We start from the raw sequence: 55,063 nt of genomic DNA, 5'->3' as shown, positions 1-55,063 counted from the left end.
CCCTTGCCTGGGGCCTGAAGAAGCAAGCCCCGACCTTGCCCACGGGGAAAGATGCAATCGAACTCGGGGCCGCGATCTTTGGCCCCCTCATGGGTGAAGTGTTGCGGGACATCGCGTTTCCGCTGGCCCGCCGTGTGGCGACTGCCTGACGCCTCGACCCGCTGCAATTGATTGCACGGCGCGGGCTACTTCAGCCCCTGCACAGCGCCCTTTGCTTCGACACGGAAGGCGGTTTCGCACTGGCGCACGCAGTCGCCGCCCTTGTCGCCCACTTGCTTTTCGCATCCCTGCTTCATCGTGTCGGATGCCATCAAGCCCGCATCCGCAGCTTGTGAGAAGTTCGCCAAAAACACCTTTGCCAAGGCCGTGCCCGCCGCGAAGCACTGTTCAATGTCCGGCTTGTTCGCTGGCTTTGTGACCTGAGCCGGGGCCGCTTGCACTGGTGGCTTCGCCGCCGCCGTGGCCTTGTCCTTCTTGGGCAGCACCATTGCCACCAGACCGATTGCAAAGACGATCAGCAACCACTTGCCAATGCCGCCCTTTGCCTTCTTCTTGGCGGGTTCCGAAGTTCCGCAGTGGGGGCAAGCCTTCGCGTCCGTGCTGACCTGCTTCCCGCACTCCCTGCATGTTGTAAGCGCCATCTTTTGAGATTCCTTTCAATGCCGCATTTTGCAGCATATATACGGAATTCAGAGGGGTGCAGCCCGTGACCCTTGCTCAATTTATTGGGCAAGGCTTTGATAGAACCAGACCAAGCATTCGGGCAGGCACTGCGCAACCTGCGCACAAAACGGAAGTGGACGCAAACGGACTTGGCGTTGCGGGCAGACGTTGACCGCAACTATGTGTCCTTGATCGAGCTTGGCCGCAACAGTCCAAGCGTGCGGATGGTCTTCAGGCTTTGCGATGCCCTGGACATCACACCCTCGGACATGCTCAAGGACGTAGAACGCCGAATGCGAGTGCAGGCGAAGGGCCGCGCCACCACTGCGACGGATTGACCGCCGCCTGTGTCGTGCAACTGATTGCAGGCTTTCCCCTCACGCCTGCCTGCTGCACCGGGTGACGATCACCAAACGCCCTCAATCGACGGGGCACGCAACACAAGTTTCTTGGGCTTGCCGTGACTGTCACCTAGCGCCAGTTCCTTCAAGGCCGATGGGGGACGCCGGAACCAAGCAAGGCAGACATTCGCTAGGTCTATCGAGCCCGCCGATTGGGAGTCAATCAGCGATTCAGCAAGCGCGGAATCATGCTCAAGGTAGAAGTCCCCGACCCGCTGTAGTTCGTTGATATCGGACTTCCGTTCCGCCAATGGCTTCTGAAGCATCCAGCGCGGCAAGTCCAACGGGTGCCCGTCTTCCTTGAAGGCCATGCCCATGATGGGGGCCATGAAGTCAATCAGCCACCCTTGGCACTCGACCCACGCATGAAACGCCTGCCCGTCACTTTCTGGCCCGTCACCCATGCGGCCATACATGGCGACGGTTGAGCTTTTCTCGTCAACCATCATCCCCATGAATCCGGCGCTGATCGTGGCGGGCAGCTTGTAATGCTCCCGAAGGATCAACGTCCCCGCGATGGTGAACAGGATACAGGCCCGATGCGTGCGGGCAACTTCGCTTGCCTCAAGAACGCTGTAGATGACCTGATAGATGCGCTGATAGTCGGGCAGCGCCAGAAGTGGGCGTGTTTTCATGCCAACACCTTACACCGTGCGAAGGCACGCGGGCATGTGCCCAACATCGCGGGGCCTTGTGCCCAACACCTCTAGCGGATGGGACACCCCCAGCGACTGACCGAGCCCCACCGACAGGGACACGGGACGCCCGAGACAAGGACAGGCACCCGACCCGACCCCTACCGTCCCGACCTGTTGGGCACTTTGTTGGGCACATAGGCCAGAAAAGGACAAGGACTTAGCCCCTTGCGAAGCTAAGTCCTTGATTTTGTTGGCGCGGCTGGCAGGATTCGAACCCACGACCCCTTGGTTCGTAGCCAAGTACTCTATCCAACTGAGCTACAGCCGCATTGATCTTGCGATCATCTCGGCGAATTTGTCTTTACTTTATGGTGCGGCTGGCAGGATTCGAACCCACGACCCCTTGGTTCGTAGCCAAGTACTCTATCCAACTGAGCTACAGCCGCCATGCGAATTTCGCTGAGATATGAATTATGGCATGCGCCTGAAAATTTCCGCAAGCACTTCCGACAATTATTTTTTGCCCCCGGATCAGAGGCTGCGTGCCGCCTCGCGATAGCAGCGCTGAGCCAAGGCCTCGTCACCTTCGCTCTCGGCAATCTCGGCCAGCGCGCGCCAGGCCTTCAGCCGCAGCGCCGGTGCCGCATCGGCCGAGGATGCAGCCACCTCCAGCAGGCGATGCGCCCGCCCCCAGAGCTGGCGCTCGGCCATCGCCCGGCCGGCGACATAGGCCAGATGTGCATCGCGCGGCGAGGCGTCGACCGCGGTCTCGAGCAAGGGCAGCCAGTCGGCCGGCAGCCCCGGCAGCACCTCGACAAAGGCATCGAGCACATCGCCACGGTCGCGCTCGTCAAGTTCGGCCAGCCGCTCCCAATGGGGCTTGAGCCAGCCCCGGGCGTCGGAGGGCGCCTCGACCGCAGCAGCACGGCGCGCGGCGCGGGCGGCCACATACGGGTCACGCCGGTCGGCGCCATCGAGCTGCAGCCAGATGCGGCGCAGCTGGTCGGCATCGCGGGCGGTGTCGAGCGCCTCGACCGCCAGCGAGCGCAGCAGCCCCTGGGCGGCCGCCGGCGTGAAGCCCTGATGCTTGGCCAGCAGGCGTGCGGTCTTCAGCGCCTCGAGCGGCTGGCGGGCAAGACGGGTGGCCTGCAGCTTCAGCCGCAGCGCATGGGTGCGGCGGGCCACGCCGGCCGGCAGCTGACCGAGCTGGTCGAGCGCCCGATCGGCATCGCGGTCGTCGACCGCCCACTCGGCGGCCAGCATGCGGGCGCCCTCGCCGATCGCGGAGCCCGAGGGCAGATCCGCCAGCAGCGCCTGCGCACGCGCGAGCTGCTCGTCGCGCCGGCCCTGATCCTGCAGCCGGTGCAGCGCACTGGCCGACAGCAGATGCGCCAGCACCGGCAGATCCGGATCGAGCTTCAGGTCGGGCGCCTGGATGCGGATGTCCAGCGCCTGCTGCGCCGCCTTGTGCGCACGGCCGTAGCGGCCGGCGAAGAGCTGCGCCACCGCCTCGCGCATCGCGCGCTGCACCGCCGCCTCGCGCTGCTGGGTGCGCCACTGGCGCGCCCGCTGCGGCAGATCGATCAGGCCGGAGACCGCCCCCGTCAGCACATGGCCGACAAAACCTGCCGCCAGCAGCAGCAGCACGAAGACATTGATCGACAGATCGACCCGCCACGGCGCCCAGTAGATCGATACCAGCCCGTCATTGGCGCCCAGCGTGCTCGCCGCCAGCACCGCGATGGCGAACATCATCAGCAGCCACACCACCTGACGCATCGTGCGACTCCTTCAGCGTCCGGCCAGCGCGGCCGTGGTGGCGGCCAGCGTGTCGTCCGGCCGCGGGATGCCGACCAGCCGGCTCTGCGAGGAGACCTGGCGCAGCATGTCGGCAGCGATCTGGGTGCGCCGCGCGCTCATGTCGAAATAGGTCACCAGCATGCGCTGACAGGCCTGCAGGTCGGCGACGGCCGCCTCGGGCTGGCGCGACAGCAGCGACAGCCGGGCATTGAGCAGACGCAGCTTCAGGTTCTCGCGCAGGAAGAAGCCCTGGTCAGGCGACAGCAGCATCGCCTCGGGATGATCGATGCGGGTCACCCGCAGCAGGCCGGTGATCTCGGACCAGACCAGCTCGACCGGCCGGCTCCAGTCCTGCAGCCACTGCGGCCAGGCCGCGCTGGCGGCTCCACCCTGCGCGGCCGAGGCCCGGGCGGCGGCCTGCACCGCACGTGCCTGCTGGGCCGCCGCCCGGCCGGTGGTGGCAGCCTGCGAGACCAGCGGCAGCTCGTCGGCCAGCCGCACCGTCTCGTCGAGCTTGATCAGCAGCGAGCCGATGTCGGGCACCGCCACCGAGCGCACCCGGTCCATGTCGCGGGCGATCGCCCGGCGCAGCGGCTCCAGGCGCGGCTGGCTGATGCGCGCCAGCCGCTCGTCGGCGCTGCGCAGCGCCACCATCAGCGGCTCGGCCGAGCCGGTCAGCGTGGACTGCTGGATCGCCAGCCGGATGGCCGAGTCGATGTCGGACACCGCGTTCTCGTCACGCGAGCGCGACAGCGACTGCAGCAGATCGTCGATCTGGCCGCGCTGCAGCGCGACCTCGGAGACACGCGCCTCCATCAGCGCGACCTTGGCGGCCGCGTCGCGCGCGATCTCGTCGGACTGGCGCGCCAGCACCCGGGCCTCGGCGGACTGCTCGCCGCTGTCCTGCTGGCGCTTGACCAGCTCCATCTCGAGCGAATGCACCCGCTGCTGCGTCTGCCAGCTGGTCCAGGCGCCGCCGCCGGCCAGCAGCGCCAGCACCAGGCCGGTCGGCAGGACCCAGCCGGGCAAGGCGGGCGCGGGCGCAGGCAGGCTCGCAGGCAGGCTCGCAGGCGTGGCCACGGGCGGGGGCGCAGACAGCGGCGGCGCGGACGCGGCCGGCGCCACGGACGCCGCTGCGGGCGCGGCAGCAGGAACGGCCGGTGCGGATGCCTCGACCGGCGCCTCGGCGGCGCCAGCCGGCGGAACCGGACTGCTGGAAGAGGAGGATTGATCGTTCACGGGCAATGCGGATCCGGGAGGAGGGACCTCCCTCCGGAAAGATTGTATAGAGCGGACCGCGCCTGCGTGCGACGCATCACGCCTGCGGCTCCTGCGAGGGGTCGAGCGCCTGACGCACCTCAAGCGGATCCGGACGCACCGGCACGACCGCGGCAAAGCCGGCCGCGCGGGCGGTCTCGGCGATGCGCGGATGGGTGGCCAGCGCCGGCACGCGGCGCAGGGCGGCCCTCTCACCGGCCTCCAGCGGCGCCGCCAGCAGGTGCGCGATGCACTGCGAGCTGCTGAACAGCCAGACATGCGCGGCCGGATCGCGCCCGACCGCAGCCAGCGCGGCGCACTCCGCCGCGGTCCAGGCCGGCTCGGCACGCGCGTAGGCGGCCAGGCCGTCGACGCGCGCGCCCGCCTGACGCAGCGTCGCGGCCAGCCAGTCGCGGCCGTCCTCGCCGCGCACGATCAGCACGAGCTGGCCGGACCAGTCCAGCCCGGCCAGCGCATGGCGCCACAGCGATTCGGCATCGAAGCTCGCCGCATCCTCGGGGGGTGCGGCGATCGAGCGCGCCTCGACGCCCTGCGCGCGCAGCGCCGCGATCGTGCCGGGGCCGGTCGCGCCGGCCAGCGTCTGCGCCGGCCAGGCGGCGCCCTCGGGTCGTCCGGCGAAGAAGGCCAGCACCGCGTTCGGGCTGACGAACATCACCAGCCGGTGCCGCGCCAGATCGCTCCAGGCCGCACGCACCGCCGCGTCGAAGCCCTCGCGGCGCACGATGCGCATCAGCGGCAGGGCCTGCGCCGGCGCGCCCAGCGCCTGCAGCCGCGCGACCCAGTCGTCGGCCTGCGGCTGCGGCCGGGTGACGAGCACCGTCGGCAGCGCGGCGGCTGGCGTCATGCGCCGGCCGACAGCGCGGCGGCCGCGTCCAGGCAGACCTGGCCGCCGGCGGCGCGCAACTGGCGCGCCGCTTCCAGGCCCAGCGCCTCGGCGGCTGCGGTGTCGGTCACCTCGGCCGACACGTTCACCACATGAAGCGGATATGCCGCCTCGACCGGATGGCCCAGGCGGGCCTGCAGCACCAGCGTGCCCCCCTGCCAGTGCGCCCAGGCAGCCAGCGGCATGCTGCAGCTGCCGCCCAGCGCCCGCGACACCGCGCGCTCGGCATGCACCGCCAGCCAGGTCGGCGCGTGGGTCAGCGACGCCAGCGCCTCGCGCAGCACGGTCGAATCGGTGCGCACCTCCAGGCCCAGCGCGCCCTGCCCGGCCGCCGGCAGCATCACGTCCGGATCGATCACCGCGCGGATGCGCGCGTCCAGGCCCAGGCGCTTCAGGCCCGCGGCGGCCAGCACGATGCCGTCGTACTGGCCCTCGTCGAGCTTGCGCAGCCGGGTATCGAGGTTGCCGCGCAGCGGCTGCACATCCAGGTCCGGCCGGATCGCCTTGAGCTGCACCACCCGGCGCAGGCTCGAGGTGCCGACCCGCGCGCCCTGCGGCAGCGCCTGCACCGACTCGAAACGGGGCGAGACCCAGGCATCGCGCGGGTCCTCGCGCTCCAGCACGGTGCACAGCGAGAAGCCCTCGGGCATCTCCATCGGCACGTCCTTGAGCGAATGCACCGCCAGGTGGGCGCGGCCCTCCTCCAGCGCGACTTCCAGCTCCTTGACGAACAGGCCCTTGCCGCCGACCTTCGACAGCGCGCGGTCCAGGATCTGGTCACCCTTGGTCGTCATGCCCAGCAGCTCGACGCTCCAGCCGAAGCGCTGGCGCAGCAGGGACTGGACATGCTCGGCCTGCCACAGGGCCAGGCGGCTTTCGCGGGTGGCGATGATGCACGGGGACGACAGTGTGTTCATGCCGCGATTGTCCTTCATCGGCCGACGAAGTCGTGACAGGCCTCACACGGCGCCAACGGACCGGTTCTGGTCCGAAAGCTGCTCTGGATCACCACTTCGGGTGCTAACATGCGCCGCGTAACCCGGTTACCACTCCATCGCCATCGAGGTTTCAATGCCCCGCGCTGCCCGTCCCGAGAAGAACGCCGCTTCCGCCCCCGCTCCTGAAACCCCGGTCGTCGAGACCGGGTCGGCCGCCGATGCGGCCGAGAAGAACCGACCGCTGGTCGAGGACATCCGCCTGCTCGGGCGCATCCTCGGCGACGTCATCCGCGAACAGGAAGGCAAGGCCGCCTACGAGCTGGTCGAGAAGATCCGCCAGCTCTCGGTGGCCTACCGCCTGAAGCAGGATGCCAGCGCCGGCAAGTCGCTCGACCGCCTGCTGAAGAACCTGTCGGTCGAGCAGACCGTCAGCGTGATCCGCGCCTTCAGCTACTTCTCGCACCTGGCCAACATCGCCGAGGATCGCCACCATGTGCGCCGCCGCGAGGTGCACGAGCGTCAGGGCCATCTGCAGGAGGGGTCGCTCGCGATGGCCTTCGAGCGCCTGGCCGAGGCCGACATCCGCGCCGACGACATCGCCGGCACGCTCGCGCGGGCCTACATCTCGCCGGTGCTGACCGCGCACCCGACCGAGGTTCAGCGCAAGTCCATCCTCGACGCCGAGCGCGCCGTGGCCGAGCTGATCAACCAGCGCGACCATCTGCACACCGCGCGAGAGCGCGCCGAGAACGAGGAGCAGCTCGCCGCCCGCGTGACCCAGCTCTGGCAGACACGCATGCTGCGCTACACCAAGCTGACCGTCTCGGACGAGATCGAGAACGCGCTGTCCTACTACCGCTCGACCTTCCTGCGCCAGATCCCGAAGATGTACCGCGAGGTCGAGCACGCGCTGCCGGGCCGCGACATCGCCAACTTCTTCCGCATGGGCAACTGGATCGGCGGCGACCGCGACGGCAACCCCTTCGTGACCGCCGAGACGCTGAAGCTGGCGCTGTCGCGCCAGAGCGAGACGGCGCTGCGCCACTACCTGACCGAGGTGCACCAGCTCGGCGCCGAGCTGTCGATGTCGCTGCTGCTGTGCCCGGTCACGCCCGAGATGCGGCAGCTGGCCGAGCGCTCGCCCGACCAGAACGCGCACCGCCAGGACGAGCCCTACCGCCGTGCGCTGATCGGCATCTACGCGCGCCTGGCCGCGACGCTGCACGAGCTGACCGGCACCGAGGCGCTGCGCCACGCGGTGGCGCCGCAGAACCCCTACGCCTCGGCCGAGGCCTTCCTTGCCGACCTGCGCGTGATCGAGGCCTCGCTGAAGTTCCACCACGCGCAGGCGCTGATCGCGCCGCGCCTGGCGCCGCTGATGCGCGCGGTCGAGGTCTTCGGCTTCCACCTGGCCACGGTCGACCTGCGCCAGAGCTCGGACAAGCACGAGGAGGTGGTGGCCGAGCTGCTGCGCGTGGCGCGCATCGAGGCCGACTATTCAAGCCTGGACGAGGCCGGCCGGCGCACGCTGCTGCTGAAGGTCCTGGACGACGCGCGCCCGCTGCGCGTGATCGGCGCCGACTACTCCGACCACGCCCGCAGCGAGCTGTCCATCTTCGAGACCGCGCGCGAGATGCTGGGCCGCTTCGGCCGCCACGCGCTGCGCCACTACATCATCAGCCACACCGAGGATGTCAGCGACCTGCTCGAGGTGCTGGTGCTGCAGAAGGAAGTCGGCCTGATGCGCGGCACGCTCGACAGCGGCGCGGCGGTCAACGACCTGATCGTGGTGCCGCTGTTCGAGACCATCGGCGACCTGCGCAACGCCGCGCCGATCATGGCGCAGTTCTACGCGCTGCCCGGCATCGCCGGCATGGTCGCGCGCTCGGGCCGCGAGCAGGACATCATGCTGGGCTACTCGGACAGCAACAAGGACGGCGGCTTCTTCACCAGCAACTGGGAGCTGTACGCGGCCGAACTGGCGCTGGTGGATCTGTTCGAGCAGCTCGGCCGCGACCACGGCATCACGCTGCGGCTGTTCCACGGCCGGGGCGGCACGGTCGGCCGCGGCGGCGGCCCGAGCTATCAGGCCATCCTGGCGCAGCCCCCGGGCACGGTGAACGGCCAGATCCGCCTGACCGAGCAGGGCGAAGTGATCGCCTCGAAGTACGCGCACCCCGAGATCGGCCTGCGCAACCTGGAGACCCTGGTGGCCGCGACGCTGGAGGCCACGCTGCTGCACCCGACCAAGAGCGCGCCGAAGGCCTTCCTGGACGCCGCGGCCGAGATCTCGACCGCCAGCATGGCCGCCTACCGCGCGCTGGTCTACGAGACCCCGGGCTTCACCGACTACTTCTTCAGCGCCACGCCGATCCGCGAGATCGCCGAGCTCAACATCGGCTCGCGCCCGGCCTCCCGCAAGGCCACCCGCGCGATCGAGGATCTGCGCGCGATTCCCTGGGGCTTCAGCTGGGGCCAGTGCCGCGTGGCGCTGCCGGGCTGGTGCGGCTTCGGCTCGGCCGTCGCCACCTATCTGGCCGGCGCCAAGGGCGACAAGGCCCAGGCCGAGCGCCTGGCGCTGCTGCAGCGCATGTACCGGGAATGGCCCTTCTTCCGCACCCTGCTGTCCAACCTGGACATGGTGCTGGCCAAGACCGACCTGCGCATCGCCGCGCGCTACCTCGATCTGGTCGAGGACAAGAAGCTCGGCAAGAAGATCTTCGCCGCGATCGAGGCCGAATGGCAGCGCACCCAGGACGCGCTGAACCAGATCACCGGCGACGCCCAGCGCCTGGCCGCCAACCCGACGCTGGCGCGCTCGATCGAGCACCGCTTCCCGTATCTCGACCCGCTCAACCACCTGCAGGTCGAGCTGATGCGCCGCTACCGCCAGCGCCCGGCCGACGCCAAGACCGCCGGCGACCCGACGCTCGAGCGTCTGCAGCGCGGGATTCACATCTCGATCAATGGGGTGGCGGCCGGCCTGCGCAACACCGGCTGATCCGCGTCGTCCTCCCGGTCTCGCGAGTCCCGGTATGCTGACCGGGCCCTCGACATCCGGGAGAGACGCCACCATGAAGCCCCGCATCGACGAGCTGCTGCAGCGCATCCAGTCGCTGCAGGAGGAACTGGAAGAGGAATACCGCCAGCGCCGCGACGAGTTCGAGCGCAGGCGCATCGAGCTGGCCGGCGAGTTCCTGCGCCACCAGCGCCGCTACCGCATCGGCTGGCTGCGCTTCCTGCTGCGCTCACGGCTGCTGACGGTGCTGACCGCACCGGTGATCTACGCCGGCTGGATTCCCTTCCTGCTGATGGACCTGTTCGTCACCGTCTACCAGTCGGTGTGCTTTCCGGTCTACCGCATCCCGAAGGTGCGCCGCGCCGACTACATCGTCTTCGACCGCGAGGATCTGCCCTACCTGAACGCGATCGAGAAGTTCAACTGCTTCTACTGCTCGTACGGCAACGGCGTGGCGGCCTACACCCGCGAAGTCGCCGCACGCACCGAGCAGTACTGGTGCCCGATCAAGCATGCGCGGCGCATCCGTGGCGCGCATGACCGCTATCCGCGCTTCTTCGATCACGGCGATGCCGAGGCCTTCCGGCAGGGTCTGAACCGGCTGCGGCGGCAGTACGGCGATGCCGACCGTCCCGCCGAAGGCGAGCAGGACGGCCGCTGAACGCGTCAGCCGGCAGCCGCCATGAAGCCTTCGAGCACATTGACCACATTGACGCCGACCTCGGCGACCGCGTAGCCGCCCTCCATCGTCAGCACCACCGGCAGGCCGGCGCGCGCCAGGCGTTCGCCCAGGCGCAGGTAGTCGTCGGCGCGCAGGTGGAAGCCCGAGATCGGGTCGCCCTCGAAGGTGTCGACGCCCAGCGCCACCACCAGCGCCTCGGCGCGGTGGGCGGCCACCGCGGCCAGGCCGGCCTCGAGCGCCTCGAACCAGGTCGTGGCCGAGGTGCCGCGCGGCAACGGCAGGTTCAGGTTCGCGCCCAGGCCGGCGCCCTCGCCGCGCTCGTCGGCATGGCCGAGGAAGAAGGGATATTCGGTGCGCGGGTCGCCGTGCAGCGACACCGTCAGCACGTCATCGCGGCCATAGAAGATGGTCTGCGTGCCGTTGCAGTGGTGGTAGTCGACATCGAGCACCGCCACCCGCGCTGCGCCGTGGTCGCGCAGCGTCTGCGCCGCCAGCGCGGCGTTGTTGAGAAAGCAGTAGCCGCCGAAGAAGTCCGGCCCGGCGTGGTGGCCGGGCGGGCGGGTCAGCGCGAAGGCGGCGCGCTCGGCCGCGGCCACCGCCAGCGCGGCCGAGCGGGCGCAGGCCGCGCCCTCGCGGGCCGCCGCCCAGGTGCCGGCCATGACGGGGCTGCCGGCATCGAAGGAGAACAGGCCGATGCGCGCGGCGAAGCTCTCGGGCAGCACGTCGGCGCGAAAGCCCCGCACCGGCCAGACCGCCGGCAGGATGTCGGTGCCGGCGTTGGCCGGATCGAGCGCCACCCACTCGTCCCAGGCACCGGCCAGGAAGTCGAGGTAGCGCGGCGCATGGATCGCCGCCAGCGCCGCGTCCAGCCCGGCGTCATCCGGCACCGGATCGTGCAGCGCGCCGACCGGCCGGCGCGCCAGCTCGGCCAGCACATGGTCCAGCCGCGCGGGCGTCTCGTGACAGGGCACGAGGCGGCCACGGTACATCTCCAGGCGCGCGTCGTGGCGGCGGTAGAGGGCGTTGCGGAAGATCTTCATCGGCACCGGCCCTCCCCGCCGGACAGGACACGCAGGACGTTCACTCGCCCAGGTAGGCGGCGCGGACCTTCGGGTCCTCGAGCAGCTGGCGGCCGGCGCCGGTCATGGTGATCAGGCCGGACTCCATCACATAGCCGCGGTCGGCCACCGCCAGCGCGCGGCTGGCGTTCTGCTCGACCAGCAGCATGGTCACGCCCTGCTTGTGGATGTCGTTCACCACCTCGAAGATCTTGTCGACCATGATCGGCGACAGACCCATCGACGGCTCGTCGAGCAGCAGCACCTTCGGGCGCGCCATCAGCGCGCGGCCCATCGCCAGCATCTGCTGCTCGCCGCCCGACATCGTGCCGGCGAGCTGGTCGCGGCGCTCCTTCAGGCGCGGGAAGATGGAGAAGACCTTGTCGATGTCCTCCAGGATGGCCGCCTTGTCGTCGCGGGTGTAGGCGCCCATCTGCAGGTTCTCGGTGATGGTCATCCGGGTGAAGGTGCCGCGACCTTCCGGAATCATCACCAGACCCTGCTTGGCCAGATCCCAGGCGCCCTGCCCCTTCAGGCTGCGGCCGAGGTACTTCACGTCGCCGTCGCCGATCGGCTGCAGGCCGGTGACCGCCTTCAGCGTGGTGGTCTTGCCCGCGCCGTTGGCGCCGATCAGCGAGACCAGCTCGCCCTCGCGCACTTCCAGGCTGACGCCCTTGACGGCCTGGATGCCGCCGTAGGCGACCTTGACGTTCTCGATGCTGAGCAGGACCTGCCCGCTCTTCTTGTCATTGCTCGACATGATGGTCTGCTTTCCTGTGCGCTCAAGCCGGGCTCAGTGGGCCTTGTGGCCGGTGCCGAGGTAGGCCTCGATCACCTTCTCGTTCTTCTGCACTTCGGCCGCGGTGCCTTCGGCGATCTGCTTGCCGTAGTCGAGCACCGTCAGCCGGTCGCACAGGCCCATCATCAGCTTGACGTCGTGCTCGATGATCAGGATGGTGCGGCCGTCCTTGCGGATGCGGTCGATCAGCTCGCGCAGCACCACCTTCTCGGTGGCGTTCATGCCGGCGGCCGGCTCGTCGAGCGCGATCAGCTTCGGATCGGTGGCCAGCGCACGGGCGATCTCCAGGCGGCGCTGGTCGCCATAGCTCAGCGTGCGCGACTTGAACTCGGCGTACTTGCCGATGCCGACATAGTCGAGCAGCTCCTGCGCGCGCTTCGCGATCGCGGCCTCCTCGGCCTTGAAGCTGGAGGTGCGCAGAACCGCGCCGATCAGACCCGACTTCGTGCGCACATGGCGGCCGACCATCACGTTCTCCAGCGCGGTCATCTCGGGGAAGAGCCGGATGTTCTGGAAGGTGCGCGCGATGCCGGCCGCAGCCACCTCGTGCACGGCGGTGGGCGTGTAGGGCGCGCCGCCGAGCTGGAAGGTACCGCCGTCCGGCGTGTACAGACCGGTGATGACGTTGAAGAAGGTCGTCTTGCCGGCGCCGTTGGGGCCGATCAGACCATAGACCTGACCCTTGCGGATGGTGATGCCGACGTCGGAGAGGGCCTGCAGGCCGCCGAAGCGCTTGGAGACGCCCTTGACCTCGAGGACGATCTCGGATTGCGTGCTGTTGCTCATGAGATGCTTCTCCTGGGGATCACTTGGCGACCGGGGCGGCCTTGCCATGCTCGGGCGCCGGCCACAGGCCGCGCGGACGCAGCAGCATGATCGCGATCATCGCCAGCGCGATCAGCAGCTGGCGCAGGATGGCGGCGTCGAGACGGCCGCCGGTCATCGCCTGGATGTCGCCGGCGACATAGCGCAGCACTTCCGGCAGCGCCGCCAGCATCACCGCACCCAGGATCACGCCGGGAATGTGGCCGATGCCGCCCAGCACCACCATCGCGACGATGATGATCGACTCGGCCAGCGTGAACGACTCCGGCGAGATGAAGCCCTGGAAGGCCGCGAACATCGAGCCCGACACGCCGCCGAAGGTGGCGCCCATGCCGAAGGCCAGCAGCTTCAGGTTGCGGGTGTTCAGGCCCATCGCCTTGGCGGCGATCTCGTCCTCGCGCACCGCCATCCAGGCCCGGCCGATGCGGGAGGTCTCGATGCGGTGGCAGATGATGACGGTGAAGATCACCAGCGTCAGGAACAGGTAGTAGTACAGCGTCACCGACGGGAAGCTGTGGCCGAACAGTTCCAGCGGCTTGCCGAAGCTCACGCCGCCGATGCTGATCGGGTCGATCTGGCTGATGCCGCGCGGACCGTTGGTGATGTTGACCGGATGCTCCAGGTTGTTCATGAACACCCGGATGATCTCGCCGAAGCCCAGCGTGACGATGGCCAGGTAGTCGCCGCGCAGCTTCAGCGTCGGTGCACCCAGCAGCATGCCGCAGACCGCCGCGACCGCTGCGGCGATCGGCACCACCGCCCAGATCGGGAAATGCATCCCGTCCGGATAGGCCGCCCGGATGGACTCGAAGTTCTCCATCAGGTGCGGCGAGGCCACCAGCGCGTACAGATAGGCCCCGACGGCATAGAAGGCGACATAGCCCAGGTCGAGCAGGCCGGCGTAGCCGACGACGATGTTCAGGCCCAGGGCCAGCATCACGTACAGCAGCGCCAGCGCCATGATGCGCACCCAGCCCTGGCCGAACTGCGCCACCACCAGCGGCAGGGCCAGCAGCGCGACCGCCGCCAGCAGGAAGACGACGATCTGCTTGGTCTTGTCCATGTGTTGCATGTGAGTCTCTCCTCGGACGGCGTCAGGCGCGATCGGCGACACGCTCGCCCATCAGGCCGCTCGGGCGCAGCGTCAGGACCAGGATCAGCACCAGGAAGGCGAAGATCTCGACATAGTGGCTGCCGAACAGGCCGCCGGTCAGGTCACCCAGGTAGCCGGCGCCCAGCGCCTCGATCAGGCCGAGCAGCACACCGCCGACCATCGCGCCGGTCAGGTTGCCGATGCCGCCGAACACCGCGGCGGTGAAGGCCTTCAGGCCGGGCATGAAGCCCATGCTGTGCTGCAGCGTGCCGTAGTTGGCCGCCCACATGATGCCGGCGATGGCCGCCAGCGCTGCACCGATGATGAAGGTCGCGCTGATGATGTGGTCGGGGCGCACGCCCATCAGGCCGGCGACACGCGGGTTCTCGGCGGTGGCGCGCATCGCGCGACCAAGCTTGGTCTTGTTGACCAGCCACAGCAGGCCAGTCAGCACCACCGCGGTGATCACCAGGATCAGCACCTGGGTCAGCGTGATGACCGGGCCGTCCTCCCACAGGAAGAACACCTCGACCGGCAGCAGCTGCGGGTACGGCTTCGGATTCGGCTTCCAGATGATCATCGCCAGCGTCTGCAGCAGCAGGCTCATGCCCATCGCGGTGATCAGCGGCGCCAGGCGCGGCGCGTTGCGCAGCGGCCGGTAGGCGATCTTCTCGATGGAGTAGTTCAGCGCCGCGCAGACGATGATCGCGGCGATCGCCGAGATCAGCATGATCAGCCAGCCCGGCATGGGCGAGGCGGTATCCAGCAGAAAGGTCGCGACGGTCCAGCTGACCATGGCGCCGACCATGAGCACCTCGCCGTGCGCGAAGTTGATCAGGCTGATGATGCCGTAGACCATCGTGTAGCCCAGTGCGACGAGGGCATACATGCTCCCGAGCACCAGACCGTTGATGATCTGCTGTACAAAGATGTCCATTCCAAGATCTCCTGTGGCTTGCTCAGGAAATCGCAAGGGCCGTGCCAGCCCATGGAAACCCTGACCCGCTCAGGGGATCGGCGGATCGTGACATCCTTCCTGCCAGCGACGTCGCAGTGCATTGCACCGGCCCGGACCGGCCGCATTTCAGCGGCACAAGCGCACGAACCGCAGAAAATCCAGACACTCACCCTTCTGGCCGGATCAGATCCGGGAAAGCACCGCCACTCAGCGCGACTTGTTCGCCTGGGCGTCCAGCTCCCGCAATCTCTCGAGCTTCTCGCCGATGCGGATCTCGAGCCCGCGGTCGACCGGCTGGTAGAAACGTGGCGCCGGCGCCAGCCCGTCCGGGAAATAGTTCTCGCCGGACGGATATCCGTCCGGCTCGTCGTGCGCGTACCGGTAATTCCGTCCGTGCCCCAGGTCCTTCATCAGCCGGGTCGGTGCATTGCGCAGGTGCGCAGGCACCGGACGCGAGCCGTCCTGCTTCACGAAGGCCTGCGCGGCCTTCCAGGCGACATACGCGGCGTTGGACTTCGGAGCGACGGCCAGATAGAGCACCGCCTGCGCCAGCGTCAGCTCGCCCTCGGGCGAGCCGAGCCGCTCGTAGGTCTCCGAGGCGTCCAGCGCGATGCGCAGCGCGCGCGGATCGGCCAGGCCGATGTCCTCGCTGGCCATGCGCACCAGGCGCCGGGCGATGTAGCGCGGGTCGGCGCCGCCGTCGATCATGCGCGCGAACCAGTACAGCGCACCGTCCGGGCTGCTGCCGCGCACCGCCTTGTGCAGCGCCGAGATCGCGTCGAAGAACTGGTCGCCGCCCTTGTCGTAGCGGCGCAGTTGCGCACCCAGGCAGCGCTCGAGCGCCGCCTCGTCCAGCGGCCGGTCGGTGCCGGCCATGCGCACCACGTTCTCGAAGGTGTTGAGCAGCCGGCGCGCATCGCCGTCGGCATAGGCGACCAGGCGCTGCGCCGCGGCGGGCTCCGGGGCGGGCGCGGGCAGCGCCTCGCCGGCTCGCGCCAGCAGCGCCAGCAGCTCGGTCTCGCCCAGCGGCTCGAGCACATGCACCGTCGCGCGCGACAGCAGCGCCGAGTTGACCTCGAAGGACGGGTTCTCGGTCGTCGCACCGATGAAGGTGAACAGACCCGACTCGACATGCGGCAGGAAGGCGTCCTGCTGCGCCTTGTTGAAGCGGTGCACCTCGTCGACGAAGACGATGCAGCGCCGCCCCCGCGCCTGAGAGCGCTGCGCGCGCTCGACCGCCTCGCGGATGTCCTTCACGCCGCCCAGCACCGCGGAGATCGGCACGAAGTCGGCGTCGAAGGCCTCGGCGGTGAGCCGCGCCAGCGTCGTCTTGCCCACGCCCGGCGGGCCCCACAGGATCATCGAATGCGGCCGGCGCGACACGAAGGCCGCGCGCAGCGGCTTGCCCTCGCCCAGCAGGTGGGTCTGGCCGATCACCTCGTCGATGTGGCGCGGGCGCAGCCGCTCGGCCAGCGGCGCCTCCGGCGCGGCCGATGCGCCCGGCGTCCCTGGCGGATGGGTGTCCGGCGGGTCGGTCGGCACATCGTCGAACAGGTCGTTCACTGCCCGCGGCTCACTGCTGCAGCACGTCGGCGCCGGCCGGCGCGCTGAAGCGGAAGCGTTCGGCCGGCAGCTTCAGATTGGCCTCGAAGCGCGAGAAGTCCAGCCGCGAGCGCTGGCCCAGCGCATCGGTCAGCTCGATCGCCGCCAGGTCCTTGCCGCGAAAGCCCACCCGCAGCTGGCGGATATGGCTCTCCTTCGCCTTGGGCTGGGCGGCCGCCCACTGCAGGCCGCCCTGGTCGGGCTCGGCCGACAGCGTGAAGTCGCGCTCCAGGCTGCCGCCGGCCAGCAACGCCGCGGGCGTGGCGCCCAGCGCCTGGTCGAAGGGCCGCACCGTCACCTGGTTCAGGTCGACATCGAAGAGCCAGACCTTCTGGCCGTCGGCGACGATCTGCTGCTCGTAGGGCCGGGCGTAGTCGAAGCGGAAGCGGTTCGGGCGCTGGAACTCGAACTCGCCGCTGGAGGTCTTCTTCTTCGCGCCGTCGGGCGAGGTGGCGACCTGCGTGAAGGCGGCCCGGCCGGACTGCACCGTCTGCACGAAGCTGCGCAGCGTGTCGACCGCGTCGGCGCGCGCCGGCAGCGCGGTGGTGGCAACGGCAGCCGCCAGCGCCAGCATCAGCACCCGGCCACGGCCGGGCCGCTTCGAGAGGGATTCGAGGGAGAGCAGCTTCATTCTTCCTTGCGCGCCGGGACGAGGATGTCGCGGTTGCCGTTGGTGGACATGCTCGATACGAGTCCGGTTTTTTCCATTTGTTCCAGCAGCCGCGCCGCACGGTTGTAGCCGATGCGCAGATGGCGCTGCACCAGCGAGATCGAGGCCTTGCGGTTCTGCAGCACGATGGCCACCGCCTGGTCGTACATCGGATCGGCCTCGGCGTCGCCGCCACCGCCCTCGGCGTTGGTGTCGTTGGCGCCGCCCTCGCCCTCGAGCGTGCCGCCCTCCAGGATGCCCTCGATGTAGTTCGGCTCGCCCTGGCTCTTCAGGAACTCGACGACGCGGTGCACCTCGTCGTCGGAGACGAAGGCGCCGTGCACCCGCACCGGCTGTCCGGTGCCGGAGGCCATGTAGAGCATGTCGCCCATGCCCAGCAGCGCCTCGGCGCCCATCTGGTCGAGAATGGTGCGGCTGTCGATCTTGCTCGAGACCTGGAAGCTCAGCCGGGTCGGGATGTTGGCCTTGATCAGGCCGGTGATCACGTCGACCGACGGGCGCTGCGTGGCCAGGATCAGGTGGATGCCGGCAGCACGCGCCTTCTGCGCCAGGCGGGCGATGAGTTCCTCGATCTTCTTGCCGACCACCATCATCAGATCGGCCAGCTCGTCGATGACGACGACGATGTGCGGCAGGCGGTCGAGCGGCTCAGGGGCCTCCGGCGTCAGGCTGAAGGGGTTGGGGATCAGCTGCTCGCGCTCCTGGGCCTCGCGGATCTTCGCGTTGTAGCCGGCCAGATTGCGCACGCCCAGCTTGCTCATCAGCCGGTAGCGCCGCTCCATCTCGGCCACGCACCAGTTCAGCGCGTTCGAGGCCTGCTTCATGTCGGTGACCACCGGCGCGAGCAGGTGCGGAATGCCTTCGTAGACGCTCATCTCGAGCATCTTCGGATCGATCAGGATCAGGCGCACATCCTCCGGCTCGGCCTTGTACAGCAGCGACAGGATCATGCCGTTGATGCCCACCGACTTGCCCGAGCCGGTGGTGCCGGCCACCAGGCAGTGCGGCATCTTGCCCAGGTCGGCCACGATCGGCTCGCCGACGATGTTCTTGCCCAGGCCCATGGTCAGCAGCGAGGGCGCCTCGCGGTAGACCGGCGCGCCCAGCACCTCGGACAGGCGGATCACCTGGCGCTTGCGGTTGGGCAGCTCCAGCGCCATGCAGTTGCGGCCCGGAATCGTCTCGACCACGCGGATCGACACCAGGCTGAGCGAACGGGCCAGATCCTTGGCCAGATTGACGATCTGCGAGCCCTTGACACCCACCGCCGGCTCGATCTCGAAGCGGGTCACCACCGGCCCCGGCATCGCGGCGATCACCGTCACCTCGACGCCGAAGTTCTTCAGGTGGCGCTCGATCATGCGGCTGGTCTTCTCCAGCTCCTCCGGCGTGGCGGATTCGGCCTGCGGCGGCGCGGCGTCCAGCAGATCGACCGACGGGCGCCCGCCCTCGCCGGCCGGCGCGAAGACCACCGGCATGGCCGGACGGGGCGCCGGCGGCGGCATGACGAAGACCGGCGGCGCGGCCGGCGCCGGCGGCAGGTCGTCCTCGTCGTCGGCAGGATCGACCCACGGCGCCACCGAGGCCCGTGCCAGAGCCGGCACGGGTGCAGGCGGCATCGGCGCGGGCAAGGGCGCCGGTTCGCGCAGCCGGGGTGGCGCCGCCACCGCCGCAGGAACCGCCACTACCGCCACTGGCGCGGGCTGCGGTGGCATCTGCGGCAGGGTGTCGACGAAATCCGGCTCATGGCCGGGCGAGCGGCCCGGAGCCAGCGCAGCGATGTCGCCGAATTCCGGCTCGACCGGCGCCACGGCAGGCGCTGCAGCAGCCTCGCGCTCCTTGCGGGCGCGGCGCGGGGCCGCAGCCGCCGGCCCAGGCGTCGCGACAGATGTGAGTGCCGCGCCTGCCGCCATCAGATCATCGGCAGGCGCCTGCCCGGACAGGCCGCGCTCACGCTGCGCCTGCTCGCCGATGCGCTTGTCCTCGGCCTCGGCCAGACGCTCGTCGCGGCGCTCGCGCCAGATGTCGAACAGCGCGCCGATGCGCTCGGCCAGACCCAGCCAGGAGAACCGGAAGGCCCAGGCCACCGACAGCAGCAGCAGCACGATCCACAGCACGCCGCTGCCGACGAAACCCAGCAGCTTCATGCTCAGCGGGCCGAGCATCGCGCCCAGCACGCCACCGGCATGGGTGCCGGCCACCAGGCCTTCATGCTGGTAGAGCCGCGTCCACTCGAGCGAGGTGCTCGACAGCAGCAGCAGCAGCAGCCCGACCCAGGCCTGCCACCAGGGCCGCCAGTGCACCGGGCCGTCGATCGTCTCCACCGGCGCCAGATCGACCCGCAGCAGCCGGGCCACCGCCGACAGCCAGCCACGCAGGCCGAAGAGCAGCAGCCACCAGGCCGACAGGCCGCACAGCACGAAGGACAGATCGGACAGCCAGGCCCCGATCACGCCGGCCTGGTTGCGCAGCGGGCGGCCATCGCCGGAGGTCGAGAAGGCCGCGTCGCCCGGGTGATGGCTGAACATCGCCAGCATCCACAGCACCAGCAGCGTGCCGCCAAGCGTGATGGCCAGCTGCAGGCGCCAGCGTGACACCGGACGAGGCAGGGAGGAACGGGTTTGCGCGGCTGCAGACGACCCTGAGGCCGTGCCGCGCAGCGAACCGAGCGGATAAGTCATGCCCGAATTGTCCGCCATCCGTCAGGATGGTCTTGAAACGACAACCGGGCGAGGTCTGCGCTTATTGCGAGGCCAGACGCTCGGTCAGGACGACCCAGCCGTTCTCCTGGGTCTCGATCAGATGGCGTTCCTCGAGATCCTTCATGACCCGGCTGACCATCTCGCGCGAGGCACCGACGACCTTGGCCAGATCCTGGCGAGACACCTTGGAGCGGATGACGCGGCGACCCTCGTCGTCCTCGGCCATGTCGAGCAGCGCACGCGCCACCCGGCCGTAGACGTCGAGCAGCGCCAGCGACTCGATCTGGCGGTCGGCATTGCGCAGGCGTGCCACCAGGCCGCGCAGGATCGCGTAGGACAGGCTGGAGTTGTCGGGCAGGCAGACCGCGAACTCGTTGCGGCCCAGCACCAGCACGTCGGTCTGGACCTCGGCGCGCACGGTGGCCGAGTGCGGCTCGTTGTCGATCAGGCTCATCTCGCCGAGATAGTCGCCGGCCTCGAGCACCGCCAGGATGACCTCGCGGCCGCGGGCATCCGAGGTGATCACGCGGGCACGGCCGCTCAGCAGGATGAACAGCGCGTCCGACTTGCGACCCTGCTCGACGATGATCTCGCCGCGACGGTACCGGCGCTTGACCACGCCGTCGGCGATCGTCTGGGCCTGCTCGACGGTCAGCATCGAGAACAGCGGCACACGCCGGATCAGATCGAGATTCGAGAGCATCGCCATGTTGGGGGTCACTCCTGTGCTTGTTTGGTTTCTGTCGTTGAGTTGGGGCCAGGCCTGGCGCGAGTCGGCATCCCCTGGCGACCGGGGACGATCGGGAACCGCTAAGCTCTCGAATCGCACCGCGTCACGCACGCCCGATGCGACGCGACTCTAACCGATGCGTCGCGTCGTTGAACAGCGAACCGACCCGGAAATGAAACCGCGCGCCGCCCGCCGGCGCCTGCCCCAGAACCCGCCACAGAACGCCATGACCAGCACTGTCCAGCACGCCCAAGTCCTCATCCTCGGCTCCGGCCCGGCCGGCTACACCGCCGCCATCTACGCCGCCCGCGCCAACCTCAAGCCGATGCTGGTCACCGGCATGGCCCAGGGCGGCCAGCTGATGACGACCACCGAGGTGGACAACTGGCCGGCCGACGTGATGGGCGTGCAGGGCCCCGAGCTGATGGAGCGCTTCCAGAAGCACGCCGAGCGCTTCAACACCCAGTTCGTCTACGACCACATCAACCAGGTCGACTTCAGCCAGCGCCCCTTCACGCTCAAGGGCGACAGCGGCACCTACACCTGCGACACGCTGATCATCGCCACCGGTGCCAGCGCCAAGTACCTGGGCCTGCCCTCCGAGCAGACCTTCATGGGCCGCGGCGTCAGCGGCTGCGCGACCTGCGACGGCTTCTTCTACCGCGGCGACGAGGTCTGCGTCGTCGGCGGCGGCAACACCGCGGTCGAGGAGGCGCTCTACCTGTCGAACATCGCCAGCAAGGTCCACCTGATCCACCGCCGTGACAAGTTCCGCGCCGAGGCGATCATGGTCGACAAGCTGCATGAGAAGGTTGCCGCAGGAAAAATGGAGTTACATCTGTTTCAGACGCTGGATGAAGTCCTCGGTGACCAGAGCGGCGTGACCGGCGTGCGCCTGAAGAGCACCGAGGACGGCAGCACCCGCGACCTGGCGGTCAAGGGCTGCTTCATCGCGATCGGCCACCACCCGAACACCGACATCTTCCAGGGCCAGCTCGAGATGAAGGACGGCTACATCGTCACCCGCTCCGGTCTGGACGGCTTCGCGACGATGACCAGCGTTCCCGGCATCTTCGCCGCCGGCGATGTCCAGGACCATGTCTACCGTCAGGCCATCACCAGCGCCGGCACCGGCTGCATGGCCGCGCTGGATGCCCAGCGTTTCCTGGAACAGAACCACGGTTGAGGCGTCGGTCCTGGGCCCAGGACCGTTTTCAGGCTACAATCGACGTTTTGCCGCCAAAAGAGACCCGAGGTGCCGGATGGCGCTGTCGGAGGGGTAACCATCAGACCAAGCACCACAAGTGCTGCAAGTTCCGGGCGGGCGGGTCTGCGCTGGTTGCTGTAACCATAGATCGGAGAAGCGTCATGGCACGCGTCTGTCAAGTCACGGGCAAGGGCCCGATGACCGGGAACAATGTTTCCCACGCCAACAACAAAACCAAGCGCCGCTGGCTGCCCAACCTGCAGTACCGCCGTTTCTGGGTCGAGAGCGAGAACCGCTGGGTTCGCCTGCGCATCTCGAACGCGGCTCTGCGCCTGATCGACAAGAAGGGCATCGACGTGGTCCTGGCGGACCTGCGTGCTCGCGGCGAACTGTAATCGGAGACCGACACCATGGCAGCCAAAGGCGGACGCGAAAAGATCAAGCTGGAATCCACTGCGGGTACCGGCCACTTCTACACCACGGACAAGAACAAGAAGACCACGCCGCAAAAGCTGGAATTCATGAAGTTCGATCCGAAGGCACGCAAGCACGTCCTGTACAAGGAAGTGAAGCTGCGCTGATCTCGATGATCGAGACGTTCCTCGGCAGCCGCTGCGGAACGTGCCCGTGCAGACCCGCCCGGACAGGCTTGTCCCGGCGGGTTTTCTTCATGTCCGCGTCCAGCCTGCCAACATCGATGGCCGGCGCAGACTCCCTCTTGCGGGGGCCCCCTCCAGGGGGATGAGACCGACAGCCCACCCCCGCCTACAGTGAGTCCGGTGAAATCTCGAGGAGGGACACCATGCTCCTGTGCGGATCCCGCCCCCGGCGATGCCGGCAGACCGGACGGATCGGGCTGCTGTGGTTGGGCCTGGTTCTGCTGTCGCAGCCGGCCGGTGCGCAGTCCATCGACACCCGTCGCAGCCAGGCCACCATCGGCGAGCCTGTCGAGATGAGCCTGCAGGTGCGCGCCTTCGACATCCCGCCCGCACTGCTGGGGCCGGACTGCATCGCGGTGCGCCTGCAGCATGCCGACAGTGGCGAAGCGATCGAACCGATCAGGATACGCACCGTGCCCAGCGGACAGGATGAACAGGTGACGGTCCAGATCCAAAGCCCCGCGATCGTCGAGGAACCAGTGCTGATCGGACGGGTGGACCTGCTGTGCGGCGCGGCCTTCAGCCGGGAGTTCACCGTGCTCGCCGATCCTCCACGCCGTCCTCTGTCCCGCAGACCGGCGGCACAGGTGCGCCCGACCGGTCAGGCCCACGCTGCGCCGGCAACACCCGCGGCCGCATCCCGCCTACAGTCCCCGAGCAGCCCGGCCCGCGCCGACGAGGCCGCACTGACCGGCGCAGCCGAGCTGATCGCCCGTCTGGTGGCGGAGCGGCTGCCGCCCTCCGCACCCGGCGTCCAGGCCCAGGCCGAGCCCTCCGAGGCCTGGCGACATCTGCATGAGCAGCAGCGCGAGACCCGCGCCGCCCTGGACGAGCTGAAGCTGCAGCTGGCCCGGCAGGACAGCCCTGCCCCGCCCTGGCGCGACGCGGCCCTGGTGGCAGGCACGCTGATCGGCCTGGGCAGCTGCATGATGATCGGACGGCTGCTGCACGATCGACCGACAGGATCCGGTCTGGCCGGTCGACGCCGCACGCCCTCCAGCACGAAGCGACAGCGAGGACAGAGCGCACAAGAGGATGAAGCCACCTCCGTCGGCAGCCCAGCACCGCACGCCGGGCAGATCCGCACCCATCACGCAGGCACCGACGCGCACACATCGTCCGCCTCGCCCCAAGGCGCACGGATCATCACGATCGAATGGCCCCAGCCGCAGGACGACGAGGCCTCGACAGCCGCCGCTCCAACATCCTCGTCAGCATCGGCCCTGCCCTCTGCCGAGGATCGCTCCTGCTGGCAGGACAGCAACTTCGGCCATCCCCGCCTGGACGACGAGGGCAGCCAGGAGCTGCTGGCGGAACTGGATGCCGCGCCACCCGGCAACGCCGAGCAGCAGCTCGGCTGGGTCATGGTGCTCGAGCGCCGCCTGCTCGAAGGCCAGGGCCGCTGCCCCTGGCTGCTGATGCGGCTGCTGGCCCTCTACGAGCAGCTGCGCCAGCCCTGGAACCACGAGCGGGTGGCGGCTCAGCTCGAGGCGCTCTACAACGTGCGAGTGCCGCCAATGTCGCCGCCGACGACATCCGCCTCAGCGGCATCGTCGCAGGATGGCCCGCGCCAGCTCGAGCAGCACGAACTCACCTGGAAGCAGGTCTGCGAGCACTGGAACGAGGCTCAGGCCGAGGCGCACCTGGCCGCGCTGCTGCTGCGACCGACCGCACTGGAGGAACTCGATCTGCCTGCCTTCGAGCAACTTCTGACGCTGCACGGCCTGCTGCGCCGTCGAGAGCAGATGCCCCGGACTTCGTTGCTCGATGTCGTGGAGTTCGATGTGCTGGCAGCCTGAACACCTCCAGCGATACACCGCACGTGTCAGGCCCGCGCCGAACGCAGCGTGCGCGCGAAATCCTGCAGCGCGACGATGCCGCTGGCCTCGGCCCGCTGGCACCAGGCCTGCAGGTCGGCGACCAGCTGCTCGCCCGACACGTTGGTGCGGGTCCAGAGCTGGCGCAGCTCCTCGCGCATCGTCACCAGCTTCGCCAGCGCCGGGCTCTGGTCGCAGGCCTGCGCGACGCTGGCCTTGAACTCGGCCGGAATCTTCTGTTCGTCGCGGTGCAGCCAGCGCTGCGCCAGGCGCATCTGCGCCCAGCGCTCGGTGTTCTGCGCACCCTGCTGCTTCAGGCGCTCGAGCTCCTCGTTGCAGGCGCGACGCAGGCCGTTGGCGTACTGCGCCATCATCTCGTAGCGGTTGGCGATCAGCGCCTCCAGCGTCTGGCTGTCGGCCACCGCCTTCATCTCGCCCAGCTTGAGCTGCGGCGCGGTCTTGCGCACCTTGGCCTGGCCGAGCATCTCCAGCAGGCGGATGTAGCCCCAGCCGATGTCGAACTCGAAGGGCTTGACCGACAGCTTGGCCGAGGTCGGGAAAGTGTGGTGGTTGTTGTGCAGCTCCTCGCCGCCGATCCAGAGGCCCCAGGGCGAGATGTTGGTCGAGGCGTCGGCCGCCTCGAAGTTGCGGTATCCCCAGTGGTGGCCCAGGCCGTTGATGATGCCGGCGGCATGGATCGGGCTCCACAGCATCTGCACCGCCCAGACCGTCAGGCCGAGCGCACCGAACAGCGCCACGTCGATGATCAGCATCAGCGACACGCCCAGCGCCGAGCGGCCGGTGTAGAGATGGCGCTCGACCCAGTCGTCGGGCGTGTTGTGGCCGTACTTCTTCAGCGTCTCGGGCACCTTGGCCTCGGCGCGATAGAGCTCGCTGCCGCGCAGCAGCACCGTCTTCAGGCCATGCGCGACCGGGCTGTGCGGGTCATCGACCGTCTCGCACTTGGCGTGGTGCTTGCGATGGACCGCGACCCATTCCTTCGTCACCATGCCGGAGGTCATCCACAGCCAGAAACGGAAGAAATGCGAAGGAATCGGCCCGAGGTCCAGCGAGCGATGCGCCTGGCTGCGGTGCAGGAAAACGGTGATCGAGACGATCGTGATGTGGGTCACCACGAGCGTGAACAGCAGCACCTGCCACCAGGAGGCGTGCAGCAGGCCATGAGCCAGCCAGTCCAGCAGGACTGCCCAGATCGTCGAGAGGTCGGACATCGAAAAGACTTTCAGAAACGCAGGAAGCAGGCAGGCTGCACGGCGGGCGAGGGTCGCCGGCGTTTCGGAAAGCGCACGGGGCGGAGGGTCCGAGTCACAGGCGGGCGGGCGATTTTAGCCCCGCCCAGGGGAGCGGCGACATGAGCAGCCACCCCAGTGGCGGTGATTTGCCCGGCACCGCCGCCAGGCGGCAGGCGCCGGACGGCAGTCCGGTTCAGCGTCGGCGCCAGACCGCGGCGAAGAAGCCGTCGGTGCCGTGGCGGTGCGGCCACAGCCGCAGCATGCCGTCATGGCACAGCGAGGCGGCCTGCTCGACCTTCTGGCGCTCGAGCACCTCGGCGGCATCGAGCATCTCGAAGTCCGGATGGGCCTCGGTGAAGGCGCGCACGATGGCCTCGTTCTCGGCCTCGAGCACGCTGCAGGTCGCGTAGACCAGCTGGCCGCCGGACTTCACCAGACGCGCGGCGCTGTCGAGGATGGAGGCCTGCTTGGCGGTCAGCTCGGCCACCGACTTTTCGCTCTGGCGCCACTTCAGGTCGGGATTGCGGCGCAGCGTGCCCAGGCCCGAGCACGGCGCGTCGACCAGCACCCGGTCGATCTTGCCGGCCAGGCGCTTGACCCGATCGTCGCGCTCGTGGGTGATGCCGGCCGGATAGACGTTCGACAGCCCGCTGCGTGCCAGGCGCGGCTTGAGCGCCGCCAGGCGGTGCGCCGACACGTCGAAGGCGTAGAGCCGGCCGGTGTTGCGCATCATCGCGCCCAGCGCCAGCGTCTTGCCGCCGGCGCCGGCGCAGAAGTCGACCACCATCTCGCCGCGCCTGGCCTCGGTCAGCAGCGCCAGCAGCTGGCTGCCCTCGTCCTGCACCTCCACCTCGCCGCGGTTGAAGACCTCGGTGCGGTTGAGCGCCGGCTTGCCGTCGACGCGCAGGCCCAGCGGCGAGAACGGCGTCGGCTGCGCGCGGATGCCCTCGGCGGCCAGCGCCTCCTGCGCGGCCTCGCGCTTGACCTTGATCGCGTTGACGCGCAGGTCCAGCCCGGCGGGCTGCAGCAGCGCCTCGGCCAGCGCGTCGAACTCCTCGCCGACCTGCGCCTTCAGCGGCTCGACCAGCCACTCGGGCAGGTTGTGCACCAGCGCGGCGTTGTGGCCCTTCGAGGCCTTCATCGGGTCGAACTGGCGGCAGTTGTCCAGCCAGGTGCGCTCGCCCTCGGTGATCGCGGCGTTCAGGTAGGCCTCCGAGCCCTGCCAGGCCAGCAGGATCAGCCGGCGCTCGATCGAGCCGTGGCCGGAGCGCGCCAGGTACTGGTACTTCGCGCGACGGCGCAGCACCTCGTAGACCGTCTCGGCCAGCGTCTGGCGCTCGCGTGCGCCCAGCGCACGGTTCTGGCGGAAAAAGGACGACACCACCGCATCGGCGGGCGTGGTGAAGCGCAGCACCTCGTGCAGCAGCTCGTCGCACAGGGCGAACAGGGCCTTGGGGGTCATCGAGGGCTCCTCGGGAACGGAATCGGAAGATCGGACAGGAAAGGACGGCTCAGCGCGGATCGAACAGCCACTGCTCGGCGCCGTCAAGATGGCGCACGACGCCCGCTTCGTCGACCGCAAGCCGGTCCTCGACGAACCAGCGCACCGCGCGCGGGTAGATCACATGCTCGCAGCGCAGGATGCGCTCGGCCAGCGTGTCGGGCGTGTCGCCCTGGCGCACCGGCACCGCCGCCTGCACGACGATCGGGCCGTGGTCCAGCTCGGGCGTCACGAAATGCACCGTGGCGCCGGCGAACTTGCAGCCCGCCTGCAGCGCACGCTCGTGCGTGTGCAGCCCGCCGAAGGACGGCAGCAGCGACGGGTGGATGTTCAGCAGCCGGCCGGCGTAGCGCGCGACGAACTCTGGCGTCAGGATGCGCATGAAGCCGGCCAGCACCACCAGGTCGGGCTGGTGCCGGTCGATCTCCTCGGCCAGCGCGGCGTCGAAGGCGGCGCGATCGGCATGCGCGCGGTGGTCCAGACCGATCGCGGCAATGCCCTGCGCCTGCGCCCAGGCCAGTCCGCCCGCCTGCGGACGGTTGCTGATGACGGCGACGACGGCGGCGGGCCAGCCCTCGGTCTGGCAGGCCTTCTGGATGGCTTCCATGTTGGAGCCCCGGCCGGAAATCAGGATCACGATGCGTTTCATGGGTGCGGGAGTGTAATCGGCGCCCGGCAGAGGACCCGGCCATTGGTCGCATGACAAGGACATGGAAACCGGTCACAGTAGCCCCCGCGCCTTCCGGCGCAGCGTGAACCTTGTCGCGATTCACGATCTTCTTTCTTCGTTTCGATTCCAACAGGAGAACACAGATGGGACTGCTCGACTCTCTGGTCGGCTCGGTGGTGAGCCAGGCACTCGGTGGCTCGCAGCAGGGTGGCCAGGCCGCCCTGATCCAGGCCCTGATCGGCATGCTGATGAACGGCGGCCTCGGCGGCGGCGGCGCGGCCCAGGCCGGCGCGCCGGCCGACGGCCTGGGCGGACTGCTGGAGCAGTTCCAGCGCAGCGGCCTGGGCGACGTGGCCTCTTCCTGGGTCTCGACCGGCCAGAACCTGCCGGTCTCGGCCGAGCAGATCGGCCAGGTGCTCGGCCCGGACGTGCTGGGCCAGCTCGCGCGCAGCGCCGGCATGGACAGCGGCGCAGCCGGTGGCGCGCTGGCGCAGATCCTGCCGCAGGTGGTCGACGCGATGACGCCGGACGGCCGCCTGCCGCAGCAGGGCACCGACCTGGGCGCGATGCTGCCGCAGATCCTCGGCGGCCTGCTCGGCGGCGCGCGCTGAGCCGCCGCTGAGCCCGGCCCGCCCCTGACGATGCCGGGGACGGGCGTCGGCCGCTATGCTCGCGTGGCCATGGCCGACATCCACATCACCGACATCGAGAGCGCCATCAACTGGTGGCGCCAGCGCAGCCCCTCGCCCGACGGCATCGAGCTGGCCGCACCGCTGCGCGCGCTGGCCGAGGTCTACGCGCGGATGAACTACTTCCGCGAGACCTCGCACGACGAGGACACGCTGCCGCCGCCGGCCCGCGCGGCCTGGCTGGCCTGGTACGACAGCACGCCCGACGCGCCCTGCATCGCGATCTGCTCGACCGCCCAGGGCGACGCGGTCTGCAAGGGCTGCGGGCGCAGCTTCGAGGAGGTCCGGCACTGGCCGGCGATGAGCCCGGGCGAGAAGCGCGTCATCTGGCGCCGCATCGTCGCCGAGGGCAGCGCCTGGCGCTTCAACCGCTATGCCGACCGGGCGCCGGAGCGTCGTCGCCCAGCATCGGACCCGGCAGCGTGATGACGAAGCAGGTGCCGCCGCCCTCGCGGCCCTCGCAGCGCACCCTGCCACCGTGGCGCTCGGCGATCTGGCGCACCAGCGACAGCCCGAGGCCGACGCCGCCCGCACGCTCGGCATGGCCGGGCAGGCGGTAGAAGGGCTCGAAGATGCGCTCGCGGAACTCCGCCGGCACGCCGGGGCCGCGATCGCGGATGCTGATCTCGATGCGGCCGTCCGGCAACGTGCCGACGTCGGCCGAGACCTCGTCGCCACCGTAGCGACGCGCGTTCTCCAGCAGGTTGCGCAGCGCGCGGCGCAGCAGCCGCTCCTCGCCGAGCACCTGCACATCCTCGCCGCCGGCTTCGGCCCCGACCCGCGCGGCCTCCTCGACCAGCAGGCCGAGCAGATCGACCAGCTCGGGCTGCATGTCCGAGCGCGCATCGAGCCGGCTGGCCAGCAGCACCTCCTCGACCAGCTCGTCGAGCTCGCGGATGTCGCGGTCGATCTCGCGGCGCAGCTCCTCGTGCTGGGCAGGATCCGCATGGTCGAACATCGACACCGCCATCTTCAGCCGCGCCAGCGGCGAGCGCAGCTCATGGCTGGCATTGGCCAGCAGCGAGCGGTTCGAACGCACCAGATCCTCGATGCGCTGCGCCGCCTGGTTGAAGCTGCGCGCCACCGCCGCGACCTCATCTTCGCCGCGTGCATCGACCCGGTGCGACAGCCGGCCACTGCCGAAGACCTCGACACCGCGCTGCAGGATCTCGAGCCGGCGGGTCAGCCGGCGCACCACCGGATAGGCGCCCAGCGTGATCGCGGTGAACAGCGCCGCCAGCAGCAGCAGCACGCCGGTGGCCTCGTCGAGCAGGCCCGGCCCGCCCAGGCCGATGCGATCCAGCGGCCCGGGACCGTTGATCGGTGGCAGGCGCGGTGGCCCGCCCTCGCCGCGAGGCCCATGCTCATGTCCGGGGCCAGACCCTGGCGGCCCACCACCCTTGAAACCCTTGAAGCGGATCTTCAGTGTCCACAGCACCCGGCCATCGGGCAGGCGCGAGGCCAGCGCGATCTCCGACTCCGGCCGCGCCCGGTCCTCGAGAATGCGGCGGTAAGGCTCGGACTCGGCGATGCGCCGACCCGAGGCGTCATCAAGCGCCAGCGGCAGCTTGAGCTGACGCGACCAGTCCAGCAGCACCTCGCGCTGGGTGTCCTCCGGTGCGCTGGCCGGCGGCAGGCTGCGCTCGATCAGCGCCGCCATCGTCCGGGTGCGCTCGAGCACCGCGCTCTCGAAGCGCGTTTCCTCGGCCGCCGCATGGCGGCGGAACAGCACCGCCGCGATCAACGCAAACACCAGCAGCACGACCACCACGGTCAGGTAGATGCGCAGATAGAGGCTGCGCACTCCGGTGCTTCGACGCCAGCGCATGCCGGAAGGCGTGCTCAGGCCGCGTCGGCGTCCTGCTTGCGCGCGAAGACATAGCCGGAGCCGCGCACCGTCAGGATGCGGCGCGGGTTCTTCGGATCGTCCTCGATCGCGGCGCGGATGCGCGAGACATGCACGTCGATGCTGCGGTCGAAGGCCTCGATCGGATGCCCCTTGAGCGCATCCATGATCTGGTCGCGCGAGAGCACCCGGCCCGGGCTGTGCGCCATCACCTGCAGGATGTCGAACTGGTAGCTGGTCAGCTCGCAGACACGCCCGTCGACCCGCACCTGACGCGCGTTCACGTCGACCTCGAGCCGGCCGAAGCGCAGCACCGCATCATCGCCCAGCGGCGTGGCGCGGCGCAGCAGCGCCTTGATGCGCGCGAGCAGCTCGCGCGGCTCGAAGGGCTTGGGCAGGTAGTCGTCGGCCCCCAGCTCGAGGCCGATGATGCGGTCCATCGGCTCCCCGCGCGCGGTCAGCATCAGCAGCGGCAGGCTGCGCAGGCGCGGGTCGGCGCGCAGCTCGCGCGTCAGGTCCAGACCGTCGCCGTCAGGCAGCATCAGGTCGAGCACCAGCACATCGAAGAGTTCGCGCTGCAGGCGCGCGCGCCCCTGCGCCAGGTCGCCGGCCACCGAGACATGAAGTCCGGCGGAGACCAGATAGGTGCTGACCATGCTGGTCAGACGGGCATCGTCGTCGATCAGGAGAACACGGGCGCTCATGGGGGAGTCGGAAGAACGGGCAGTCTCGGAGAGCATGCAGTATCGTCGACCGCCGGTGTCAGGCGCTCGTGCCTGCGCTGTAAAGAACTTCAGCCCAGCATCGATTCGACCTGCTCGAGCAGATCGATCGGGCTGCACGGCTTGACCAGGCAGGCATCCGCGCCGGCCCGCCGGCCCGCCTGCAGATCGGCCGGCAGACCGCGGGCGCTGAGCAGCAGCACCTTCACGCCCGCCTGCGACGGATCGGCTCGCAGACGCCGGCACACCTCGAGCCCGTCGATCGATCCCGGCAGCATCACATCCAGCACCACCAGGGCCGGTCGCAGCTCATGTGCCAGCGCCAGCGCCTGGGAACCGTCGGCCGCCTCGTGCAGCTCATGCTCGGTCATCTCCAGCGTCATCCGGATGAAGCGGCGAATGTCGATCTGGTCCTCGACGATCAGGATGCGGCTGGAAATCATGTCCGTTCTCGGGATCCCGGCAGGTCGGCACAGACCCTCACCTGCCGGGGACAGGTTCACTGCATGCCTTCGGCATGCATGCTGCGGCCCATGCGGATCATCTCCGATTCCACCCAGGCGCGCACCGCGATCGCAGGCGCGGGCTGGTGGATCACGCGGACCCGGTCGGGCAGACCGCCACGCTCGGCGATCTGGTGCGGCGTCTGACTGGTAATCGCCAGCACCCGGAGCGGAGCGTACTCGTTCAGCCCGGACAGCGTCAGCAGCATCGCGTAACCGTCGATGTCAGGCATCGCGAGATCGGTCACCAGCAGGTCCGGCGCCTTGCGACCGAGCTGAAGCAGGCCGGTGTAGCCATTGTTGGCGCCGCGCAGCGACACATTCGAGCCCAGAGGCTGCAGCACCTCCTGCCAGAGCTGCAGCTGGTCGACGCTGGAGGCGATCAGCAGGACATCGATCGGTGCATTGGCGGCAGCCGCCATCGACAGCGAGGTCGGCGCCGCAGGCCGCAGACCGCTGCGCTGGGCCAGGGCCTCGACCGCGGACAGCCGGATGCGGCGATGGCCACCTGGCGTGCGACCGGCCGGCAGCGTGCCGGCCTCGACCCACAGCTGGACGGTGCGCAGCGACACGCCGAGCCGCAGTGCGGCCTCACGGGTGGTCAGGAGCGGGTCCAGAGGATCTTGAGCAAAATGGGGACGGGACATGGCAGGGGGCCCTCTAAAACACAGATCGGGCGAGCTCGTCTGACCGAGTTCGCGAGTCTCCAGCTCATCTATTTGCGGCTTGCCCGGGTCATCGGCATGCGGCTTCCCCCGCTGTAGCGCCGGAAGTTTCAAAGTGTGACTTATTTCGCCCCCCGATTACGAATTGCGCAGATCCAGTATGAGGAATATTTGCAACACAACCCCCCATTCATGGGCACGGATCGTACCAAATGAATCGAAAAAAATGATCATGTGCAAAAAATCACACTGGGAGCCACGGCAATGACCCGCCCAGCGGCCACACCCCCTTCAGATGCAGCCGAGGATGAGGAGTTTCAAGGATTGCCCCCGCTGCCCCCCGGTACACGAAACTACATGACGCCGCAAGGCCATCGCCAGATGCGCGCCGAATTGATGAATCTGCTCGATGTCGAGCGCCCGAAAGTGGTGGAAACCGTTTCCTGGGCCGCAAAGAACGGCGACCGCTCGGAAAACGGGGACTATCTCTACGGCAAGAAAAGGCTGAGGGAAATCGACCGCCGCATCCGGCACCTGACGCGCCGGCTCGACATCGCGGAGGTGGCCGATCCGTCGGTGCACCACGGGCGCGACCAGGTCTTCTTCGGTGCGACGGTGACCTATGCCGACACCGGCGGGCAGGAGCACACCGTCACCATCAAGGGCATCGACGAGTCCGACAGCCTGCGCGGAGAGATCAGCTGGATCTCCCCGGTCGCGCGGGCGCTGCTGAAGGCGCGCGAGGGCGACGAGGTGACGCTGATGACGCCAGCGGGACTGCAGCGCCTCGAAGTGATCGAGGTGCGCTATCCCGCCCCGGGCGAGCCGGCCTGAGGCCGTGCTCAGGGACGGATGCGAGCCACCCGCATCACCGACGGGCTGCGCCGCACCACGCGCAGCACATCCGCCAGATGCTGGCGGTCGCGCACCGCCAGCATCAGCCGCAGCTCGGTGGTCTCGCCGGCGCGGTGCGGATCCATGTCGATGTGGGCGATGTCGGCCTCGGCCTGGCTGACCGCCTGGGCGATCTCGGCCAGCACCCCGGTGCCGTTGCGCACCAGAACGCCGACCGCGGTGCGGAAGGCACGCACCGGCTGATCCGACCACTCCACGCCCAGCCAGCGCTCGGGATCGCGCTCGAAGAGCCGCTTGCCGACCGAGCACTCGGCGGTGTGCACCGTCAGGCCCTCGCCGCGGCCGAGGTAGCCGACGATGTGGTCGCCGGGAATCGGCTGGCAGCAGGTGGCGAGCTGGATCGTCGCGTTCTCGCTGCCGTCGATGACGATCGTGCCCTGGGTCGGCGCCTCGTGGTCGACCGCATAGCGGCCCATCGACAGCGTGACCGCATCCGGCCGGCGCCCCTGCTCGATCATCTGGCGCGCCAGCCGCTTGGCCACGATCACCGCGATCTTGCGGCCCAGGCCGATGTCGATCAGCAGCTCGCGGCGGTTGCGGTTGCCGCTCCAGCGCACCAGCGACTGCCAGAGCTGCGCGTCGGCCTCGCTGAGGTCGCTGTCGTCGATGCCGGGCAGCGGCAGGCCCTCGGTGCGCAGCGCCTGCGCCAGCAGCTTCAGGCCGAGATCGTAGGACTCCTCGGCCTCCATGTTCTTCAGGTGATGGCGGATCTTCGAGCGGGCCTTGCCGGTGCGCACGAAGTTCAGCCAGGCCGGATTGGGCCGGGCCGAGGGCGCGGTGATGATCTCGACCGAATCGCCCGAGGACAGCGCGGTGCGCAGCGCCACCGGCTCGCCGTTGACGCGCGCGGCCACGCAGTGATCGCCCACGCGCGAGTGGATCGCATAGGCGAAGTCCACCGGCGTGGCGCCGCGCGGCAGGGCCAGGATCTTGGACTTCGGCGTGAAGACATAGATCGACTCGGGAAAGAGGTCGATCTTGACGTGCTCGAGGAACTCGGCCGAATCACGCGTCTCGCTCTGGATGTCGACCAGCGACTGCAGCCACATCGTGCCCAGATGCTTGGTGTCGGGCCGGGTGTCGGGCGCCTCGCTGCCGTGGCTGGTCTTGTACATCCAGTGCGCGGCGATGCCGGCCTCGGCCACCGCGTGCATCGCGGCAGTGCGGATCTGGAACTCGATCGCGGTGCCCAGCGGGCTGACCACGGTGGTGTGCAGCGACTGGTAGCCGTTGGCCTTCGGGATCGCGATGTAGTCCTTGAAGCGCCCCGGCACCGGCTTGTAGAGCTGGTGCAGCACGCCCAGCGCCAGATAGCACTCGGGCAGCGTCGCCACCACCAGCCGGAAGCCGAAGATGTCGCTGACCTGCGCGAAGCTCAGGTGCTTCTCGCGCATCTTGGTGTAGATCGAATGGACCGTCTTCTCGCGGCCATAGACCTGCGCGGGCACCTCGGCCTGGGTCAGCGCCAGCTCCACCTCCTGGCGCACCCGCTCGACCAGGTCGCGCCGATGGCCGCGGGCCTTGCCGACCGCCTTCGACAGCGCCGCATGGCGCCAGGGACTCAGGAAGCGGAACGAGGTCTCCTGCAGCTCGCGATAGCACTGGTTCAGACCGAGCCGGTGCGCGATCGGCGCATAGATCTCGAGCGTCTCGCGCGCGATGCGGGCGCGCTTGTTCGACGCCATCGCCTCCATCGTGCGCATGTTGTGCATGCGGTCGGCGAGCTTGATCAGGATGACGCGCACGTCGCGCGCCATCGCCAGCAGCATCTTGCGGAAGGATTCGGCCTGCGATTCCTCGCGGGTCGAGAACTGCAGCTTGTCGAGCTTGGTCAGGCCGTCGACGATGTCGGCGGTGGCTGCGCCGAAGCGCTCGACCATCTCCGACTTGGTGATGCCGCAGTCCTCCATCGTGTCGTGCATCAGCGCGGCCATGATGGCCTGCACGTCGAGCTTCCAGTCGGCGCACAGGCCGGCCACCGCGATCGGGTGCGTGATGTAGGGCTCGCCGCTGGCGCGGAACTGGCCCAGATGCGCCTCGTCGGCGAAGCGGTAGGCCTCGCGCACGCGGCGCACGTCGGCCTCGTCGAGGTAGTCGAGCTTGGCGGTCAGCACCGCGAAGGAGGCGGCGCTGGCGCCGTGTGCGCCAGGCACCGCATCGATCACCGGCTTGCCGGCGCGATCGCGCGGCTTCTGGCGTGCGGCAGCGTCGGGCCGGACGGGCTCGGCGATCGGCGAGGCCTCGGCGTCGGGAAGGAGGGTCTCGGCGGCATGCTCCGGATCGCCCGATCCGGACTTGCTTCCCGTCCGTCGCCAGGACGGGAAGAACATGCGACGCAGGACATCAGCAGTACGGGACACCATGACTCACTCTAGCGTGTCTCGCGCCGCGTCGGGCGTCGCGGGCGGGAGGCCGGACAGGCGATCAGGTCGGCACCTTGCGCAGCATCTCGACGCCGACCTGGCCGGCGGCGATCTCGCGCAGCGCGGTCACGCCCGGCTTGTTCTTGGTCTCGACCTTCGGCGCATGGCCCTGGCTGAGCATGCGGGCGCGGTAGGTGGCCGCCAGCACCAGCTGGAAGCGGTTGGGGATCTTCTGCAGACAGTCTTCGACGGTGATGCGTGCCATGGTGGGTCTTTTCTTCCGCAGTTCAGGAGAGTTGGAGGGCGTCGAAGACAGCCGGACGGCTGCGACGCTGGGTCGAGTATTTTAGCCGCTGGGCGTGCACGATGGTCTTGAGGTCGAACAGCGCGGTGTCGAACAGCGCGTTGACGACGATGTAGTCGAAGTGACGCGCCTGCGCGACCTCATGCCGGGCGTTGATCATGCGCTGCTCGATGACCTCGGGCGTGTCCTCGCCGCGGCGGCGCAGGCGCTGCAGCAGTTCCTCCCACGACGGCGGCAGGATGAAGATCAGCACCGCGGCCGGGAAGATCTGCTTGATCTGCAGCGCCCCCTGGAAGTCGATCTCCAGCACCACATCCTCGCCGGCCTGCAGGCGGCGCTCGATGGCGGCGCGCGAGGTGCCGTAGCGGTTGCCATGCACCTGGGCCCACTCGAAGAAGTCGCCGCGGTCGATCATGGCCTGGAACTCGTCCTGGCCGACGAACCAGTACTCCCGGCCATGCTGCTCCTGGCCGCGCGGCGCGCGCGTGGTGTGCGAGACCGACACCATCAGCCGGGCGTCGAGCTCGAGCAGCGCCTTGACCAGGCTGGACTTGCCGGCGCCGCTCGGGGCGGAGACGACATACAGGTTGCCCGGATAGTCAGGCTGCACGGCGGCGGGATTCGGCGTGTTCATGGCGGAGTTGTCGGCACTCATTCGATGTTCTGGACCTGTTCGCGCATCTGCTCGATGGCGACCTTCATCTCGACCGAGATGCGGGTGAGCTCGAGCGCGGCGGACTTCGAGCCGAGCGTGTTGGCCTCGCGGTGCAGCTCCTGGATCAGGAAGTCGAGCCGCTTGCCCAGCTCGCCGCCCTGGCGCAGCAGCCGGGCGATCTCGTCGAGGTGGGACTGCAGCCGGCCCAGCTCCTCGGCGACGTCGATGCGGATCGCGAAGGCCGCGGCCTCCGACATCGCCCGCTCGGCCAGCGCTTCGGCCGGCACGCCCTGCGAGGCACCGGCGGCGGCCAGCGCCTCGTTCCAGCGCTCGAGAAAGCGCTGGCGCTGGCGCTCGACCACCTGCGGCACCAGCGGCGCAGCCTGCGCGGCCAGCGCGCGCAGCGCCTCGACCCGCTCCATCAGGATGGCGACCAGACGCTCGCCCTCGCGGGCACGGGCCTCGCGCAGCCGCGCCACGCACAGACGCGCGGCCTCGGCCGCAGCCTCGTCGAGCACCGGCGCGGGCGCGGTGGAACGGCACCAGGCCAGCGCCTCCTGCACGCTCATCGGCGCGGACTGCGGCAGCGCCGCCAGCACCGCCGACTGCAGCCGGCCAAGCCGCTCGAGCTGTGCGGACGCGGGTGCCTGCACCTCGGCATCGGCGCGCTCGCCGTGCAGGCGCAGCTCGATCTTGCCGCGCTTGAAGGCCTGCGTGAGCTGCTCGCGCAAGCCCGGCTCGAGAGCGCGCAGCTCGTCGGGCAGACGCAGCGTCAGATCGAGAAAACGGCTGTTGACCGAGCGCAGCTCGACCGTCACGGTACCGGCGCGGACGGCGGTGGATTCGGTGTTTTCCCCGGTGTCAGGGCCGGTGCCGGCGCTGGCACTGGCATAACCGGTCATGCTGTAAACTGGCATCGCGGACTTCGCCCAAGCAAAACACGATTATGTCAAAGCCTCAGAAACCCGCCCCGCTGCCCCCTGGCACGGTGGTCGGAGGCTACCAGGTCATTCGAAAGCTGGCGGCGGGTGGTTTCGGGGTGGTCTATCTGGCCGAGGACGCCGAGCGTCGGCTGGTGGCACTGAAGGAGTACCTGCCGTCATCCCTCGCCGAGCGTGCTCCGGGCGAGCTGATCCCGCGCGTCAAGCCGGACAAGCAGCCGCTCTATCGCCTGGGCCTGAAGAGCTTCTTCGAGGAGGGGCGCTCGCTGGCGCAGATCAGCCATCCGAGCGTGGTCTCGGTGCTGAACTTCTTCCGCGAGAACGAGACGGTCTACATGGTGATGAACTACCTGCAGGGCGACACGCTGCAGGACTTCATCGTCACCGCGCGCGATCTCAAGCGCGACAAGGTCTTCCGCGAATCCACGATCCGCAGCCTCTTCGACGAGATCCTGCGCGGCCTGCGCATCGTGCACCAGCACAAGATGCTGCATCTGGACATCAAGCCGGCCAACATCTTCATCACCAACGACAACAAGGCGGTGATGCTGGACTTCGGCGCCGCGCGCGAAGTGCTGTCGAAGGAAGGCAACTTCATCCGGCCGATGTACACGCCGGGCTTTGCCGCGCCCGAGATGTACCGCCGCGACGGCAGCCTCGGCCCCTGGACCGACATCTACGCCATCGGCGCCTGCATCTACGCCTGCATGCAGGGCTATCCGCCCAACGACGCGCCGCAGCGCATCGAGAAGGACCGGCTGAACCTGTCGCTGTCGCGGCTGCGCAATGTCTATTCGGACAACCTGATCGAGGTGACCGAGTGGTGCATGTCGCTCGATCCGCTGGCGCGGCCGCAGAGCGTGTTCGCGCTGCAGAAGGAACTCTCGCGAGAGACCGAGCGGCGCTACACCAAGCTGAGCTTCAGCGAGCGTCTCAAGCTGCAGCTCGAGAACATCAAGTCCGGCGCGAAGGCCTGAGCACGGCGGCGCCGTCCTGCCCCGCCCTCCCGCCGCCCCACCTCCACGACACCGCTCGACGCCCGGAATCCCTGTCCATGCGCTTTTCCGTCTACCAGATCAGCCGCCGCGGCGGCCGCGAGAAGAACGAGGACCGCATGGGCTACTGCTACACGCGGGACTCGGGCCTGTTCGCGCTGGCCGACGGCATGGGCGGCCACCCCGAAGGCGAGGTCGCCTCGCAGATGTCGCTGCAGACGCTGGCGGCCCAGTTCCAGCAGGAGGCGCGGCCGACGCTGAAGGATCCGAAGCGCTTCCTGAGCGAGGGCATCCTGGCCGGCCACCACCAGCTGCTGCGCTACGCGGTCGAGCGCGCGCTGCTCGACACCCCGCGCACCACGCTGGTGGCCTGCCTCCTGCAGGGCCGCGAGGCCTGGTGGGCGCATTGCGGCGACTCGCGCCTGTACCTGGTGCGCGGCGGCCGGCTGGTCGCGCGCACCCGCGACCACTCCTACTCCGAGCTGCAGGAGACGCTCACCGGCATCGTGCCGCTGGGCGACAAGGTCAACCGCAATGTGCTGTTCACCTGCCTGGGCAGTCCGGGCAAGCCGGTGATCGACATCGCCGGGCCGGTGTCGCTGCAGCCCGGCGACCGGGTGATGCTGTGCTCGGACGGCCTCTGGGGCGTGATCGACGACGCCACCATCACCCGGGAGCTGGCCGCCGCACCGATCGGCGAGTCGGTGCCCGAGCTGGTGGAGCTGGCGCTGCGCACCGCCGGCGACAAGAGCGACAACGTCACTGTCATCGCCGTCGAGTGGGAGGCCTCCGAGAACGACGACGAGGACACGCTGGCCGGCATCGAGACCGCCGCGCTCGGCGACGACATGTTCGAGTCGACCATCCAGGCCGGCCACGGCCCCGGCCAGGAAGCCGCCGACCTGCTCGACGACGAGGAGATCGAGCGCTCGATCCGCGAGATCAACGAGGCGATCCGCCGCACCGCGCAGAAGCGTGGCTAGCGGCCAGCCCCTGCCCCGTTTTCCTTCTCTCCCTTTCTTTTCATTCCCTCGGCGTTCGTCATGCCCGCGCAGGCGGGCACCCACGCACCGCCCGCCCCGTCCAGGACTGACCCCATGACCACCTCCCGCCCCCTCGAGCGCGCCCCCGATGCGCTGCGCCCCGTCCGCATCACCCGCGGCTACACCCGGCACGCCGAAGGCTCGGTGCTGATCGAGTTCGGCGACACCCGCGTGCTGTGCACCGCCTCGGTCGAGGAGCGGGTGCCGCCGCACAAGAAGGGCTCGGGCGAAGGCTGGGTCACCGCCGAGTACGGCATGCTGCCGCGCGCCACCCACACCCGCTCCAGCCGCGAGGCCGCCAAGGGCAAGCAGACCGGCCGCACGCAGGAGATCCAGCGTCTGATCGGCCGCTCGCTGCGCAGCGTCTTCGACCTGAAGATGCTCGGCGAGCGCACCATCACCATCGACTGCGACGTGCTGCAGGCCGACGGCGGCACCCGCACCGCCTCGATCACCGGCGCCTTCGTCGCTGCCCATGACGCGGTGTCGAAGCTGCTGGCGCAGGGCCTGCTGGCCGAGACGCCGATCCGCGACCATGTGGCGGCGATCTCGGTGGGTCTGCTCGACGGCGCGGCGCTGCTTGACCTCGAGTACGTCGAGGACTCGGCCTGCGACACCGACATGAACGTGGTGATGACCGGCTCGGGCGGCTTCGTCGAGGTGCAGGGCACCGCCGAGGGCGTGCCCTTCAGCCGCGAGGAGATGGACCGCCTGATCAGCCTGGCCGACAAGGGCATCCGCGAGCTGATCGCACTGCAGCGCGCGGCGCTGGCGGGCCAGTGAGCCCGGAGCGGGAGCACGCGATGGACACGCTGCGACTGGTGCTGGCGTCGAACAACGCCAAGAAGCTCAAGGAGCTGGGCGCGCTGCTGGCGCCGGCCGGCGTCGAGCTGGTGACGCAAGGCGCGCTCGGCGTCGCCGAGGCCGAGGAGCCGCACCACACCTTCATCGAGAACGCGCTGGCCAAGGCGCGCCACGCCGCGGCCGCCACCGGCCTGGCCGCGATCGCCGACGATTCCGGCCTGTGCGTCGACGCGCTCGGCGGCGCACCGGGCGTGTACTCGGCGCACTACGCCGCGCTGGAGCCGGCCCTTGATGCCGACCGCGAGGCGCTGCGCGCTCGCCAGGACGCGGCCAACAACGCCAAGCTGCTCGCCGCGCTCGACGGCGCCTCGACCCGGCGCGCGCGCTTCGTCTGCGCGCTGGTGGCGGTGCGCTCGGCCGACGACCCGGAGCCGCTGATCGCCTTCGGCCGCTGGAACGGCGAGATCCTCGCCGCGCCCGAGGGCGCGGGCGGCTTCGGCTACGACCCGCTGATGTTCATCCCGTCCGAGGGCTGCACCGCCGCGGCGATGCCGGCCGACACCAAGAACCGGCTCAGCCACCGTGCGATCGCCTGCGCGCAGATGCTCGCGCTGATGCGGGAGGTCTGGCAGCGTGGCTGACGGCATCTCCCTCTCGCCGGTGTCGGCGCCCCCCGCGGCCGACCTGTCCGACCACCAGGCGCTGCTGGCGCGCTACCTGCGCCCGGGCACGCTGCAGCTGGGCGCGCCGCCCCCGCTGGGCCTGTACATCCACCTGCCGTGGTGCCTGCGCAAGTGCCCGTACTGCGACTTCAACTCGCACGAGGCGGCCGCCGGCGGTCACCCCGAGGCGCGCTACCTGGACGCGCTGCGCGCCGACCTGGAGCGGGCGCTGCCGATGGTCTGGGGCCGCCACATCCAGACCATCTTCATCGGCGGCGGCACGCCCAGCCTGTTCTCGCCCGAGGCCATCGAGCGGCTGCTGGCCGACGTGCGCGCGCTGCTGCCGCTCACGCCGGGCTGCGAGATCACGCTGGAGGCCAATCCCGGCACCTTCGAGCGCGAGCGCTTCCGCGCCTTCCGCGCTGCCGGCGTGACCCGGCTCTCGATCGGGGTGCAGACCTTCGACGACGCGCGGCTGCAGACGCTCGGCCGGGTGCACAGCCGCGCGCAGGCGCTGGCCGCGGCCGAAGAGGCCCATGCGGCCTTCGACACCTTCAACCTCGACCTGATGTATGCGCTGCCCGGCCAGACGCTGGCCGAGGCCGAGGCCGACCTGCGCACCGCGCTGGCGCTCGCGCCGCCGCACCTGTCGGTCTACCACCTGACGATCGAGCCCAACACCGTCTTCGCCAGCCGCCCGCCCGCGGCGCTGCCCGACGACGATCTGGCCAGCGAGATGCTCGACCAGATCACCGCGCTGACCGGCGAGGCGGGACTCGCGCGCTACGAGGTCTCGGCCTACGCGCGGCCCGGCCACCGCTGCGCGCACAACCTGAACTACTGGCAGTTCGGCGACTACCTCGGGCTCGGTGCAGGCGCGCACACCAAGCTGAGCTTCCCGAACCGGGTCGTGCGCCAGGTGCGCTGGCGCGATCCGGCGATGTACATGGAGCACGCGCTGGCCGGCCGGGCGATCTCGAACGACGAGGAGGTCGGCCGCAAGGCATTGCCCTTCGAGTTCATGCTCAACACGCTGCGGCTGAAGGACGGCTTCGAGCTGGCGCTGTTCCGCGAGCGCACCGGGCTGCCGCCCTCGGCCATCGCGGCCGGGCTGGCCGAGGCCGAGCGGCGCGGCCTGCTCGAGCAGGACCGCAGCGCCGGCATCGTGCGCCCGAGCGAGCGCGGCTTCGACTTCCTCAGCGACCTGCAGTCGATGTTTCTGACCTGAGCGCACCGGCCGCGCCGCTGCCGACCAGGCCGAGCATCGCCATCAGCCGCGGGCCGATGGCCTGCAGCGCCAGCACCTCCTGGCAGGCGCCGGCGCGGATCGCTTCCTTGGGCATGCCGAAGATCGCGCTGGTGGCCTCGTCCTGGGCGATGTTCCAGGCGCCGGCGTCGCGCATGCGGCGCATGCCCTCCGCGCCGTCGCCGCCCATGCCGGTCAGCATCACGCCCAGCGCGCGCTCGCCCACCACCTGCGCGACCGAGCGGAACAGCACGTCGACGCTGGGCCGATGCCGGTTGACCGGCTCGGTGTCGGTGACGCGCGCGACCAGGCTGGCGCCGACCTTGACCACCGACAGGTGCCGTCCTCCCGGCGCGACATAGCCGTGGCCCTGCTGCAGCACCATCTCGTCGCGGGCCTCGCAGACCCGCAGCGCACCCAGCGTGTCCAGCCGGGCGGCATAGCGCGCCGAGAATCCGCCCGGAATGTGCTGCACGATCACCACCGGCGGCACCTGCGCCGACAGCGCGCGGATCACATGCGGCGTGGCCTCGGGCCCGCCGGTGGAGGCACCGATCGCGATCAGGCGGATGCGGCGCTCGCCGATCTCGACCGCCGGGCCGCCCGACAGGACCGGCGCAGCGGAAGTCGGTGCCTGCAGCGGCGCAGGCGAGGCGACGGACAGGGCCGGTGACGACACGGTCGCGGGCGCCGCCGGCACGCTCCGGCGTGGCGCAGCGGGTCGGCTCTGCACCGCCTGCCGCAGGGCCGCCAGCAGCTCGCGCTCGAACGCCTCGAAGGCACCCGGCACGCCGACGGCCGCCTTGTCGATCACCGCCGCCGCGCCCAGCGCCAGCGCGCGGGTCACGATGTCGGGCTGGCGCTGCGCCGCCGAGGTGACCATGATCGTCGGCGTCGGCCGCAGCCGCATCAGGCGCTCGAGAAAGTCGAGGCCGTCCATCTTCGGCATGGCCATGTCGAGCGTGATCACGTCGGGATCGAGCTCGCGGATCATCTCGCGCGCCTGCAGCGCGTCGCAGGCGGCGCCGACGCACTCCATGTCGGCCTGGCGGGCGATGATGCCCGACATCAGGCCGCGCATCACCGCGGAGTCGTCGACGACGACGATCCGGATCGGCGCAGCCGGCGGGCGCGAGGGCTGGAAGGAAACAGGCATGGATTCGGCGCTCGGGCGAAGCAGGATCAGAACAGGTCGATGCTGCCGGCTGCGGACGCCGAGGCGCGGCGGCGTGCATCCTGGTCGAGCGCGATGGCGGCCTCGCGCTGCGCCGGCGGCAGACGGCGCACCATCGCGCGCCCGGTCTTGGGGAAGAAGCAGACCTTGCGCGGATAGGGTCCGAGCACATCCTGCGACACCAGCGGAATCTCCTCGGTGCGCAGATAGTCGAGCACGAAGCTGGTGTTGCGCTGGCCGACATTGAGCGCGCCATTGCCGGCGATCAGCGCCGCGCCGCCAAAGACCTTGGCCTCGAGCGTGCGCCGGGTCGCACCGCGCTTGATCAGCGCGTTGATCAGCAGCTCCATCGCGCAGGAACCGTAGCGGCCGCCGTCGTCGGACGCCCCGTCGCCGGGCAGCATGAAATGGTTGATGCCGCCGACCGCGGCCTGGCGATCCCACAGGCAGGCGGCGATGCACGAGCCCAGCGTCGTGGTGATGACCAGATCCTCGCTGTGGACGAAATACTCGCCCGGCATCACCTTGACCGCATCGGCATTGAAGGCGACCTCGCGGTAGAAGAAAGACGCCTCGCCAGAGGCACGCCGCTCGGCACGCATGCGCTCGATCCGTCCGGGCACGACACGCGCCTCGGCAGAGGAGGCGTCGGAGGCACGGGCTCCGGCAGGCCGGCGAGCATCGGCAGACGAGGGGGAGGCACTCTGGGTATTGGTCATGACAGGTTCCCGGACTGTGGTGCACTGTGCCGTCGCATGCCGCCGTGCAGCCCGGGAAGAAACCCGTCAAACCGGGCCCATCTTGGCGCAGGCGAATCCGCCGGACCCCTTAGACTGCAAAATCATCGCCGCCCCACTCGCCCAGACCACTTCATGACCCCGTCACCCGAGGTCCGTCATCGCATGAACACCGTGACCATCGGCGGCGCGACGCTGCGCGTCGATCTCGCGGTCCAGATGCTCGAGCGCTCGGGCGTGGACGGCCTGTCGCGGCTCGAGCCCGGCTCGGCCGCCTGGCTGCAGGCGCTGATCGACGGTCTGTGCATGCTGTCGAGCCGCGACCCGATGACCGGCCTGGTCAACCGCCGCCAGTTCGAGGCCAGCCTGGAGGGCGAGATCGACCGGGTCGCGCGCTCGGGCGAGTCGGCGATGCTGCTGCTGATCGACATCGACCACTTCAAGCGGGTCAACGACAGCTACGGCCACGGTGCCGGCGACGAGGTCATTCGCGCGATCGGACGCACGCTCCAGGAGTGCGTCCGTCCGATGGACACGGTGGCGCGCATCGGCGGCGAGGAGTTCGCGGCCGTGCTGCCGAACTGCCCGGCCAGCTTCGGCGAGGCGGTGGCCGACCGCATCCGCCTGGCGATCGAGTCCTGCCGGATCGAGGTCAGCCGGCATGTGCGGCTGAGCGTGACCGCCAGCGTGGGCGGCGCCTTTGCCCCGCGCTGGGTCCGTTCCTCGGCCCGGCTCTGGATGGAGCGCGCGGACCAGCAGCTCTACCGCGCCAAGGCCGCCGGCCGCAACCGCACCTGCATGGAGCTGCCTCCCCACTCGGAGGTCAGCAACGAGGAACGCGACATGCTGTTCAGCACCATGTCGGCGTTCATGCCCGACACACTGGATTCCACCCGATGAGCACGACGACCCTGACGACCTCGCCCGGCTCCGAGCCGACCGCGACCGGCCGCACCGAGCGTCCGCGTGTCTTCGCGATCACCAGCGGCAAGGGCGGCGTCGGCAAGACGATGCTGGCCGCCAATCTCGCCGCCGCGCTGGCCCGCCGGGGCGAGCGGGTGCTGGTGATCGATGCCGACCTCGGTCTGGCCAACCTCGACGTGGTGCTGAACCTGCAGCCCCGGCGCACGCTGCATGATGTCTTCACCGGGCAGGGCACGCTCGACCAGGCGCTTCTGACCGCGCCCGGCGACTTCCAGGTGCTGCTGGCCGGCTCCGGCCTGATCGAGTACTCGCGGCTGACGCCGACGGTGCGCGAGCAGTTCGCGCGACTGATCGACACGGTGCGCCCGCACTACGACCGGGTGCTGATCGACACCGGCGCGGGCATCTCCGACGTGGTGCTCTACGCGATCTCGATGGCCGACGAGGCGATCGTCATCGCCACGCCGGAGCCGACCGCGCTGGCCGACGCCTACGCCACCGTCAAGGTGCTGGGCATGCAGCAGGGCCGCACCTCGATGATGCTGGTGGTCAACCAGACCCATCGCCATGGCGAGGGTCGCCATGTGGCGGCGCAGCTGCAGTCGGTCATCGACCGCTTCATCACGCTGCCCGAGGGCGGCACGATCCGGCTGAATCCGCTCGGGGAGATCGTCAGCGACACCTCGGTGCGCCAGGCGGTGCAGCGGCGCCAGCTGGTGATGCTCGCCTATCCGGGCTCCGACGCCGCCCAGGGCATGTCGGCGATCGCGATGCGTCTGGCCACGCTGCACCCGCCAGCCGGCCGCCTGCCGATGCCCGCGGGCACCCTGGTGACGCTGCTGCCGGTTCCCGAGCCGGTCGCCACGCAGGACGCGTCGGCGCCCGCCCCCTGCGCCGATCTGCCCGCCGAGGCCGACCTGGCCGGCGCCGCCGTCACCGTCACCGACGATCCGCGCTGATCCCGCGCACCCCGCGCAGGCACGCGCTGGGCTACAGTGCGCCCGCATGACGACTGACATCCCCACCACACCCCAGACACCCGCCACTCCGTACGAATGGGTGGGCGGCGATGCCCGGGTTCGCGCGCTGGTCGACCGCTTCTACGATCTGATGGACCTGGAGCCCGCCTACCGCGAGCTGCGCGCCGCCCATGGCAGCACGCTCGACGAGGCCCGCGACAAGCTCCACTGGTTCCTGAGCGGCTGGCTGGGCGGCCCCGATCTCTACATCGAGCGCTTCGGCCATCCGCGGCTGCGCATGCGCCACATGCCCTTCTCGATCGGCATCCTGGAGCGGGACCAGTGGGTGGCCTGCATGCACCAGGCCATGACCGAGGTGCAGCTCGACCCGGCGCTGATCGAGCGCCTGACCGAAAGCTTCATGCGCACCGCCGACTGGATGCGCAACCGCTGAACGCCCCGCAGCCGACAGATCGGGACGTCAGCGCAGGCGGCCGTCCGGGCTGCGCGACGAATCCAGCAGCACGATCAGCGCACCGGCGCCGCCGTCCGGCCCGCGCGCCTGCGTGAAGGCCAGCACCTCCTGGCGCTGCACCAGCCACGAGCGCACCTTGCCCTTGAGCACCGGCTGGCGCCCCGGCGATCCCAGGCCCTTGCCGTGCACCACCCGCACGCAGCGCCAGCCGCGCTTGCCCGCGTCGATCAGGAAGCCGGCCAGCGCCTCGCGCGCGGCGTCGCGATTCAGGCCGTGCAGGTCGATCTGGCCCTGCGTGACCCAGACGCCGCGGCGCAGCTTCTTCAGCACATCGTCGCCGATGCCGGACTGGCGGTAGGAGAGCTGGTCGTCGGTCTCCATCAGCGACTCGGGGTCGAACTCGTCGGACAGCGCGACCCGCATCACCTCGGCCTCGTCGAGCTCGCGCTGGCGCGGGTGGGGCAAGGGACGCGGCCGGACGATCTCGGCCAGATTGCGCGAGCGCAGCCGCACCACCGGGCCGACGCTGCGCTCGAACAGCTCATGCTCGCGCCGGCGCGCGGCCTCCTCGGCGGCACGGCGCGCGGCCTCTTCCTCGGCGCGGCGGCGGCGCTCGCGCAGCACCCGCTGCACCGCGGCCAGACCATCGAGCGAATTCACCTTCATCGTCGTCGTCACAGCAGCCCCCGCTCGGCAAAGGACACCACCGGCCCGCGCCCGACGACGAAGTGGTCGAGCACCCGCACGTCGATCATCTGCAGCGCCGTCTTCAGCGACTGGGTCAGGAACTCGTCCGCCTTCGACGGCTCGGCCACGCCGGAAGGGTGGTTGTGCGCCAGGATGACCGCGGCCGCATCCAGCGCCAGCGCGCGCTTGAGCACCTCGCGCGGGTAGACGCTGGTCTGCGTCAGCGTGCCGCGGAACATCGGCTCGAAGCGGATCAGCCGGTGCTGCGCGTCCAGGAACAGCACCGCGAAGACCTCGTGGCCCAGCTCGGCCAGCTCCAGCCGCAGAAAGTCGCGCACCGCCTGCGGCGAGTCGAAGACCGGCCGGCGCGCCATCTCGGCCGCCAGCGTGCGCCGCGCCAGCTCCAGCACCGCCAGCAGCTCGGCGCGCTTGGCCGGCCCCAGGCCCTTGACCGTGGCCAGCGCCGCGCCATCGGCCCGCAGCAGCCCGCCCAGGCCCTGGAAGCGATCCAGCAGCTGCTGCGCCATCTGCAGCACGCCGTTGCCCGCCGTGCCGGTGCGCAGCAGGATCGCCAGCAGCTCGGCATCCTGCAGCGCGGCCGGGCCGTGGCTCAGCAGCTTCTCGCGGGGTCTCAGCTCGGGCGGCAGGTCTTTCATCGGGGGACACCTAAAATCGCGGACAGTCTATCGAGAACAGGATCACTGACGTGCCACAGGTCCAAGCGGGTTCATTCCTGACGCTTCACTATCGCCTCGCCGGCCCGGACGGCGGCGACATCGTCAACACCTTCAACGACAAGCCCGCGACGCTGACAATCGGCAGCGGCGAGCTGGCCCCGGCCATCGAGGCGCGCCTGATCGGCCTGGAGGAAGGCACGCGCACCGTGATCGAACTGGCCGCCGGCGAGGCCTTCGGTCCGCGCAACCCGGACATGGTGCAGAAGCTCGCCTTCTCGGAGCTGCGCCAGATGGGCGACCCTAACGAGGAGTACCAGGTCGGCGACGTGGTGCAGTTCCCCACGCCCGACGGCCGCGGCGCCTTTGCCGGCATCCTGCGCGAGCTCGGCCCCACCGGCCGCGACTGGGCGCTGTTCGACTTCAACCACCCGCTCGCCGGCCAGCCGGTGAGCTTCGAGGTGCAGCTGATCGGAGTGCTGTGATGACGACGACGAACGACACGACAACCCCCCTGCCGGTGCAGGAGGTGGTGCTGGCCCAGCCGCGCGGCTTCTGCGCCGGCGTCGACCGCGCCATCGAGATCGTCGAGCGCGCGATCACCCGGTTCGGCGCGCCGATCTATGTCCGCCACGAGATCGTGCACAACACCTATGTCGTCAACGACCTGAAGGCCAAGGGCGCGATCTTCATCGAGGACCTCGCCGAGGTGCCCGCGGGCGCCACGCTGATCTTCAGCGCCCACGGCGTGAGCCAGGCGGTGCGCCGCGAAGCCCAGGCGCGCGGCTTCGAGGTCTTCGACGCGACCTGTCCGCTGGTGACCAAGGTCCATGTCGAGGTCGCCAAGCTGCGCCGCGAGGGCTACGACTTCATCATGATCGGCCACAAGGGCCATCCGGAGGTCGAAGGCACGATGGGCCAGCTCGACAGCGGCATCCACCTGGTCGAGGATGTCGAGGATGTGGACCGGGTCGTCGTGCCCGACGAGAGCCGACTGGCGGTGGTCACGCAGACCACGCTGAGCGTGGACGACGCCGCCGAGATCCTCGCCGCCGTCAAGCGCCGCTTCCCGCAGGTGCGCGAACCCAAGCAGCAGGACATCTGCTACGCCACCCAGAACCGCCAGGACGCGGTGAAGGTGCTCTCGGCCGAGGTCGACATCGTCATCGTGGTCGGCAGCCCGACCAGCTCCAACAGCAACCGCCTGCGCGAGCTGGCCGAGCGCCTGGGCACGCCCGGCTTCATGATCGACAGCGCCGCCGAGCTGCGCCCCGAGTGGTTCGAGGGCCGCCCGCGCGTGGGCCTGACCGCCGGCGCCTCGGCGCCCGAGCTGCTGGTCGACCAGGTCATCGCGCGGCTGCGCGAGCTTGGCGCGCTGGCGGTGCGCAAGATGCCCGGCGTGGAGGAACACATCGAATTCCCGCTGCCGAAGGGCCTGGGCGACAAGTCGATGGCCGAGGCCGCGGCGCAGCGCCAGAATTGAACCTTCCTGCTTTCCAGCTCCAGTCTTCCCATCCCCATGCTTGACATCACCCTGCTGCGCCGCGATCTCGACGCGGTGCTCGCGCGCCTGCAGACCCGCAAGAACCCGCAGCCCTTTCTCGACGCCGACGCCTTCCGCGCGCTGGAGGCCGAGCGCAAGACCGTCCAGACCCGCACCGAGGAGCTGCAGGCCACCCGCAACCGCCTCTCGAAGCAGATCGGCGCCCTGCGCGGCAAGGGCGAGGACACCAGCGCACTGATGGCCGAGGTCGCCGGCATCGGCGACGAGCTCAAGCGCTGCGCCGATCGCCTGGGCCAGATCCAGACTCAGCTCGAGGCCCTGGTGCTGTCGGTCCCCAACCTGCCGCAGGTCGACGTGCCGGTCGGCACGGACGAGACCGGCAATGTCGAGGTGCGCCGCTGGGGCACGCCCCGCACCTTCGACTTCGCCGTCAAGGACCATGTGGACCTGGGCGCGCCGCTGGGCCTGGACTTCGAGACCGGCGCCAAGCTCTCGGGCTCGCGCTTCACCTTCATGAAGAGCCAGATCGCCCGGCTGCACCGCGCGCTCGCCCAGTTCATGCTGGACGTGCAGACCCAGGAGCACGGCTACACCGAGTGCTACACGCCCTACCTGGTGCAGGGCGAGGCGCTGCGCGGCACCGGCCAGCTGCCCAAGTTCGAGCAGGATCTCTTCCACGTCACCTCGGGCGACGGCGAGGCCGCCGGCAGCAAGTGGTACCTGATCCCGACCGCGGAGGTCACGCTGACCAACGTCGTCGCCGACACGATCGTGCCGGCCGACGCGCTGCCGATCAAGCTCACCGCGCACAGCCCCTGCTTCCGCTCGGAGGCCGGTTCGGCCGGCCGCGACACCCGCGGCCTGATCCGCCAGCACCAGTTCGACAAGGTCGAGATGGTGCAGATCACCCACCCCGAGCACAGCAACGCCGCGCTCGAGGAAATGACCGGCCACGCCGAGGCGATCCTGCAGAAGCTCGGCCTGCCCTACCGCGTCATGCTGCTATGCACCGGCGACATGGGCTTCGGCTCGACCCGGACCTACGACCTGGAAGTCTGGGTCCCGGCCCAGGGCACCTACCGCGAGATCAGCTCCTGCTCGAACTGCGAGGCCTTCCAGGCGCGGCGCATGCAGGCACGCTTCAAGAACGCGCAGGGCAAGAACGAGTTCGTGCACACGCTCAACGGCTCGGGCCTGGCGGTCGGCCGCACGCTGGTGGCGGTGCTCGAGAACTTCCAGAACGCCGACGGCAGCATCACCGTGCCGGAAGTGCTGCGACCCTATCTCGGGGGCCTTGACAAGATGGGCTGTTGATCGTCTATAATCGAATTCTTCGCTGAACAGACCACGGTTCAGCAGCAAGCTACCAGGAGAGGTGGCAGAGTGGTCGAATGCGCCGGACTCGAAATCCGGTATACGGTACCCCCGTATCGAGGGTTCGAATCCCTCCTTCTCCGCCAGACAAAAGCCCGAGTGATGCAAGTCACTCGGGCTTTTTCTTTGTCTCTGAGGAATTAGCAAGATGAGCCTTCCTTGGCGCCAGCTCGGTCTCGCAGCGACTGCATCCCAGACCTAGCAAGCCCCCATACCTGCTGGGCTTTTTCGAGCCATTTGTTTGTAATACGCTGTGGGAACGTACGGCGTTGTAGTGACTGCACCAAACCTCGATGATGCACGCCGCACTCCTTGCGGGAGTGGGGGCATTCAAGTGACAGGCATTCATCGCGGAGCTTGCCGTTGCAAGCATCTGCCGCCTATCCGGACCATCGCCAACCTTCGTTTGACTTCGCCCGCCTGTGGCGCACTCCGAAACAATGAACCTCGTCAAATCTAAACAACGGGTAGTCGACCACGGTGAAGTCTTTACGCCACCATGGATGGTGGAAGCCATGTTGGATCTTGTGAAGGATGAGACTGAGCGTATCGACGCGCGGTTTCTGGAGCCCGCCTGCGGCAGTGGCAACTTCATCCGCCGCATCCTGCAGCGCAAGCTAACAGCAGTGGAGCTCAAGTATGGCCGCTCTGACTTTGAGCGGCAGAACTACGCACTGCTGGCCCTGATGTGCATCTACGGCATCGAGCTGCTAGCTGACAACGTGGCGGAATGCCGAGCCAATGCACTTGAGATTTTTTCCGAGTACACGCGGGTCAGCGAAGGCGATGACCTCCGCCGGGCCGCATCGCATGTACTGAGGTGCAACATCCTTCACGGCGACGCACTCACCATGCGCACGCGCGATGGCACCCCCATCGCTTTCGCCGAATGGGGCTACGTGGGCAAGGGCAAATTCCAGCGCCGCGATTTTCGCCTGGATGTGCTGACCGGCTCATCGAACTTCAGCGCCGAGGGCTCTCTGTTCGGCAAGCATGAGATCTTCACGCCCATCAAAACCTACCCGCCCATGACGGTACGCGAACTCGCTGCCACCGACTGCGACAAGAATCAAGAGGAGGCCTCGTGAGCGGAAAAGTCAGTTTCACCCTGCGTGGGCGCAACCCCGATGTTCTGACCTGTATCGCGAACCTGTCGAACGACGAAGTATTCACGCCGCCCGATTTGGCCAACCGCATGCTCGACTTGCTAGCTCAAGGCTGGGCTGACGACCATGACGGCGCCGACATCTGGCAAGACAAGACGGTCAAGTTTCTCGACCCCTTCACAAAGTCGGGCATTTTTCTACGCGAAATCACCAGCCGCCTTGTTCTCGGCTTGGCCAGGCAGATCCCTGACTTGCAAGAGCGCGTCGATCACGTCCTAACAAAGCAGGTGTTTGGCATCGGCATCACCCGCCTGACCAGCCTCCTCGCGCGCCGCAGTCTGTATTGCTCCAAGCAGGCCAACGGCCCGCACTCGGTGACCAAGCAGTTCACCAACGAGGCCGGCAACATTTGGTTTGAGCGCACGGAGCACACCTGGGCGAACAGGAAGTGTGAGTTTTGCGGCGCCAGTCAAGAAGCATTGGATAGAGGCGAAGACATGGAAACCCATGCCTACGCCTTCATCCACACAGACGACATCAAGACTCGCATGGCCGAGTTGTTTGGAGACGATATGCAATTCGACGTGATCATCGGCAACCCACCGTACCAGCTGAGCGACGGCGGTCATGGCGCGAGCGCCGCGCCGATCTATCAGTTGTTTGTAGAAAACGCGCTCGACTTGGAGCCGCACTACGCCGTCTTTGTCACGCCGTCGCGATGGATGGCTGGTGGCAAAGGGCTAGACGCCTTTCGCGCGCGCATGCTGGCTGACAAGCGGATGCGCAACATCGTCGACTACCCCAAGCTATACGAGGGATTCCCAGGCGTGAAGATTCGGGGGGGTATTTCGTACTTTATGTGGGACCGCAACCATAACGGACCATGTTCAGTGCAAACCATTTGGGATGGACAACCAACAGGCCCAGCAGTTGCTCGACATCTTGACCGGTACGACATCCTTGTTCGACGCAATGAAGCCGTTCCCATCTTGGAGAAGGTTCTAGCTCTACGCGAGCCCAGCTTTGACAACCAAGTGTCCAGCGGCAAACCTTTCGGATTTCGCACCTTTTTCCACGGCCAAGCCGACGCCCAAAAGATCGCCGATCCTGTCAAGTTGTATGGCTCACGCAAGGTAACTTGGATTGAACGGGCAGATGTAGTCGTCAACCCCGCATGGGTGGATGAGTGGAAGGTGCTGATGACTGCAGTACAAGGCACCAGCGCTGCTGTTGAGACGAAATTTTTGAGCAAACCGATCCTTGCCGAGCCAGGATCGGCATGCACTGAGACCTACCTCGTCGCCGGACACTTCAAAGACAAAGAGCGGGCCGTCAACTGCGCAAACTTCCTCCGAACCCGCTTCGTTCGATTTCTGGTTTCGCTGCGGAAAGCCACCCAGCACGCGACCCGTGACGTTTACGCATTCGTGCCTGGAGTACCTCTCGACCAAGAATGGACAGACGAGAAGCTCTACACGCGCTATGGACTGACTGAGGAGGAGATTGCCTTCATTGAATCGCAAGTTGCTGAACACGACGCCGCACTCTTTGACGATGCCGTGATTGACGAGGCTGACGATGAGTAAGCCAACCGTCGAGGACATCCTCGCCCCCAAGCCTGTTGCCCGCCCCCGTATCTATGCCTACACCATCGCAGACGCTGCCCATGCTGGCCTGCTGAAGGTAGGACAGACCACACGTGATGTGGCCTTGCGCGTCGCGGAGCAACTGAAGACGGCGGCGATCAAGAACTACACCATTGAGCTGGACGAGCTGGCGGAGCGGGACGATGGCTCGATCTTCTCCGACCACGAGGTGCGTGCCGCGCTGGCAAAGAAGGGGTTTGACAACCCGGAGCTGGAATGGGTGCGCTGCTCAGTCGAGGACGTGAAAACCGTGCTGACTGAGCTGCGCACCGGCCAGCGTTTCAGTGGCACGCACCACGAGACCTTTGGCATGCGCGCCGAGCAGGCAGATGCCGTGGGCAAGACATTCGATTACTACCAGTCGATCTGGGCTGAAGATTCCAACGCCGCCCCGCGCTTCCTGTGGAACGCCAAGATGCGGTTTGGCAAGACCTTCACAACCTACCAGCTGGCCAAGAAGCTGCAGGCCAAGCGGGTTCTGGTACTGACGTTCAAACCGGCGGTTGAAGACGCTTGGCAAACTGATCTGGAAAGTCATGTTGACTTTGACGACTGGCAGTACCTGTCGCGGTCATCGGGTAGCGATCCCACGCAGATCGACAAGCGCAAGCCGGTCGTCTACTTCGGGTCGTTTCAAGACCTGCTAGGCCGCGACGCCACGGGCAACATCAAGCCCCAAAACACTTGGCTGCACACGGTGAACTGGGACTTGGTGGTATTCGACGAATACCACTTCGGCGCTTGGCGCGACACCGCCAAGGAGCTGTTCGAGGGCGAAGATGATGCAGTGGCCAAGAAGGAGGCCAAGCTGGAGTACGCCGGCGATCTGGATGGCGTCAACGAGGAACTGACTGTGCTTGCCGGCCAGGAAGCAGAATTCTTACCCATCACCACACGGGCCTATTTGTACCTCTCGGGCACACCGTTCAAGGCCTTGGCGACGGGCGAATTCATTGAAGAGCAGATCTTCAACTGGACCTACACCGACGAGCAACGGGCCAAGGCGGCCTATACGGCCGACCACCCTGGTCAGCGCAACCCCTACAGGGCCTTGCCGCAGATGCGGCTACTGACCTATCAGATGCCCGACGAACTGCTAGCAGTAGCCAGCGGCGGCGAGTTCGATGAATTCGACCTCAATGCATTCTTCGAAGCCAAAGGAACTGGTGACGCCGCCGAGTTCAAGCACAAGAGCGACGTGCAGAAGTGGCTGGACATTATTCGCGGCGGGCACGTGGCACAGTCAGCCGAGTTGCTGAAGGCTGGCACGCGGCCGCCATTTCCGTACTCGGATGTGCGTCTGTTGCCGTATTTGCAGCACTCGTTCTGGTTCATGCCGAGCGTAGCCGCGTGCCATGCCATGGCCAATTTATTGGCCGAGAAGCAAAACATTTTTTGGCATACCTACAAAGTCATCGTCGCGGCCGGAACCGCAGCAGGCCTGGGGCTGGCCGCACTCCCCCCTGTGCGCAAGGCCATCGGCAGCGGCTTTGACAGCCAGACCATCACTCTGTCATGCGGCCAGGGCGATTGCATTAGCCATCGCTCGAAATTTGTGCATGGCTGACTGAACCGGGCGTCAAGCCGAAGAGCCCTTGCAGGTA

55 protein-coding genes and 3 tRNA genes (1 of these 58 cut by a window edge) are annotated in these 55,063 nt (G+C 68.6%); 26 read left to right on the top strand and 32 right to left on the bottom strand.

What is annotated here, in order from left to right; genetic code table 11:
- Positions 1-149, top strand: partial view of a hypothetical protein gene (locus tag NFT33_RS07115; RefSeq protein WP_220787635.1) — the 3' end only. 307 nt of this gene lie to the left of the window's left edge; 149 of the gene's 456 nt are visible here — the last part of the coding sequence; its start codon lies off the left edge, out of view; the stop codon is at positions 147-149.
- A 36-nt stretch (positions 150-185) separates the two neighbouring features.
- On the opposite strand, the gene NFT33_RS07110 is transcribed toward NFT33_RS07115, so the two are convergent.
- On the bottom strand, positions 186-641 hold the full coding sequence (locus NFT33_RS07110) for a zinc-ribbon domain-containing protein (RefSeq protein WP_220787636.1): 456 nt from the start codon (positions 639-641) through the stop codon (positions 186-188).
- 72 nt (positions 642-713) lie between these two features.
- Here NFT33_RS07110 and NFT33_RS07105 point away from each other — a divergent pair, with 72 nt between their 5' ends.
- A complete protein-coding gene (locus NFT33_RS07105) occupies positions 714-1,001 on the top strand; it encodes a helix-turn-helix domain-containing protein (protein ID WP_246607773.1) in 288 nt (95 codons plus the stop codon).
- 68 nt (positions 1,002-1,069) lie between these two features.
- On the opposite strand, the gene NFT33_RS07100 is transcribed toward NFT33_RS07105, so the two are convergent.
- The 7 genes from NFT33_RS07100 to hemC all read right to left on the bottom strand — a co-directional run bounded on the left by NFT33_RS07100 (position 1,070) and on the right by hemC (position 6,580).
- The gene (locus NFT33_RS07100; protein ID WP_220787637.1) at positions 1,070-1,699 is read right to left on the bottom strand and encodes a DUF2026 family protein; all 630 of its coding nucleotides are present in this window, start codon (positions 1,697-1,699) and stop codon (positions 1,070-1,072) included.
- A 254-nt stretch (positions 1,700-1,953) separates the two neighbouring features.
- A tRNA-Arg gene (locus NFT33_RS07095) sits at positions 1,954-2,030 on the bottom strand.
- A 41-nt stretch (positions 2,031-2,071) separates the two neighbouring features.
- A tRNA-Arg gene (locus tag NFT33_RS07090) sits at positions 2,072-2,148 on the bottom strand.
- 85 nt (positions 2,149-2,233) lie between these two features.
- The gene (locus NFT33_RS07085; RefSeq protein WP_251674156.1) at positions 2,234-3,481 is read right to left on the bottom strand and encodes a heme biosynthesis HemY N-terminal domain-containing protein; all 1,248 of its coding nucleotides are present in this window, start codon (positions 3,479-3,481) and stop codon (positions 2,234-2,236) included.
- 12 nt (positions 3,482-3,493) lie between these two features.
- Positions 3,494-4,531, bottom strand: a complete 1,038-nt coding sequence (locus NFT33_RS07080) for a uroporphyrinogen-III C-methyltransferase (RefSeq protein ID WP_251674154.1) — start codon at positions 4,529-4,531, stop codon at positions 3,494-3,496.
- 286 nt (positions 4,532-4,817) lie between these two features.
- Positions 4,818-5,624, bottom strand: coding sequence for a uroporphyrinogen-III synthase (locus NFT33_RS07075; RefSeq protein ID WP_251674153.1), 807 nt, complete (start codon positions 5,622-5,624; stop codon positions 4,818-4,820).
- Complete coding sequence (hemC, locus tag NFT33_RS07070; RefSeq protein ID WP_251674151.1) at positions 5,621-6,580, bottom strand: hydroxymethylbilane synthase; 960 nt, start codon at positions 6,578-6,580, stop codon at positions 5,621-5,623. Before hemC ends, NFT33_RS07075 begins: the two co-directional genes overlap by 4 nt.
- A gap of 154 nt (positions 6,581-6,734) precedes the next feature.
- Here hemC and ppc point away from each other — a divergent pair, with 154 nt between their 5' ends.
- Positions 6,735-9,602: a phosphoenolpyruvate carboxylase gene (ppc, locus tag NFT33_RS07065; RefSeq protein ID WP_251674149.1), complete on the top strand. Its 2,868-nt coding sequence runs from the start codon at positions 6,735-6,737 to the stop codon at positions 9,600-9,602.
- Between the two features lie 73 nt (positions 9,603-9,675).
- Complete coding sequence (locus NFT33_RS07060; RefSeq protein ID WP_251674147.1) at positions 9,676-10,281, top strand: hypothetical protein; 606 nt, start codon at positions 9,676-9,678, stop codon at positions 10,279-10,281.
- 5 nt (positions 10,282-10,286) lie between these two features.
- On the opposite strand, the gene NFT33_RS07055 is transcribed toward NFT33_RS07060, so the two are convergent.
- The 9 genes from NFT33_RS07055 to NFT33_RS07010 all read right to left on the bottom strand — a co-directional run bounded on the left by NFT33_RS07055 (position 10,287) and on the right by NFT33_RS07010 (position 20,718).
- Positions 10,287-11,342, bottom strand: coding sequence for a histone deacetylase family protein (locus NFT33_RS07055; RefSeq protein ID WP_251674145.1), 1,056 nt, complete (start codon positions 11,340-11,342; stop codon positions 10,287-10,289).
- Between the two features lie 40 nt (positions 11,343-11,382).
- Positions 11,383-12,120, bottom strand: a complete 738-nt coding sequence (locus tag NFT33_RS07050) for an ABC transporter ATP-binding protein (protein WP_220787643.1) — start codon at positions 12,118-12,120, stop codon at positions 11,383-11,385.
- 33 nt (positions 12,121-12,153) lie between these two features.
- The gene (locus NFT33_RS07045; protein WP_251674143.1) at positions 12,154-12,945 is read right to left on the bottom strand and encodes an ABC transporter ATP-binding protein; all 792 of its coding nucleotides are present in this window, start codon (positions 12,943-12,945) and stop codon (positions 12,154-12,156) included.
- A 19-nt stretch (positions 12,946-12,964) separates the two neighbouring features.
- The gene (locus tag NFT33_RS07040) at positions 12,965-14,056 is read right to left on the bottom strand and encodes an ABC transporter permease subunit (protein ID WP_375131865.1); all 1,092 of its coding nucleotides are present in this window, start codon (positions 14,054-14,056) and stop codon (positions 12,965-12,967) included.
- Between the two features lie 22 nt (positions 14,057-14,078).
- Positions 14,079-15,014 (bottom strand): branched-chain amino acid ABC transporter permease, encoded by a 936-nt coding sequence (locus tag NFT33_RS07035; RefSeq protein ID WP_149504301.1) that lies wholly within the window; start codon positions 15,012-15,014, stop codon positions 14,079-14,081.
- A 228-nt stretch (positions 15,015-15,242) separates the two neighbouring features.
- A complete protein-coding gene (locus tag NFT33_RS07030; protein ID WP_376744134.1) occupies positions 15,243-16,589 on the bottom strand; it encodes a replication-associated recombination protein A in 1,347 nt (448 codons plus the stop codon).
- 19 nt (positions 16,590-16,608) lie between these two features.
- Positions 16,609-17,268: an outer membrane lipoprotein periplasmic chaperone LolA gene (lolA, locus tag NFT33_RS07025; RefSeq protein WP_376744133.1), complete on the bottom strand. Its 660-nt coding sequence runs from the start codon at positions 17,266-17,268 to the stop codon at positions 16,609-16,611.
- Entirely contained in the window at positions 17,265-19,904 is a 2,640-nt protein-coding gene (locus NFT33_RS19225) for a DNA translocase FtsK (protein ID WP_309296128.1), read from the bottom strand. Before NFT33_RS19225 ends, lolA begins: the two co-directional genes overlap by 4 nt.
- Positions 19,905-20,049: 145 nt before the next feature.
- Entirely contained in the window at positions 20,050-20,718 is a 669-nt protein-coding gene (locus NFT33_RS07010) for a Crp/Fnr family transcriptional regulator (protein ID WP_037483673.1), read from the bottom strand.
- 247 nt (positions 20,719-20,965) lie between these two features.
- Here NFT33_RS07010 and trxB point away from each other — a divergent pair, with 247 nt between their 5' ends.
- The 4 genes from trxB (at position 20,966) to NFT33_RS06990 (ending at position 24,404) form a co-directional block, all read left to right on the top strand.
- The gene (gene trxB / locus NFT33_RS07005) at positions 20,966-21,925 is read left to right on the top strand and encodes a thioredoxin-disulfide reductase (protein ID WP_220787646.1); all 960 of its coding nucleotides are present in this window, start codon (positions 20,966-20,968) and stop codon (positions 21,923-21,925) included.
- 182 nt (positions 21,926-22,107) lie between these two features.
- Positions 22,108-22,341 carry a 50S ribosomal protein L28 gene (gene rpmB / locus NFT33_RS07000; RefSeq protein WP_037483668.1) on the top strand — a complete coding sequence of 78 codons (234 nt, stop codon included), beginning with the start codon at positions 22,108-22,110 and terminating at the stop codon, positions 22,339-22,341.
- Positions 22,342-22,356: 15 nt separating this feature from the next.
- Positions 22,357-22,527, top strand: coding sequence for a 50S ribosomal protein L33 (rpmG, locus tag NFT33_RS06995; protein ID WP_037483666.1), 171 nt, complete (start codon positions 22,357-22,359; stop codon positions 22,525-22,527).
- A 284-nt stretch (positions 22,528-22,811) separates the two neighbouring features.
- Positions 22,812-24,404, top strand: a complete 1,593-nt coding sequence (locus NFT33_RS06990) for a hypothetical protein (RefSeq protein ID WP_251674141.1) — start codon at positions 22,812-22,814, stop codon at positions 24,402-24,404.
- Positions 24,405-24,430: 26 nt separating this feature from the next.
- Here NFT33_RS06990 and NFT33_RS06985 read toward each other — a convergent pair whose 3' ends face one another.
- The 3 genes from NFT33_RS06985 to purN form a co-directional block, all read right to left on the bottom strand.
- On the bottom strand, positions 24,431-25,654 hold the full coding sequence (locus NFT33_RS06985) for a DesA family fatty acid desaturase (RefSeq protein WP_220787648.1): 1,224 nt from the start codon (positions 25,652-25,654) through the stop codon (positions 24,431-24,433).
- 214 nt (positions 25,655-25,868) lie between these two features.
- Positions 25,869-27,137, bottom strand: coding sequence for an RsmB/NOP family class I SAM-dependent RNA methyltransferase (locus NFT33_RS06980; RefSeq protein WP_149504305.1), 1,269 nt, complete (start codon positions 27,135-27,137; stop codon positions 25,869-25,871).
- A gap of 49 nt (positions 27,138-27,186) precedes the next feature.
- Positions 27,187-27,825, bottom strand: a complete 639-nt coding sequence (purN, locus tag NFT33_RS06975) for a phosphoribosylglycinamide formyltransferase (RefSeq protein ID WP_251674139.1) — start codon at positions 27,823-27,825, stop codon at positions 27,187-27,189.
- A gap of 164 nt (positions 27,826-27,989) precedes the next feature.
- Between purN and NFT33_RS06970 the strand changes: the two genes are divergently transcribed.
- Together NFT33_RS06970 and NFT33_RS06965 are read left to right on the top strand one after the other, a co-directional pair.
- Entirely contained in the window at positions 27,990-28,457 is a 468-nt protein-coding gene (locus NFT33_RS06970; RefSeq protein WP_251674137.1) for a YidB family protein, read from the top strand.
- A 69-nt stretch (positions 28,458-28,526) separates the two neighbouring features.
- Complete coding sequence (locus NFT33_RS06965) at positions 28,527-28,961, top strand: DUF3717 domain-containing protein (protein ID WP_251674135.1); 435 nt, start codon at positions 28,527-28,529, stop codon at positions 28,959-28,961.
- Here NFT33_RS06965 and NFT33_RS06960 read toward each other — a convergent pair.
- The 4 genes from NFT33_RS06960 to NFT33_RS06945 form a co-directional block, all read right to left on the bottom strand.
- Positions 28,900-30,363: a sensor histidine kinase gene (locus tag NFT33_RS06960; protein ID WP_251674133.1), complete on the bottom strand. Its 1,464-nt coding sequence runs from the start codon at positions 30,361-30,363 to the stop codon at positions 28,900-28,902. The genes NFT33_RS06965 and NFT33_RS06960 overlap by 62 nt on opposite strands.
- Before the next feature lie 14 nt (positions 30,364-30,377).
- A complete protein-coding gene (locus NFT33_RS06955) occupies positions 30,378-31,085 on the bottom strand; it encodes a response regulator (protein ID WP_251674131.1) in 708 nt (235 codons plus the stop codon).
- An 89-nt stretch (positions 31,086-31,174) separates the two neighbouring features.
- A complete protein-coding gene (locus NFT33_RS06950; RefSeq protein WP_251674129.1) occupies positions 31,175-31,546 on the bottom strand; it encodes a response regulator transcription factor in 372 nt (123 codons plus the stop codon).
- Between the two features lie 56 nt (positions 31,547-31,602).
- A complete protein-coding gene (locus tag NFT33_RS06945) occupies positions 31,603-32,253 on the bottom strand; it encodes an excisionase family DNA-binding protein (RefSeq protein WP_076459018.1) in 651 nt (216 codons plus the stop codon).
- 282 nt (positions 32,254-32,535) lie between these two features.
- Between NFT33_RS06945 and greB the strand changes: the two genes are divergently transcribed.
- On the top strand, positions 32,536-33,105 hold the full coding sequence (gene greB / locus NFT33_RS06940; RefSeq protein WP_251674127.1) for a transcription elongation factor GreB: 570 nt from the start codon (positions 32,536-32,538) through the stop codon (positions 33,103-33,105).
- Positions 33,106-33,113: 8 nt separating this feature from the next.
- On the opposite strand, the gene NFT33_RS06935 is transcribed toward greB, so the two are convergent.
- The 4 genes from NFT33_RS06935 to NFT33_RS06920 all read right to left on the bottom strand — a co-directional run bounded on the left by NFT33_RS06935 (position 33,114) and on the right by NFT33_RS06920 (position 37,425).
- Positions 33,114-35,516: a RelA/SpoT family protein gene (locus tag NFT33_RS06935; RefSeq protein ID WP_251674125.1), complete on the bottom strand. Its 2,403-nt coding sequence runs from the start codon at positions 35,514-35,516 to the stop codon at positions 33,114-33,116.
- A gap of 94 nt (positions 35,517-35,610) precedes the next feature.
- Positions 35,611-35,814 carry a DNA-directed RNA polymerase subunit omega gene (gene rpoZ, locus NFT33_RS06930; protein ID WP_037483929.1) on the bottom strand — a complete coding sequence of 68 codons (204 nt, stop codon included), beginning with the start codon at positions 35,812-35,814 and terminating at the stop codon, positions 35,611-35,613.
- 22 nt (positions 35,815-35,836) lie between these two features.
- Positions 35,837-36,487, bottom strand: coding sequence for a guanylate kinase (gene gmk / locus NFT33_RS06925; RefSeq protein WP_251674123.1), 651 nt, complete (start codon positions 36,485-36,487; stop codon positions 35,837-35,839).
- A 17-nt stretch (positions 36,488-36,504) separates the two neighbouring features.
- The gene (locus NFT33_RS06920) at positions 36,505-37,425 is read right to left on the bottom strand and encodes a YicC/YloC family endoribonuclease (RefSeq protein WP_251674121.1); all 921 of its coding nucleotides are present in this window, start codon (positions 37,423-37,425) and stop codon (positions 36,505-36,507) included.
- A 29-nt stretch (positions 37,426-37,454) separates the two neighbouring features.
- On the opposite strand from NFT33_RS06920, the gene NFT33_RS06915 reads away from it, so the two are divergent.
- The 5 genes from NFT33_RS06915 to hemW all read left to right on the top strand — a co-directional run bounded on the left by NFT33_RS06915 (position 37,455) and on the right by hemW (position 42,181).
- A complete protein-coding gene (locus NFT33_RS06915; RefSeq protein WP_037483934.1) occupies positions 37,455-38,426 on the top strand; it encodes a serine/threonine protein kinase in 972 nt (323 codons plus the stop codon).
- Between the two features lie 77 nt (positions 38,427-38,503).
- A complete protein-coding gene (locus NFT33_RS06910) occupies positions 38,504-39,427 on the top strand; it encodes a PP2C family protein-serine/threonine phosphatase (RefSeq protein ID WP_220787657.1) in 924 nt (307 codons plus the stop codon).
- 114 nt (positions 39,428-39,541) lie between these two features.
- A complete protein-coding gene (rph, locus tag NFT33_RS06905; protein ID WP_149504315.1) occupies positions 39,542-40,270 on the top strand; it encodes a ribonuclease PH in 729 nt (242 codons plus the stop codon).
- A gap of 29 nt (positions 40,271-40,299) precedes the next feature.
- On the top strand, positions 40,300-40,932 hold the full coding sequence (gene rdgB / locus NFT33_RS06900) for an RdgB/HAM1 family non-canonical purine NTP pyrophosphatase (RefSeq protein ID WP_251674163.1): 633 nt from the start codon (positions 40,300-40,302) through the stop codon (positions 40,930-40,932).
- A gap of 19 nt (positions 40,933-40,951) precedes the next feature.
- Entirely contained in the window at positions 40,952-42,181 is a 1,230-nt protein-coding gene (gene hemW / locus NFT33_RS06895; RefSeq protein WP_251674118.1) for a radical SAM family heme chaperone HemW, read from the top strand.
- On the opposite strand, the gene NFT33_RS06890 is transcribed toward hemW, so the two are convergent.
- On the bottom strand, positions 42,150-43,355 hold the full coding sequence (locus tag NFT33_RS06890) for a protein-glutamate methylesterase/protein-glutamine glutaminase (protein WP_251674116.1): 1,206 nt from the start codon (positions 43,353-43,355) through the stop codon (positions 42,150-42,152). The genes hemW and NFT33_RS06890 overlap by 32 nt on opposite strands.
- Positions 43,356-43,381: 26 nt before the next feature.
- A complete protein-coding gene (gene cheD, locus NFT33_RS06885) occupies positions 43,382-44,092 on the bottom strand; it encodes a chemoreceptor glutamine deamidase CheD (RefSeq protein ID WP_149504318.1) in 711 nt (236 codons plus the stop codon).
- 183 nt (positions 44,093-44,275) lie between these two features.
- Here cheD and NFT33_RS06880 point away from each other — a divergent pair, with 183 nt between their 5' ends.
- The 3 genes from NFT33_RS06880 to NFT33_RS06870 are packed head-to-tail and all read left to right on the top strand — an operon-like array spanning position 44,276 to position 46,447.
- Complete coding sequence (locus tag NFT33_RS06880) at positions 44,276-45,010, top strand: GGDEF domain-containing protein (RefSeq protein ID WP_220787660.1); 735 nt, start codon at positions 44,276-44,278, stop codon at positions 45,008-45,010.
- Complete coding sequence (locus NFT33_RS06875) at positions 45,007-45,993, top strand: MinD/ParA family protein (RefSeq protein ID WP_309296127.1); 987 nt, start codon at positions 45,007-45,009, stop codon at positions 45,991-45,993. Before NFT33_RS06880 ends, NFT33_RS06875 begins: the two co-directional genes overlap by 4 nt.
- A gap of 46 nt (positions 45,994-46,039) precedes the next feature.
- On the top strand, positions 46,040-46,447 hold the full coding sequence (locus NFT33_RS06870) for a group II truncated hemoglobin (RefSeq protein WP_149504320.1): 408 nt from the start codon (positions 46,040-46,042) through the stop codon (positions 46,445-46,447).
- Between the two features lie 27 nt (positions 46,448-46,474).
- Here the strand turns inward: NFT33_RS06870 and NFT33_RS06865 are convergent, their stop codons facing one another.
- Both NFT33_RS06865 and radC read right to left on the bottom strand, forming a co-directional pair.
- Positions 46,475-47,134, bottom strand: coding sequence for a Smr/MutS family protein (locus tag NFT33_RS06865; RefSeq protein ID WP_149504321.1), 660 nt, complete (start codon positions 47,132-47,134; stop codon positions 46,475-46,477).
- Positions 47,135-47,142: 8 nt separating this feature from the next.
- Positions 47,143-47,811, bottom strand: coding sequence for a RadC family protein (radC, locus tag NFT33_RS06860; RefSeq protein ID WP_220787663.1), 669 nt, complete (start codon positions 47,809-47,811; stop codon positions 47,143-47,145).
- Positions 47,812-47,861: 50 nt separating this feature from the next.
- Between radC and NFT33_RS06855 the strand changes: the two genes are divergently transcribed.
- The 7 genes from NFT33_RS06855 (at position 47,862) to NFT33_RS06825 (ending at position 55,026) form a co-directional block, all read left to right on the top strand.
- Positions 47,862-48,314 (top strand): FKBP-type peptidyl-prolyl cis-trans isomerase, encoded by a 453-nt coding sequence (locus tag NFT33_RS06855; protein WP_149504323.1) that lies wholly within the window; start codon positions 47,862-47,864, stop codon positions 48,312-48,314.
- Positions 48,314-49,312: a 4-hydroxy-3-methylbut-2-enyl diphosphate reductase gene (ispH, locus tag NFT33_RS06850; RefSeq protein ID WP_251674114.1), complete on the top strand. Its 999-nt coding sequence runs from the start codon at positions 48,314-48,316 to the stop codon at positions 49,310-49,312. The genes NFT33_RS06855 and ispH overlap by 1 nt, the downstream gene beginning before the upstream one ends.
- Positions 49,313-49,348: 36 nt before the next feature.
- A complete protein-coding gene (gene serS / locus NFT33_RS06845; RefSeq protein WP_251674111.1) occupies positions 49,349-50,647 on the top strand; it encodes a serine--tRNA ligase in 1,299 nt (432 codons plus the stop codon).
- Between the two features lie 55 nt (positions 50,648-50,702).
- Positions 50,703-50,793 (top strand) — tRNA-Ser (locus NFT33_RS06840).
- Positions 50,794-51,147: 354 nt separating this feature from the next.
- Complete coding sequence (locus NFT33_RS06835; RefSeq protein WP_251674109.1) at positions 51,148-51,795, top strand: DNA methyltransferase family protein; 648 nt, start codon at positions 51,148-51,150, stop codon at positions 51,793-51,795.
- Complete coding sequence (locus NFT33_RS06830) at positions 51,792-53,399, top strand: Eco57I restriction-modification methylase domain-containing protein (RefSeq protein ID WP_251674107.1); 1,608 nt, start codon at positions 51,792-51,794, stop codon at positions 53,397-53,399. Before NFT33_RS06835 ends, NFT33_RS06830 begins: the two co-directional genes overlap by 4 nt.
- The gene (locus tag NFT33_RS06825; protein ID WP_251674105.1) at positions 53,392-55,026 is read left to right on the top strand and encodes a DEAD/DEAH box helicase family protein; all 1,635 of its coding nucleotides are present in this window, start codon (positions 53,392-53,394) and stop codon (positions 55,024-55,026) included. Before NFT33_RS06830 ends, NFT33_RS06825 begins: the two co-directional genes overlap by 8 nt.
- Positions 55,027-55,063: the final 37 nt, after the last annotated feature.

The sequence above is a fragment of the Sphaerotilus sp. FB-3 genome, from assembly GCF_023706025.1.
GTDB classification, from domain to species: Bacteria; Pseudomonadota; Gammaproteobacteria; order Burkholderiales; family Burkholderiaceae_C; genus Sphaerotilus; species Sphaerotilus sulfidivorans.
The sequence above is the reverse complement of the archived record's forward strand: the minus strand, read 5'-3'. Positions and strand labels throughout refer to the sequence as shown.

Coding starts and splice junctions, on each gene's coding strand:
- NFT33_RS07075 (WP_251674153.1), bottom strand. CDS start 5,624: ATGACGCCAGCCGCCGCGCTGCCGACGGTGCTCGTCACCCGGCCGCAG.
- NFT33_RS07010 (WP_037483673.1), bottom strand. CDS start 20,718: ATGGCGATGCTCTCGAATCTCGATCTGATCCGGCGTGTGCCGCTGTTC.
- NFT33_RS06890 (WP_251674116.1), bottom strand. CDS start 43,355: ATGCCTGTTTCCTTCCAGCCCTCGCGCCCGCCGGCTGCGCCGATCCGG.
- NFT33_RS06965 (WP_251674135.1), top strand. CDS start 28,527: ATGGCCGACATCCACATCACCGACATCGAGAGCGCCATCAACTGGTGG.
- NFT33_RS07055 (WP_251674145.1), bottom strand. CDS start 11,342: ATGAAGATCTTCCGCAACGCCCTCTACCGCCGCCACGACGCGCGCCTG.
- NFT33_RS06950 (WP_251674129.1), bottom strand. CDS start 31,546: ATGATTTCCAGCCGCATCCTGATCGTCGAGGACCAGATCGACATTCGC.
- purN (WP_251674139.1), bottom strand. CDS start 27,825: ATGAAACGCATCGTGATCCTGATTTCCGGCCGGGGCTCCAACATGGAA.
- NFT33_RS06985 (WP_220787648.1), bottom strand. CDS start 25,654: ATGTCCGACCTCTCGACGATCTGGGCAGTCCTGCTGGACTGGCTGGCT.
- trxB (WP_220787646.1), top strand. CDS start 20,966: ATGACCAGCACTGTCCAGCACGCCCAAGTCCTCATCCTCGGCTCCGGC.
- NFT33_RS07050 (WP_220787643.1), bottom strand. CDS start 12,120: ATGTCGAGCAATGACAAGAAGAGCGGGCAGGTCCTGCTCAGCATCGAG.
- NFT33_RS06970 (WP_251674137.1), top strand. CDS start 27,990: ATGGGACTGCTCGACTCTCTGGTCGGCTCGGTGGTGAGCCAGGCACTC.
- NFT33_RS07040 (WP_375131865.1), bottom strand. CDS start 14,056: ATGCAACACATGGACAAGACCAAGCAGATCGTCGTCTTCCTGCTGGCG.
- rpmG (WP_037483666.1), top strand. CDS start 22,357: ATGGCAGCCAAAGGCGGACGCGAAAAGATCAAGCTGGAATCCACTGCG.
- gmk (WP_251674123.1), bottom strand. CDS start 36,487: ATGAACACGCCGAATCCCGCCGCCGTGCAGCCTGACTATCCGGGCAAC.
- hemC (WP_251674151.1), bottom strand. CDS start 6,580: ATGAACACACTGTCGTCCCCGTGCATCATCGCCACCCGCGAAAGCCGC.
- radC (WP_220787663.1), bottom strand. CDS start 47,811: ATGAAAGACCTGCCGCCCGAGCTGAGACCCCGCGAGAAGCTGCTGAGC.
- ppc (WP_251674149.1), top strand. CDS start 6,735: ATGCCCCGCGCTGCCCGTCCCGAGAAGAACGCCGCTTCCGCCCCCGCT.
- NFT33_RS06880 (WP_220787660.1), top strand. CDS start 44,276: ATGAACACCGTGACCATCGGCGGCGCGACGCTGCGCGTCGATCTCGCG.
- NFT33_RS07110 (WP_220787636.1), bottom strand. CDS start 641: ATGGCGCTTACAACATGCAGGGAGTGCGGGAAGCAGGTCAGCACGGAC.
- NFT33_RS06875 (WP_309296127.1), top strand. CDS start 45,007: ATGAGCACGACGACCCTGACGACCTCGCCCGGCTCCGAGCCGACCGCG.
- rpmB (WP_037483668.1), top strand. CDS start 22,108: ATGGCACGCGTCTGTCAAGTCACGGGCAAGGGCCCGATGACCGGGAAC.
- NFT33_RS06945 (WP_076459018.1), bottom strand. CDS start 32,253: ATGTCCCGTCCCCATTTTGCTCAAGATCCTCTGGACCCGCTCCTGACC.
- NFT33_RS07060 (WP_251674147.1), top strand. CDS start 9,676: ATGAAGCCCCGCATCGACGAGCTGCTGCAGCGCATCCAGTCGCTGCAG.
- NFT33_RS06935 (WP_251674125.1), bottom strand. CDS start 35,516: ATGTTCTTCCCGTCCTGGCGACGGACGGGAAGCAAGTCCGGATCGGGC.
- NFT33_RS06915 (WP_037483934.1), top strand. CDS start 37,455: ATGTCAAAGCCTCAGAAACCCGCCCCGCTGCCCCCTGGCACGGTGGTC.
- NFT33_RS06955 (WP_251674131.1), bottom strand. CDS start 31,085: ATGAGCGCCCGTGTTCTCCTGATCGACGACGATGCCCGTCTGACCAGC.
- NFT33_RS06910 (WP_220787657.1), top strand. CDS start 38,504: ATGCGCTTTTCCGTCTACCAGATCAGCCGCCGCGGCGGCCGCGAGAAG.
- NFT33_RS06865 (WP_149504321.1), bottom strand. CDS start 47,134: ATGAAGGTGAATTCGCTCGATGGTCTGGCCGCGGTGCAGCGGGTGCTG.
- NFT33_RS06835 (WP_251674109.1), top strand. CDS start 51,148: ATGAACCTCGTCAAATCTAAACAACGGGTAGTCGACCACGGTGAAGTC.
- rpoZ (WP_037483929.1), bottom strand. CDS start 35,814: ATGGCACGCATCACCGTCGAAGACTGTCTGCAGAAGATCCCCAACCGC.
- NFT33_RS06870 (WP_149504320.1), top strand. CDS start 46,040: ATGACGACTGACATCCCCACCACACCCCAGACACCCGCCACTCCGTAC.
- greB (WP_251674127.1), top strand. CDS start 32,536: ATGACCCGCCCAGCGGCCACACCCCCTTCAGATGCAGCCGAGGATGAG.
- NFT33_RS06825 (WP_251674105.1), top strand. CDS start 53,392: ATGAGTAAGCCAACCGTCGAGGACATCCTCGCCCCCAAGCCTGTTGCC.
- NFT33_RS06960 (WP_251674133.1), bottom strand. CDS start 30,363: ATGCGCTGGCGTCGAAGCACCGGAGTGCGCAGCCTCTATCTGCGCATC.
- serS (WP_251674111.1), top strand. CDS start 49,349: ATGCTTGACATCACCCTGCTGCGCCGCGATCTCGACGCGGTGCTCGCG.
- lolA (WP_376744133.1), bottom strand. CDS start 17,268: ATGAAGCTGCTCTCCCTCGAATCCCTCTCGAAGCGGCCCGGCCGTGGC.
- NFT33_RS07045 (WP_251674143.1), bottom strand. CDS start 12,945: ATGAGCAACAGCACGCAATCCGAGATCGTCCTCGAGGTCAAGGGCGTC.
- NFT33_RS07100 (WP_220787637.1), bottom strand. CDS start 1,699: ATGAAAACACGCCCACTTCTGGCGCTGCCCGACTATCAGCGCATCTAT.
- ispH (WP_251674114.1), top strand. CDS start 48,314: ATGACGACGACGAACGACACGACAACCCCCCTGCCGGTGCAGGAGGTG.
- NFT33_RS06920 (WP_251674121.1), bottom strand. CDS start 37,425: ATGCCAGTTTACAGCATGACCGGTTATGCCAGTGCCAGCGCCGGCACC.
- NFT33_RS07035 (WP_149504301.1), bottom strand. CDS start 15,014: ATGGACATCTTTGTACAGCAGATCATCAACGGTCTGGTGCTCGGGAGC.
- NFT33_RS06980 (WP_149504305.1), bottom strand. CDS start 27,137: ATGACCCCCAAGGCCCTGTTCGCCCTGTGCGACGAGCTGCTGCACGAG.
- NFT33_RS07085 (WP_251674156.1), bottom strand. CDS start 3,481: ATGCGTCAGGTGGTGTGGCTGCTGATGATGTTCGCCATCGCGGTGCTG.
- rph (WP_149504315.1), top strand. CDS start 39,542: ATGACCACCTCCCGCCCCCTCGAGCGCGCCCCCGATGCGCTGCGCCCC.
- cheD (WP_149504318.1), bottom strand. CDS start 44,092: ATGACCAATACCCAGAGTGCCTCCCCCTCGTCTGCCGATGCTCGCCGG.